The sequence below is a fragment of the Pseudomonas sp. fls2-241-TYG-175 genome (assembly GCF_030209155.1).
Lineage (GTDB): Bacteria > Pseudomonadota > Gammaproteobacteria > Pseudomonadales > Pseudomonadaceae > Aquipseudomonas > Aquipseudomonas viridiflava.
The window spans coordinates 1-52,107 of record NZ_JARVSO010000058.1; the positions used below are offsets into that span (position 1 = coordinate 1).

Annotated in this window: 47 protein-coding genes; 32 read left to right on the forward strand and 15 right to left on the reverse strand. The window is 60.0% G+C overall.

The features are described 5' to 3' along the window. Window positions 1-174 precede the first annotated feature (174 nt). Window positions 175-2,103, reverse strand: coding sequence for a transglycosylase SLT domain-containing protein (locus QRN20_RS25625; protein WP_029241464.1), 1,929 nt, complete (start codon window positions 2,101-2,103; stop codon window positions 175-177). A gap of 203 nt (window positions 2,104-2,306) precedes the next feature. Here QRN20_RS25625 and QRN20_RS25630 point away from each other — a divergent pair, with 203 nt between their 5' ends. Further along, on the forward strand, window positions 2,307-4,217 hold the full coding sequence (locus tag QRN20_RS25630; protein WP_025993432.1) for an ATP-binding cassette domain-containing protein: 1,911 nt from the start codon (window positions 2,307-2,309) through the stop codon (window positions 4,215-4,217). A gap of 62 nt (window positions 4,218-4,279) precedes the next feature. On the opposite strand, the gene QRN20_RS25635 is transcribed toward QRN20_RS25630, so the two are convergent. After that, window positions 4,280-4,720 (reverse strand): universal stress protein, encoded by a 441-nt coding sequence (locus QRN20_RS25635; protein ID WP_004883809.1) that lies wholly within the window; start codon window positions 4,718-4,720, stop codon window positions 4,280-4,282. A gap of 125 nt (window positions 4,721-4,845) precedes the next feature. Between QRN20_RS25635 and QRN20_RS25640 the strand changes: the two genes are divergently transcribed. The 7 genes from QRN20_RS25640 (at window position 4,846) to QRN20_RS25670 (ending at window position 13,221) form a co-directional block, all read left to right on the forward strand. Beyond that, window positions 4,846-5,283 carry a hypothetical protein gene (locus tag QRN20_RS25640; RefSeq protein WP_043304438.1) on the forward strand — a complete coding sequence of 146 codons (438 nt, stop codon included), beginning with the start codon at window positions 4,846-4,848 and terminating at the stop codon, window positions 5,281-5,283. Window positions 5,284-5,876: 593 nt separating this feature from the next. Then, complete coding sequence (gene fadB / locus QRN20_RS25645) at window positions 5,877-8,024, forward strand: fatty acid oxidation complex subunit alpha FadB (RefSeq protein ID WP_285361512.1); 2,148 nt, start codon at window positions 5,877-5,879, stop codon at window positions 8,022-8,024. Window positions 8,025-8,046: 22 nt separating this feature from the next. Then, window positions 8,047-9,222, forward strand: a complete 1,176-nt coding sequence (fadA, locus tag QRN20_RS25650) for an acetyl-CoA C-acyltransferase FadA (protein ID WP_004883806.1) — start codon at window positions 8,047-8,049, stop codon at window positions 9,220-9,222. A 122-nt stretch (window positions 9,223-9,344) separates the two neighbouring features. Next, window positions 9,345-9,581: a DUF1653 domain-containing protein gene (locus tag QRN20_RS25655; RefSeq protein WP_004883805.1), complete on the forward strand. Its 237-nt coding sequence runs from the start codon at window positions 9,345-9,347 to the stop codon at window positions 9,579-9,581. 113 nt (window positions 9,582-9,694) lie between these two features. Then, window positions 9,695-12,307, forward strand: coding sequence for a type I DNA topoisomerase (topA, locus tag QRN20_RS25660; protein ID WP_029241462.1), 2,613 nt, complete (start codon window positions 9,695-9,697; stop codon window positions 12,305-12,307). Window positions 12,308-12,401: 94 nt separating this feature from the next. After that, complete coding sequence (locus QRN20_RS25665) at window positions 12,402-12,923, forward strand: DUF6586 family protein (protein ID WP_004883803.1); 522 nt, start codon at window positions 12,402-12,404, stop codon at window positions 12,921-12,923. A gap of 64 nt (window positions 12,924-12,987) precedes the next feature. After that, window positions 12,988-13,221 carry a hypothetical protein gene (locus QRN20_RS25670; protein WP_025993436.1) on the forward strand — a complete coding sequence of 78 codons (234 nt, stop codon included), beginning with the start codon at window positions 12,988-12,990 and terminating at the stop codon, window positions 13,219-13,221. Window positions 13,222-13,249: 28 nt separating this feature from the next. Here the strand turns inward: QRN20_RS25670 and sulA are convergent, their stop codons facing one another. Continuing rightward, window positions 13,250-13,720, reverse strand: coding sequence for an SOS-induced cell division inhibitor SulA (gene sulA / locus QRN20_RS25675; RefSeq protein WP_004883802.1), 471 nt, complete (start codon window positions 13,718-13,720; stop codon window positions 13,250-13,252). A gap of 9 nt (window positions 13,721-13,729) precedes the next feature. Beyond that, window positions 13,730-14,338, reverse strand: a complete 609-nt coding sequence (gene lexA, locus QRN20_RS25680) for a transcriptional repressor LexA (protein ID WP_004883801.1) — start codon at window positions 14,336-14,338, stop codon at window positions 13,730-13,732. A 270-nt stretch (window positions 14,339-14,608) separates the two neighbouring features. Between lexA and psrA the strand changes: the two genes are divergently transcribed. The 3 genes from psrA to QRN20_RS25695 all read left to right on the forward strand — a co-directional run bounded on the left by psrA (window position 14,609) and on the right by QRN20_RS25695 (window position 17,180). After that, window positions 14,609-15,328 carry a transcriptional regulator PsrA gene (gene psrA / locus QRN20_RS25685; RefSeq protein ID WP_025993437.1) on the forward strand — a complete coding sequence of 240 codons (720 nt, stop codon included), beginning with the start codon at window positions 14,609-14,611 and terminating at the stop codon, window positions 15,326-15,328. Between the two features lie 91 nt (window positions 15,329-15,419). After that, window positions 15,420-16,430, forward strand: coding sequence for a beta-N-acetylhexosaminidase (gene nagZ, locus QRN20_RS25690; RefSeq protein ID WP_029241461.1), 1,011 nt, complete (start codon window positions 15,420-15,422; stop codon window positions 16,428-16,430). Window positions 16,431-16,439: 9 nt separating this feature from the next. After that, window positions 16,440-17,180, forward strand: a complete 741-nt coding sequence (locus QRN20_RS25695) for an S-methyl-5'-thioinosine phosphorylase (RefSeq protein WP_088235541.1) — start codon at window positions 16,440-16,442, stop codon at window positions 17,178-17,180. 55 nt (window positions 17,181-17,235) lie between these two features. Here QRN20_RS25695 and QRN20_RS25700 read toward each other — a convergent pair whose 3' ends face one another. Together QRN20_RS25700 and QRN20_RS25705 are read right to left on the reverse strand one after the other, a co-directional pair. Further along, window positions 17,236-17,775 carry a cytochrome b gene (locus QRN20_RS25700; RefSeq protein ID WP_080922290.1) on the reverse strand — a complete coding sequence of 180 codons (540 nt, stop codon included), beginning with the start codon at window positions 17,773-17,775 and terminating at the stop codon, window positions 17,236-17,238. A 184-nt stretch (window positions 17,776-17,959) separates the two neighbouring features. Next, a complete protein-coding gene (locus QRN20_RS25705) occupies window positions 17,960-18,418 on the reverse strand; it encodes a hypothetical protein (protein ID WP_122500971.1) in 459 nt (152 codons plus the stop codon). Window positions 18,419-18,604: 186 nt separating this feature from the next. On the opposite strand from QRN20_RS25705, the gene QRN20_RS25710 reads away from it, so the two are divergent. Genes QRN20_RS25710 through QRN20_RS25720 form a run of 3 tightly spaced genes read left to right on the forward strand, consistent with a single transcriptional unit; the run spans window position 18,605 to window position 21,656 of the window. Then, complete coding sequence (locus tag QRN20_RS25710) at window positions 18,605-19,390, forward strand: endonuclease/exonuclease/phosphatase family protein (RefSeq protein ID WP_004883795.1); 786 nt, start codon at window positions 18,605-18,607, stop codon at window positions 19,388-19,390. Further along, window positions 19,387-20,649: a cardiolipin synthase ClsB gene (gene clsB, locus QRN20_RS25715; RefSeq protein ID WP_004883794.1), complete on the forward strand. Its 1,263-nt coding sequence runs from the start codon at window positions 19,387-19,389 to the stop codon at window positions 20,647-20,649. Before QRN20_RS25710 ends, clsB begins: the two co-directional genes overlap by 4 nt. After that, complete coding sequence (locus tag QRN20_RS25720) at window positions 20,646-21,656, forward strand: lysylphosphatidylglycerol synthase domain-containing protein (protein ID WP_029241457.1); 1,011 nt, start codon at window positions 20,646-20,648, stop codon at window positions 21,654-21,656. The genes clsB and QRN20_RS25720 overlap by 4 nt, the downstream gene beginning before the upstream one ends. 61 nt (window positions 21,657-21,717) lie before the next feature. On the opposite strand, the gene QRN20_RS25725 is transcribed toward QRN20_RS25720, so the two are convergent. Continuing rightward, on the reverse strand, window positions 21,718-22,626 hold the full coding sequence (locus QRN20_RS25725; protein ID WP_004883792.1) for a MurR/RpiR family transcriptional regulator: 909 nt from the start codon (window positions 22,624-22,626) through the stop codon (window positions 21,718-21,720). Between the two features lie 265 nt (window positions 22,627-22,891). On the opposite strand from QRN20_RS25725, the gene QRN20_RS25730 reads away from it, so the two are divergent. The 15 genes from QRN20_RS25730 to QRN20_RS25800 all read left to right on the forward strand — a co-directional run bounded on the left by QRN20_RS25730 (window position 22,892) and on the right by QRN20_RS25800 (window position 41,502). Further along, window positions 22,892-24,829 carry a bifunctional 5-dehydro-2-deoxygluconokinase/5-dehydro-2-deoxyphosphogluconate aldolase gene (locus QRN20_RS25730; RefSeq protein ID WP_122500973.1) on the forward strand — a complete coding sequence of 646 codons (1,938 nt, stop codon included), beginning with the start codon at window positions 22,892-22,894 and terminating at the stop codon, window positions 24,827-24,829. Between the two features lie 45 nt (window positions 24,830-24,874). Next, on the forward strand, window positions 24,875-25,774 hold the full coding sequence (gene iolE, locus QRN20_RS25735; protein ID WP_029241455.1) for a myo-inosose-2 dehydratase: 900 nt from the start codon (window positions 24,875-24,877) through the stop codon (window positions 25,772-25,774). Between the two features lie 13 nt (window positions 25,775-25,787). Beyond that, entirely contained in the window at window positions 25,788-26,597 is an 810-nt protein-coding gene (gene iolB, locus QRN20_RS25740) for a 5-deoxy-glucuronate isomerase (protein ID WP_025993035.1), read from the forward strand. 27 nt (window positions 26,598-26,624) lie between these two features. Further along, on the forward strand, window positions 26,625-28,127 hold the full coding sequence (locus QRN20_RS25745) for a CoA-acylating methylmalonate-semialdehyde dehydrogenase (RefSeq protein ID WP_285361515.1): 1,503 nt from the start codon (window positions 26,625-26,627) through the stop codon (window positions 28,125-28,127). Between the two features lie 32 nt (window positions 28,128-28,159). Further along, window positions 28,160-28,987, forward strand: coding sequence for a TIM barrel protein (locus QRN20_RS25750; protein ID WP_058431167.1), 828 nt, complete (start codon window positions 28,160-28,162; stop codon window positions 28,985-28,987). A gap of 37 nt (window positions 28,988-29,024) precedes the next feature. Beyond that, a complete protein-coding gene (gene iolD / locus QRN20_RS25755) occupies window positions 29,025-30,962 on the forward strand; it encodes a 3D-(3,5/4)-trihydroxycyclohexane-1,2-dione acylhydrolase (decyclizing) (RefSeq protein ID WP_058431168.1) in 1,938 nt (645 codons plus the stop codon). A gap of 57 nt (window positions 30,963-31,019) precedes the next feature. Beyond that, window positions 31,020-32,030: a bifunctional inositol 2-dehydrogenase/D-chiro-inositol 1-dehydrogenase gene (iolG, locus tag QRN20_RS25760; RefSeq protein ID WP_122429141.1), complete on the forward strand. Its 1,011-nt coding sequence runs from the start codon at window positions 31,020-31,022 to the stop codon at window positions 32,028-32,030. A gap of 83 nt (window positions 32,031-32,113) precedes the next feature. Then, a complete protein-coding gene (locus QRN20_RS25765; protein ID WP_285361517.1) occupies window positions 32,114-33,133 on the forward strand; it encodes a Gfo/Idh/MocA family protein in 1,020 nt (339 codons plus the stop codon). Between the two features lie 237 nt (window positions 33,134-33,370). Then, window positions 33,371-33,541: a hypothetical protein gene (locus tag QRN20_RS25770; RefSeq protein ID WP_155400970.1), complete on the forward strand. Its 171-nt coding sequence runs from the start codon at window positions 33,371-33,373 to the stop codon at window positions 33,539-33,541. A 78-nt stretch (window positions 33,542-33,619) separates the two neighbouring features. Then, window positions 33,620-34,549 (forward strand): sugar ABC transporter substrate-binding protein, encoded by a 930-nt coding sequence (locus tag QRN20_RS25775; protein WP_029241451.1) that lies wholly within the window; start codon window positions 33,620-33,622, stop codon window positions 34,547-34,549. A gap of 62 nt (window positions 34,550-34,611) precedes the next feature. Beyond that, window positions 34,612-36,189 carry a sugar ABC transporter ATP-binding protein gene (locus tag QRN20_RS25780; RefSeq protein WP_004883782.1) on the forward strand — a complete coding sequence of 526 codons (1,578 nt, stop codon included), beginning with the start codon at window positions 34,612-34,614 and terminating at the stop codon, window positions 36,187-36,189. 60 nt (window positions 36,190-36,249) lie between these two features. Next, complete coding sequence (locus tag QRN20_RS25785; protein WP_025993042.1) at window positions 36,250-37,275, forward strand: ABC transporter permease; 1,026 nt, start codon at window positions 36,250-36,252, stop codon at window positions 37,273-37,275. A gap of 302 nt (window positions 37,276-37,577) precedes the next feature. Beyond that, on the forward strand, window positions 37,578-37,982 hold the full coding sequence (locus tag QRN20_RS25790; protein ID WP_004883780.1) for a TraR/DksA family transcriptional regulator: 405 nt from the start codon (window positions 37,578-37,580) through the stop codon (window positions 37,980-37,982). Window positions 37,983-38,163: 181 nt separating this feature from the next. Beyond that, entirely contained in the window at window positions 38,164-39,741 is a 1,578-nt protein-coding gene (locus tag QRN20_RS25795; RefSeq protein ID WP_122412515.1) for a methyl-accepting chemotaxis protein, read from the forward strand. 276 nt (window positions 39,742-40,017) lie between these two features. Beyond that, window positions 40,018-41,502, forward strand: coding sequence for a T6SS phospholipase effector Tle1-like catalytic domain-containing protein (locus QRN20_RS25800; protein ID WP_285361520.1), 1,485 nt, complete (start codon window positions 40,018-40,020; stop codon window positions 41,500-41,502). Window positions 41,503-41,546: 44 nt separating this feature from the next. On the opposite strand, the gene QRN20_RS25805 is transcribed toward QRN20_RS25800, so the two are convergent. Beyond that, entirely contained in the window at window positions 41,547-41,783 is a 237-nt protein-coding gene (locus QRN20_RS25805) for a DUF2789 domain-containing protein (protein ID WP_043304461.1), read from the reverse strand. Between the two features lie 434 nt (window positions 41,784-42,217). On the opposite strand from QRN20_RS25805, the gene QRN20_RS25810 reads away from it, so the two are divergent. Beyond that, window positions 42,218-42,685: a hypothetical protein gene (locus QRN20_RS25810; RefSeq protein WP_004883776.1), complete on the forward strand. Its 468-nt coding sequence runs from the start codon at window positions 42,218-42,220 to the stop codon at window positions 42,683-42,685. Between the two features lie 17 nt (window positions 42,686-42,702). Here QRN20_RS25810 and QRN20_RS25815 read toward each other — a convergent pair whose 3' ends face one another. The 7 genes from QRN20_RS25815 to QRN20_RS25845 all read right to left on the reverse strand — a co-directional run bounded on the left by QRN20_RS25815 (window position 42,703) and on the right by QRN20_RS25845 (window position 49,865). Beyond that, window positions 42,703-43,083: a Na+/H+ antiporter subunit G gene (locus tag QRN20_RS25815; protein ID WP_025993046.1), complete on the reverse strand. Its 381-nt coding sequence runs from the start codon at window positions 43,081-43,083 to the stop codon at window positions 42,703-42,705. Then, entirely contained in the window at window positions 43,080-43,358 is a 279-nt protein-coding gene (locus QRN20_RS25820) for a K+/H+ antiporter subunit F (RefSeq protein ID WP_004883774.1), read from the reverse strand. The genes QRN20_RS25815 and QRN20_RS25820 overlap by 4 nt, the downstream gene beginning before the upstream one ends. Then, the gene (locus QRN20_RS25825) at window positions 43,355-43,843 is read right to left on the reverse strand and encodes a Na+/H+ antiporter subunit E (RefSeq protein ID WP_004883773.1); all 489 of its coding nucleotides are present in this window, start codon (window positions 43,841-43,843) and stop codon (window positions 43,355-43,357) included. The genes QRN20_RS25820 and QRN20_RS25825 overlap by 4 nt, the downstream gene beginning before the upstream one ends. Continuing rightward, window positions 43,840-45,525: a monovalent cation/H+ antiporter subunit D gene (locus tag QRN20_RS25830; protein WP_029241446.1), complete on the reverse strand. Its 1,686-nt coding sequence runs from the start codon at window positions 45,523-45,525 to the stop codon at window positions 43,840-43,842. Before QRN20_RS25830 ends, QRN20_RS25825 begins: the two co-directional genes overlap by 4 nt. Then, a complete protein-coding gene (locus QRN20_RS25835) occupies window positions 45,522-45,866 on the reverse strand; it encodes a Na+/H+ antiporter subunit C (RefSeq protein WP_004883771.1) in 345 nt (114 codons plus the stop codon). The genes QRN20_RS25830 and QRN20_RS25835 overlap by 4 nt, the downstream gene beginning before the upstream one ends. Continuing rightward, entirely contained in the window at window positions 45,866-48,784 is a 2,919-nt protein-coding gene (locus tag QRN20_RS25840; RefSeq protein WP_029241445.1) for a monovalent cation/H+ antiporter subunit A, read from the reverse strand. The genes QRN20_RS25835 and QRN20_RS25840 overlap by 1 nt, the downstream gene beginning before the upstream one ends. A gap of 157 nt (window positions 48,785-48,941) precedes the next feature. Beyond that, the gene (locus tag QRN20_RS25845) at window positions 48,942-49,865 is read right to left on the reverse strand and encodes a DMT family transporter (RefSeq protein ID WP_122412519.1); all 924 of its coding nucleotides are present in this window, start codon (window positions 49,863-49,865) and stop codon (window positions 48,942-48,944) included. Window positions 49,866-49,970: 105 nt separating this feature from the next. Between QRN20_RS25845 and QRN20_RS25850 the strand changes: the two genes are divergently transcribed. Beyond that, the gene (locus tag QRN20_RS25850) at window positions 49,971-50,540 is read left to right on the forward strand and encodes a helix-turn-helix domain-containing protein (protein ID WP_029241443.1); all 570 of its coding nucleotides are present in this window, start codon (window positions 49,971-49,973) and stop codon (window positions 50,538-50,540) included. 46 nt (window positions 50,541-50,586) lie between these two features. Continuing rightward, on the forward strand, window positions 50,587-51,993 hold the full coding sequence (locus QRN20_RS25855; RefSeq protein WP_122412520.1) for an FAD/NAD(P)-binding protein: 1,407 nt from the start codon (window positions 50,587-50,589) through the stop codon (window positions 51,991-51,993). Window positions 51,994-52,107: the final 114 nt, after the last annotated feature.

Sequence of the window (52,107 nt, forward strand, 5' to 3'; positions counted from 1 at the left end):
CTCTCAAAGTAAGTCGCCGAGGGGCGAAAAGGTGACTTGAGCCATGCGCTCGGCTAACTGAGTCCACAGTCTGTGCCATTTGTGACGCGGAGCGTCACGGGACGCATGCCCACGCGAAGCGATGAGCACGATCAGTGTCGAGGCCGGCATCTGTACTGCGATGTCTGCCCCACCTCACAAATCATCAAAGAACCGTTCATGCCAGTCCACCAGCGGCTGCGGCGAATTGAGTTTCTGGCCGTAGATCACCGAGTACGACAGCACGTTCTGCACGTACTGACGGGTCTCATCGAACGGGATGCTTTCCACCCAGACATCGAAGGCCAGGTGATTGGCGCCCTTGAGCCACTGGCGCACGCGTCCGGGACCGGCGTTGTAGGCCGCAGAGGCGAGCACACGGTTGCCGTTGAACTGGCTGTGCACCGAACTCAGGTAGGCAGCGCCGAGCTGGATGTTGGTGTCCGGATCGAGCACCTGCTGGGGTGAGGCCAGCGGGATGCTGTACTTGCGAGCGGTTTCCTTGGCAGTAGCGGGCATCAACTGCATCAGACCGCTGGCACCGACGCCTGAACGCGCGTCATCCATGAAGGCGCTTTCCTGACGGGTAATTGCAAACACCCAGCTGGAATGCAGGCCGCGGATCTTGGCTTCGCGAACCAGCGTGTCGCGGTGCGCCATCGGGAAGCGGATGTCCAGATCGTCCCAGTACTGCGCCTGGCTGATGGTGCGAATCGCCGGAAAATACCACTTCAGGTCGTAGGCCAGCTTGGCCTGGGCAACCATTTCATCGCGACTGAAATGGCGACTGACGTGGTACCACTCGCGACGACCATCGACGATTTCGCCACGGTCATGAAACTCCAGCGCGCGACGGACGCCCGGCGTGTTGCGGACCTTGTTGATCAGCGCCTGGCTGAGCACCAGCGGTTTATTGTTGAGCTGGTAAGGGCTCTGGGTGCGATCGGCGGCCAGGAAGCCGTAGAAGTCACGTTCCTTGGCCACGTCCTTGTACAGCGCGGGAATCAGCGGGCTGTTGGGCTGGGCCAGTTCGAGCGCACGGGCTTCCCAGTAACGCCAGCGGTTGGTGCTGGCCAGATCCTTGGGCAGACGGCGTGCGAGTTCATAGGCGTCTTCCCAGCGGCCCAGACGCAGCAGCAGGCGCATACGCCATTCGGTCACTGTATTATCGCGCAGGTCCGGGTCATATTTGGTCATGACCTCAAGGGCACGATCATCGTAGCGGCGCGCAAGGGTCAGACCGATTTCCTTGGCGATTTCCACCTGCTCTTCACGTGAGAAGTGCATGGTGATGGCGTAGCTGTCCAGCATCGCCAGGGCTTTCTGCGGGTCCTGACGTGCCAGTCGACGCAGACCCAGGCCCACGACGTCAGACATGGCTTCATCCACCGGCACGAACTGCCCGGGGTTGTTGATCATCTCAGGCTTCTGGGCGACCGCAACCAGCAGTTTACCCTGCGGAGCGAGCGAGTTGAGGCTGTTGACCAGCGTGTTGGCCAGCGTGTAGTTGCGCGCCTGCGCCGCCAGCTTGGCGCGCTGCCAGCGTTTCTGCTCGGTCAACTGACCTGCCGCAGCCCATTGTGCGAAGAACGCGTCACAGGCAGCCGGCAGGGTCTTGCCGGTCATCCACAACTTCTCGGCACTGGCATAGCCTTCGGCGCGCTTGTTGTTGTTCAACTGGTACTGGCCATAAAGGCAGTCCAGCTCGACGAAATTCATCTTCGGGTCGTAATACTTGACGAACGGCTGCCAGTCGCCTCGCTCGGCCAGCCAGCGCAGCCAGCGCAACTTCATCCAGTTGGCCTGTGGCAGATCACCGTGCTCGGCGAGAAATTTCTCGATCTCGGCGTTGCTGGCAGTCTTCAAACGTGCAGTCAGCTCGTCGTATTCCAGATACGGTTCGAGCGGATAGTCGGCGAGGACGGTGCTGTACATCTGGTAGGGACCCAGGTCGCCCTTGGCCAGAGCCCGCTTGGCCTCGTCGTAATATTTGCGTTGTTGGGTAAGGTCTGCCGCGTGAGCAGTCTGGACGGCAGTGGCGGAGAGGAGCAGGCACGATAGAAAGCTGAACAAACGACTGCGCATGAGACTTCCGAGCAGATGAGTCGTGAAAAGTGTCGCTAGCTTAGCCTTTTGCCAGCTCATCGTGAAAGCACTGCCGACGAGCTTGACTCATGAAGAAATAATTCGCGGGTATAAGGAACGCATATGTCGACCGCTCGCATGACGAATCCCGACATCCACCGGCTATCTCAGGTAGAATGCGCGCCCGGTTTTTGGAGAAGCTCATGACCCTGCTCAAATTCAGCGATGTGTCCCTTGCTTTCGGCGCCATGCCGTTATTGGACAAGGTGTCCTGGCAGATCGCCCGTGGTGAGCGGGTGTGCATCATTGGCCGTAACGGCACTGGCAAATCCAGCATGTTAAAGCTGGTCAAGGGGGTTCAGAAGCCCGACGAAGGCGCTGTCTGGCGTGCACCCGGTCTCAAGATCGGCGAGTTGCCCCAGGAATTGCCGGTAGCCGACGGACGGACAGTGTTCGACGTGGTAGCCGAAGGTCTGGACGGCGTTGGCGCCTTGCTCGCCGAATACCATCATCTGGCCCAGAACTGCGTGACCGAGGAAGACCTCAACAAGCTCATGCATGTGCAGCAGGACCTTGAGGCCCGTGATGGCTGGCGTCTGCAGCAACTGGTCGAAAGCACCCTCAGCCGTCTGCAGTTGCCCGCCGACAAGACGCTCGCCGAGCTGTCCGGCGGCTGGCGCCGTCGTGTCCTGCTGGCTCAGGCGCTGGTGTCCGAACCCGATCTGCTGCTGCTCGACGAGCCGACCAACCACCTGGACATCGGCGCAATCGCCTGGCTTGAAGAAGCCCTCAAGGATTTCCAGGGCGCCGTACTGTTCATCACGCACGACCGGGCATTCCTGCAGAATCTGGCGACCCGTATCCTGGAACTGGATCGCGGCGGCCTGATCGACTGGAACGGCGATTACGCCAGCTTCCTCGTCCACAAGGAAGCGGCGCTGGCGGCCGAAGAAACCGCCAACGCGCTGTTTGACAAGCGTCTGGCCCAGGAAGAAGTCTGGATTCGTCAGGGCATCAAGGCCCGTCGTACCCGTAACGAAGGCCGTGTACGCGCGCTGAAAGAGTTGCGTGTCGAACGCAGTGAGCGTCGCGAGCGCACCGGCAAGGCCAATATTCAGCTCGACACCGCCGAGAAATCCGGCAAGCAGGTCATGGTGCTGGACAACGTCAGCTTCGCCCACCCGGGTGGCCCGATGCTGATCAAGGACTTTTCCATGGTCCTGCAGCGCGAAGACCGTATCGGCCTGCTGGGTGCCAACGGTACCGGCAAGACCACGCTGCTCAAGCTGATGCTCGACAACCTGCAGCCGACCGGCGGCAAGGTTGAGGTTGGTACACGTCTGGACGTTGCCTACTTCGACCAGTTGCGCCACCAGCTCGATCTGGAAAAGACCGTGATCGACAACGTCGCCGAGGGTCGTGATTTCATCGATATCGACGGCCAGAGCCGTCATGTACTGAGCTATCTGGGCGACTTCCTGTTCAGCCCTCAGCGCGCCCGTACGCCGGTGAAAGCGCTGTCGGGCGGCGAGCGTGCCCGTCTGTTGCTGGCCAAGCTGTTCAGCAAGCCGGCCAACCTGCTGGTCCTCGACGAACCGACCAACGATCTGGACGTGGAAACCCTGGAACTGCTCGAAGAAGTGCTGTTGACCTTCAAGGGCACGGTACTGATGGTCAGCCACGACCGGGCATTCCTCGACAACGTCGTGACCAGCACGCTGGTGTTCGAAGGTGAAGGGAAGGTTCGCGAATACGTGGGTGGTTATCAGGACTGGCTGCGTCAGGGTGGCTCTCCGCGCCTGCTGGGCGTGGCGGACACCAAGTCGGGCAAGGCCGAGCTGGCCAGTGCCGTTGTCCAGGCTGCCCCGGTAGCCGCTCAGGAAATGCCGGTCGCGAAGAAGAAACTCAGCTACAAGCACCAGCGTGAGCTGGAAGCCTTGCCGGGTCAGATCGACGAAGTTGAGGGCAGGATGGCTGCGTTGACAGCTGAGATGGCTGCGCCGGGCTTCTACCAGCAGCCAGCCGAGCAGACCACTGCGGCATTGGCGCAGATGGAAAGCCTGCAAGGCGAGCTGGATGCCTTGCTGGAGCGCTGGGCCGAGCTGGACGAGTGATCCTCTGACGTTGAAAGCAGAAAGCCCGGATCATGTCCGGGCTTTTCGCTTTCATGCCGGGGTTATTCGGACTTCTTGAGACGTACCGCCAGCACATCGCACGGTGCGCCGTGCAGCACGTCGTTGGCGGTGGAGCCGAGCAGTAGCGCGAGGCCGTGGCGGCCATGGCTGCCGATGACGATCAGGTCGCAGTCCTGCTTGCTGGCGAGTTGGTGAATTTCCTGGCGCGGCTGTCCATATACCAGATGGCTTTCGCCGGCTCTCAGGTCAGGATGAGTGATCTTCAGCTTTTCCAGTTTTTCCTTGGCCTGATCGAACTGTTGTTGTTGCAGCTGAGACAGGTCCATCGGAACGTCGCCCCCGAAGGCCATCGCCATCGGTTCGACGATGTGCACCGTGGACAGCTTCGCATTGCTCTCTTTTGCCAGCTCCAGTGCACGCTTGAGCACCGCACTGCATTCGTCGGTGAGGTCAATGGCAACCAGAATATGTTGATACGACATGAGGGTGTCCTCCGAGAGGGTTGCGATAGGGTGAGTATGGCTCTTTCGTTCGCATCTGGGCAGACCCCGTGCAAGCCACTGTTTTCAAATTGTTGTTTAGCCTGAATCGGGCGGGGGCAAGAAATATGACGGTCTGGATAGTCCTGTCAATCATTTGTGTGATGTTGAGCCCACTTGTGTGGTTGCGTCCGTCGCGTCATCAGAGCGGCAGAATGGCCTTGCGCATGGAAGCGCGGCGTATCGGCATGGCCATGCAGCTTGCGCCCCAGGAGTGGCCTCACTGGCTTCCCAGGCAGCCGCCCAGTCCGTGCGCGCAGTACCATCGGCCGCGCAGAAGCTCGAAGCCCGATGTCTGGACCTTTTGGCAGACGGAGCCGGGAATCTGGGTCAACCGCTGGCGCGAGCCCTGCGAGGACGTCGCATTGCTGACGCACTTCAGCACGCTGCCGGATGATGTCTTCAAGGTCGAGGCGGATTCGCAAATGATTGCGGTGTACTGGGCCGAGCGGGGAGAGGCAGATGTGTTGCAGCGTATTAATGCCGTGCTCAAGGCGCTGGCCTGAATACCCGCCGGATCGCAGGCAATAAAAAGCCCGATAACAACATCGGGCCGGGGTTGGCCAGGCAGGCCGATAATTCCTGGTATGCCGGCACCCAGTATCTGAATGCCGGTTATCACCGCTGCGCACCCGTGATCGCAAACATCGCGGGCCTCTTGTGGCGCAGTGCGCTGACTCTAGACCTTCTGCTCTCTTTTGTCGCGTTTTTCTCGAGTAATCTTGCAAATGAGCCTCAACGGTGCAATGTCTGCCGACTTTGAGCTGGTCTTTGCATTATCACTTTGTTGAATGGTGGCAAATCAAACATCTGTTTGCCGGTCGGGAATCGCTTGTACCTTTTCCAATCCGCCGTTTTTATGGGTGTTTTGGCGAATTGACAATTATCCGGTTTTGCCTGATGGTGTGCATACCCAAATCAAACGGGCGTATGAAATGAGCGTTTGGTCGTCAGACGGCTCTGACAGAATCCTGGCTACCTCGTCGTCGCAGCGGATGTACGTGTGATTTGGCGTGTTCATCGACGGCGACGTCGTAGTCCCGCTGAACGTTAAGGTTCGGCGGGTATTGTTCAGCTTCCATATTGTGGAGATCAGTTGATGATTTACGAAGGTAAAGCCATCACGGTTAAGGCTCTTGAAAGTGGCATCGTCGAATTGAATTTCGATCTCAAGGGTGAGTCCGTCAACAAGTTCAACCGTCTCACCCTCAACGAACTGCGTCAGGCAGTGGATGCTGTCAAGGCTGACGCGTCGGTCAAAGGTGTGATCGTCACCAGCGGCAAAGATGCATTCATCGTCGGCGCTGACATCACCGAGTTTGTCGACAACTTCAAGTTGCCCGAAGCCGAACTGGTCGCCGGCAACCTGGAAGCCAACCGGATCTTCAGTGATTTCGAAGACCTTGGCGTGCCGACAGTCGTCGCCATCAACGGCATCGCGCTGGGCGGTGGTCTGGAAATGTGCCTGGCGGCCGATTACCGCGTCATGTCGAGCACTGCGAAGATCGGCCTGCCGGAAGTCAAGCTGGGTCTGTACCCGGGCTTCGGCGGCACGGTTCGTCTGCCACGCATCATCGGTGCCGACAACGCCATCGAATGGATTGCGTCCGGCAAGGAAAACGCTGCCGAAGACGCCCTCAAGGTCGGCGCTGTGGATGCCGTCGTTGCACCTGAAAAATTACAGGCTGCGGCGCTGGATCTGATCAAGCGCGCCATCTCCGGCGAGTTCGATTTCAAGGCCAAGCGTCAGCCCAAGCTGGACAAGCTCAAACTCAACGCCATCGAGCAGATGATGGCGTTTGAAACCGCCAAGGGTTTTGTCGCAGGTCAGGCCGGCCCCAACTATCCGGCACCGGTCGAAGCGATCAAGACCATCCAGAAAGCCGCGAACTTCGGTCGTGACAAGGCGCTGGAGATCGAAGCTGCGGGTTTCGTGAAAATGGCCAAGACCTCTGCTGCGCAGAGTCTGATCGGCCTGTTCCTGAACGATCAGGAACTGAAAAAGAAAGCCAAGGGTTACGACGAAATCGCAAAAGACGTGAAGCAGGCGGCTGTACTGGGCGCTGGCATCATGGGTGGCGGCATCGCGTACCAGTCGGCGGTCAAGGGCACGCCGATCCTGATGAAGGACATTCGCGAAGAGGCCATTCAACTGGGTCTGAACGAAGCGTCGAAACTGCTGGGTAACCGCGTCGACAAGGGCCGTCTGACGGCTGCGAAGATGGCCGAAGCGCTCAATGCGATTCGTCCTACGCTGTCCTACGGTGACTTCGGCAACGTCGATCTGGTTGTTGAAGCCGTGGTCGAGAACCCGAAGGTCAAACAGGCCGTTCTGGCTGAAGTCGAAGCGCAGGTGGGTGAAAACACCATTCTGGCGTCGAACACCTCGACCATCTCGATCAGCCTGCTGGCGAAGGCGCTCAAGCGCCCGGAAAACTTCGTGGGCATGCACTTCTTCAATCCGGTGCACATGATGCCGCTGGTTGAAGTGATCCGTGGTGAGAAGTCCAGCGAAGAAGCGGTGGCCACCACCGTCGCTTACGCCAAGAAGATGGGCAAGAACCCGATCGTGGTCAACGACTGCCCGGGCTTCTTGGTCAACCGTGTGCTGTTCCCGTATTTCGGCGGTTTCGCCAAACTCGTCAGCGCTGGCGTCGACTTCGTGCGCATCGACAAGGTTATGGAAAAATTCGGCTGGCCGATGGGCCCGGCGTACCTGATGGACGTAGTCGGCATCGACACCGGCTACCACGGTCGTGACGTCATGGCCGAAGGCTTCCCGGACCGCATGAAGGACGACCGTCGTTCTGCCGTCGACGTGCTGTACGAAGCCAATCGCCTGGGTCAGAAGAACGGCAAGGGCTTCTACGCCTACGAGATGGACAAGAAAGGCAAGCCGAAGAAGGTCAACGACCCGGCTGTGCTGGACGTGCTCAAGCCGATCGTTTTCGAGCAGCGTGAAGTCACCGATGAAGACATCATCAACTGGATGATGATCCCGCTGTGCATGGAAACCGTGCGCTGCCTGGAAGACGGTATCGTTGAAACCGCCGCCGAAGCCGACATGGGACTGATCTACGGTATTGGTTTCCCTCCATTCCGTGGCGGTGCGCTGCGTTACATCGACTCGATCGGCGTTGCCGAATTCGTTGCCCTCGCTGACCAATATGCCGAGCTGGGTGCCTTGTATCAACCGACCGCGAAGCTGCGTGAGATGGCCCGCAACGGCCAGAGCTTCTTCGGTTAAGCGCCTTCTGAGGAATGAACGTATGAGCTTGAATCCAAGAGACGTCGTGATTGTCGACTTCGGTCGCACCCCGATGGGCCGCTCCAAGGGCGGCATGCACCGTAATACCCGTGCGGAAGACATGTCTGCGCACCTGATCAGCAAGCTGCTGGAGCGCAACGACAAGATCGACCCGGCGGAAGTCGAGGACGTGATCTGGGGCTGCGTCAACCAGACCCTGGAGCAGGGCTGGAACATTGCGCGCATGGCGTCGCTGCTGACCCAGATCCCGCACACCTCTGCCGCCCAGACCGTGAGCCGTCTGTGCGGTTCGTCCATGAGCGCGCTGCACACCGCTGCGCAGGCGATCATGACCGGCAACGGCGATGTATTCGTCATCGGCGGCGTGGAGCACATGGGCCACGTCAGCATGATGCACGGCGTCGATCCCAACCCGCACATGTCGCTGTATGCCGCCAAGGCGTCGGGCATGATGGGTCTGACTGCAGAAATGCTCGGCAAGATGCACGGCATTACCCGCGAGCAACAGGATGCCTTTGGCCTGCGCTCCCACCAGCTCGCCCACAAGGCGACGCTGGAGGGCAAGTTCAAGGACGAGATCATCCCGATGCAGGGTTATGACGAGAACGGCTTCCTCAAGGTTTTCGACTACGATGAAACCATTCGTCCGGACACCACCCTGGAAAGTCTGGCGGCGCTCAAGCCGGCATTCAATCCGAAAGGTGGCACCGTGACGGCGGGTACGTCTTCGCAGATCACCGATGGTGCGTCATGCATGATCGTGATGTCGGCGCAGCGTGCCAAGGACCTCGGCATCCAGCCAATGGCGGTGATCCGCTCGATGGCCGTTGCCGGTGTGGACCCTGCAATCATGGGCTATGGCCCGGTACCTGCGACCCAGAAAGCACTCAAGCGTGCAGGCCTGGGCATCGCCGATATCGACTTCTTCGAGCTCAACGAAGCGTTCGCTGCACAGGCTCTGCCCGTGCTGAAAGATTTGAAAGTGCTCGACAAGATGAACGAGAAGGTTAACCTGCATGGCGGCGCCATCGCTCTGGGCCATCCATTTGGATGTTCCGGTGCGCGCATCTCCGGCACCTTGCTCAATGTCATGAAGCAGAATGGCGGCAACCTCGGGGTTTCCACCATGTGCATCGGACTGGGACAGGGTATCGCGACCGTTTTCGAACGCGTCTGATCTGCCTGACGTGATGCAAGCCGGGGCTTGATGCTCCGGCTTTTGTATTTTTGAAAAAGCGGTTTTGACCCCAATGTTAAGGCTGTGTTTCTGTTTTGAACCCGTTTCACGAGGGCTGCACCATGCAACTGCAACCAGGGCTCTACCGCCACTATAAAGGTCCGGAATACCGGGTGTTCAGTGTGGCGAAGCATTCTGAAACCGAAGAAGACGTCGTGTTCTATCAGGCGCTCTACGGTGATTTCGGCATGTGGGTTCGTCCGTTGGATATGTTCCTGGAGTCCGTCGAGGTTGACGGCGAGCAAGTCCCGCGCTTTGCTTTGGTCCAGGCCGAACCGAGCCTGTTTTCGGGTTCGTGACGCGCAAATTCACAACAGGCTGTGCTTGACCTCACCTTGTAGCCACTATATACAGCGTGGCCTTTACAAGCTCGTCATTGTCTTTCATCTAGTATTCAGGAATTTTCTGATCCATGGGCAAATCGCTGGTCATCGTGGAATCCCCGGCTAAGGCCAAGACCATCAACAAGTATTTGGGCAACCAGTACGTGGTGAAGTCGAGTATCGGCCATATCCGAGACCTGCCCACCAGCGGTTCGGCCAGTGCTGCCAAAGAGCCTGCCGCCAAGCGTGGCAAGGCCGCCGCAGGCGAGGGCCCGGTACTGACGCCGAAAGAAAAGGCGCAGCGCCAACTGGTCTCACGCATGGGCGTCGATCCGGAGCATGGCTGGAAAGCCAAGTACGAAATCCTTCCCGGCAAGGAGAAGGTGATCGAAGAGCTGCGCAAGCTCGCCAAGGATGCCGACACCATCTATCTCGCGACGGACTTGGACCGCGAGGGGGAAGCCATTGCCTGGCACCTGCGCGAAGCCATTGGCGGCGACGATAGCCGCTACAAGCGTGTGGTGTTCAACGAGATCACCAAGAAAGCCATTCAGGAAGCCTTCTCCAAACCGGGCGAGCTGGACATTGCGCGGGTCAACGCCCAGCAGGCGCGTCGCTTCCTGGACCGCGTGGTCGGTTACATGGTTTCGCCGCTGCTGTGGCAGAAAGTCGCCCGCGGCCTTTCCGCAGGCCGTGTTCAGTCGGTGGCCGTGAAGCTGGTGGTGGAGCGCGAGCGCGAAATCCGTGCGTTCAATCCCGAAGAATACTGGGAGATACACGCCGACCTGGGCACTGCCAAGGGCGCCAACGTGCGTTTCGAGGTCGCCCGTGAAAACGGCGAAGCCTTCAAGCCGTTGAACGAAGCGCAGGCCATGGCCGCGCTGGAAAAGCTCAAGGCTTCCAGCTACAGCATCGTCAAGCGTGAAGACAAGCCGACCAGCAGCAAGCCTTCCGCGCCGTTCATCACGTCGACCCTGCAGCAGGCAGCGAGCAATCGTCTGGGCTACGGCGTGAAGAAGACCATGATGATGGCCCAGCGCTTGTACGAAGCTGGCTACATCACTTACATGCGTACCGACTCGACCAACCTGTCGGCCGACGCGGTGAGCATGGCGCGTGACTACATCGAAACCGAGTTCGGCAAGAAGTACCTGCCGGAATCGCCCAACGTCTACAGCAGCAAGGAAGGCGCACAGGAGGCTCACGAAGCGATTCGTCCTTCCGACGTCAACATGCACCCGTCCAAGCTGTCGGGCATGGAGCGCGACGCCGAGCGCCTGTATGAGCTGATCTGGCGCCAGTTCGTGGCCTGCCAGATGCCGCCTGCGCAATACCTGTCGACCACCGTCAGTGTTGCCGCCAGCGATTTCGAGCTGCGTGCCAAGGGTCGTATCCTCAAGTTCGACGGTTATACCCGCGTCTTGCCACAAATGGCCAAGCCTGGCGACGACGATGTATTGCCGGACATGGCGCAGGGTGAAACCCTGAAGCTGAACAAGCTCGATCCGACCCAGCACTTCACCAAGCCGCCAGCGCGTTACTCCGAAGCGAGCCTGGTGAAGGAAATGGAAAAGCGCGGTATCGGCCGTCCATCGACGTACGCAGCGATCATTTCGACCATTCAGGACCGCGGCTACGTGGCGCTTCACAATCGCCGCTTCTATTCGGAAAAGATGGGTGACATCGTCACCGGTCGCCTGTCCGAGAGCTTTGCCAACCTGATGGACTACGGCTTCACCGCCGGCATGGAAGAAAACCTCGACGACGTGGCCCAGGGGCAACGCGACTGGAAGAACGTGCTGGACGAGTTCTACGGCGATTTCCGCAAGAAGCTGGAAGTGGCCGAAGCGCCGGACAGCGGCATGCGCGCCAACCAGCCTGTCATGACCGACATTCCGTGCAAGGTCTGTGGTCGTCCGATGCAGATTCGTACCGCCTCCACCGGTGTGTTCCTCGGTTGCTCGGGCTACAGCCTGCCACCCAAGGAGCGCTGCAAGGCTACCGTCAACCTGACGCCTGGTGACGAGATCGCCGAGGACGACGAGGGCGAGTCCGAATCCAGGGTTCTGCGCGGCAAGCATCGCTGTCCGATCTGCAGCACGGCCATGGATGCCTATCTGCTGGACGAGAATCACAAGCTGCACATCTGTGGTAACAACCCGGATTGCACCGGCTACGAGATCGAGAAGGGCACCTATCGGATCAAGGGCTACGAAGGCCCGAGTCTGGAGTGCGACAAGTGCGGCAGCGAGATGCAGCTCAAGACCGGCCGTTTCGGCAAGTTCTTCGGCTGCACCAACCCTGAGTGCAAGAACACCCGCAAGCTGCTCAAGAGTGGCGACGCGGCACCGCCCAAGATGGATCCGGTCAAGATGCCGGAACTCAAGTGCGACAAGGTTGATGACACTTACATCCTGCGTGATGGCGCTTCCGGATTGTTCCTGGCGGCCAGTCAGTTCCCGAAAAACCGCGAGACCCGCGCACCGCTGGTGATCGAGATCGCGCCGCACAAGGACGAGATCGATCCGAAGTATCACTTCCTCTGCGAAGCGCCGAAGAAGGATCCGGACGGCCGTCCGTCGGTGATCCGTTACAGCCGCAAGACCAAGGAGCAGTACGTGCAGACCGAGGTTGAAGGCAAGCCTACCGGTTGGCGCGCGTTCTACGACGGCAGCGCCTGGAAGGTCGAAGACAAGCGTTGATCCTTGACGTCCGGCAATCACGTGCCGGACGTTCTTCCAAGGCAATGCGGTCGGGCTATGCTGGTCTTATTCGATTGTGATGGAGAGTGTTGCCATGGCTCATGAACTCTACACCCGTACCAACCAGAAGATTTATTTCGCCGGGCTGGCGCTCGAGGCGCTGGGCAAGGCCGAGAACGGTCAGGTGATCAACGCACAGGCGTTGCAGCAGGCTGAGCGCGAATCGGTGCTGTTTCATCTGTACGGTGCCTTGTTGGGGCTGTGCCACGAGATTGCAGGCTATTACCGCCTGCCGCAGGCCAGCGCGCCGCGTGCCGAGCAATTGCTGACTCAGGAAGTGCTGGACGCTATTGCGATCCCGGAGATGGCTGAATTGGTTGAGCTGGCTCAGCACCGCGAGACCTGGCTGGCCAGACTGCTGGCGGCTTACAACGCGCTATTTCAGCCGCCGCGTGCCCCCGTCAAACCCAAGGGTGACGTAACCCAGCCGATGATTGTGGCAGTGAATCTGGATGCCGAACCCGAGCCGGAATTGACCCGCGAAGAACTGGAAAGCTGGCGCCAACAGCTGAAAAGCCTGGCGGTGCGTTTCCGTGAAGGTTTGAGCGAGTGCTGAAAAGCAATGATGGAAGGGCTGACAGGCTGTTACAATGCCAGCCTATTGCGGAGTAACTGTACTGATGCCTACCTCTTTTCTTGAAATTGTCGAACTGCCTGACGGTCGCATTGAACTGCGTCGCGCTGATGACGAGGGCTCGTTGGTCACGCTGGATTTCTCTGCCGATGCCAAGGCGTTCATGCAGGGTCAGCACGTCGAGGTTGCCAAGGCCATGCTGAGCGTTGGCGTGCAAATGGCCGGTCGCCTGGCCGAAGGCGAAGTCGAAAAGGATGACGGGCCCCACGTTCTGCACTGATCGGCTCGGCTGATCAGTGACCGGGCCCTCAGCCCAGTCTGATATTCAGGCTTTGCGCTTCACCAATCCTCGCTGCACCGATCAACTGCTGGCGCGACGACGTGCTGAGTGGGTTGATCCAGCTCACCACGGTATGGCTGCGTCCCAGCCGTAGCGCCTCCCGCGTCAATTCCAGTGCACTCTGAGTGCCGCGTGGCTGAAGCAGAAGAATCCTTTCCCGATTCAGACCAGCATCGCGTAGCCATGCCTGGGTCAGATTCGACGGCGGCGCAATAAGGGTCAGCCAGCGTGCATCGTCATCCTGACTGAGCTCGCGAAGGATGGGGGCGAGCAGGTTCATGCAGTTCCCTGCAGCACCGCGCAAGGACAGTTCGCTGAAAGGCTCAGGCTCATTGCTCCAGGGCGTTTCGACGATATCCGTGATCATCGGGGCGATGGGCTGGGCCATGAACGCCTCGAACAGCGGTAATTGCGAATGCGGTGCTTGATGGAACTGCATAACGTCTCCTTAGCGGCGAATGACGCCGACGCTCAAACCTTCGATCACCAGATCCTGATCCTTGAGATCGACCTCGATAGGCGCGAACTCCGGGTTTTCAGCCAGCAGCCAGACTTTGCTGCCTTCACGCTTGAAACGTTTGACGGTCACTTCATCGCCGATCCGGGCAACAACGATCTGGCCGTTGCGGGCTTCACGCGTTGTGTGCACCGCCAGCAGATCGCCGTCGAGGATGCCGATGTCCTTCATGCTCATGCCGTGCACGCGCAACAGATAGTCGGCGCTTGGATGAAAGAAGGTCGGGTTGATGTTGCAGGATTCTTCGATGTGCTGCTGCGCCAGAATCGGAGCACCGGCAGCAACACGGCCAATAATCGGCAGGCTGCTTTCGTCGGGTTTGGCTTCGAAACCGGGAATGCGGATACCGCGTGATGCGCCCGGGGTCATTTCGATTGCGCCCTTGCGGGCAAGCGCCTTGAGATGTTCTTCAGCGGCGTTCGGCGACTTGAAGCCCAGCTCCTGAGCGATTTCCGCACGTGTCGGTGGAAAGCCGTTGTCTTCGAGGCAGCGTTTGATGAAGCCCAGGATCTCGGCCTGGCGTGGCGTCAGTTTAATCATGTCGAGCGCTCTGTCTTTTTATACAGTGACTGGGATTATATACAGTGTAAGCGCAATGGCAATCGACTATTTCGTTTTCACCGCCGAGCGGTTACAACAAGCACGAGCTTGCGCCGTGCGCGGGTGATGCAACGACCGTACTGAATGCCGGGCACTTCATCGTTTAATCCATGAATTCGTGACTGTCCGGCCACAAAATGAACGCGTTTGCTTGACAATCAGGGCGTATGATACGTATGTTTCAAACGTTCGTTTGTTAGGCAGAGAGCCATGGCACAGTCGGAAACCGTTGAACGCATTCTTGATGCTGCGGAGCAGTTGTTCGCAGAAAAGGGTTTCGCTGAAACCTCGCTGCGTCTCATCACCAGCAAGGCCTCTGTCAATCTGGCTGCGGTGAATTATCACTTCGGGTCCAAGAAAGCGCTTATCCAGGCGGTGTTCTCGCGTTTTCTGGGGCCGTTCTGCGTCAGCCTCGAGCGCGAACTGGAGCGTCGTCAGGCGAAGCCCGAGCACAAGCCCACGCTTGAAGAACTGCTCGAGATTCTGGTCGAACAGGCACTGGTCGTGCAGCCGCGCAGTGGCAATGATCTTTCCATCTTCATGCGTTTGCTGGGGCTGGCGTTCAGTCAGAGCCAGGGCCACTTGCGACGCTACCTCGAAGACATGTACGGCAAGGTCTTTCGCCGCTACATGACGCTGGTCAACGAAGCCGCTCCGCGTATCCCGCCCATCGAACTGTTCTGGCGCGTGCACTTCATGCTCGGTGCTGCGGCGTTCAGCATGTCCGGCATCAAGGCCCTGCGCGCCATTGCCGAAACCGATTTCGGCGTCAATACCTCGATCGAGCAGGTCATGCGCCTGATGGTGCCGTTCCTGGCTGCCGGCATGCGCGCGGACACAGGGGTCACCGATTCCGCCATGATCGCCGCTCAGCTCAAGCCGCGCAGCAAGAGCAGCAGCACACCTGCACCTGTCGCCGCCAAGGCCTGAGCATCGCTGAAGTCCTTCGCATTGCACAGGGCTTCAGGATCAAGCACCATGCCCGCATTGTAATCGGGCACTGGTGTGTAAGGGTTTTTCTATGAGTTCTGGCCTGCAAGGCTCCCTGATGGTCGATGTCGCCGGTACCTGGCTGACCAGCGAAGACCGTCAGTTTCTGCGTCAGCCCGAAGTGGGCGGTCTCATCATATTCGCTCGAAATATCGAGCATCCCCGTCAGGTGCGTGAACTGAGTGCCGCGATTCGCGCCATTCGGCCCGACCTGTTGCTTGCAGTGGATCAGGAGGGCGGGCGCGTTCAGCGTCTTCGTCAGGGTTTTGTGCGTCTTCCGGCGATGCGCACCATCGCTGAAAAGCGCGATGCCGAGCTTCTGGCGGAGCATTGCGGCTGGCTGATGGCGACCGAGGTGCTGGCAGTAGGGCTGGACCTGAGTTTCGCCCCGGTGCTGGATCTGGATTATCAGCGCAGCGCAGTCGTCGGTACGCGGTCCTTCGAGGGCGATCCCGAGCGTGCGGCCCTGCTGGCAGGCGCGTTCATTCGCGGCATGAACGCAGCGGGCATGGCAGCCACCGGCAAGCATTTCCCCGGTCATGGCTGGGCGGAGGCTGATTCGCACGTTGCGATCCCCACCGATGAGCGCAGCCTGGAGCAGATTCGCGCCAACGATCTGGTGCCGTTCGCACGCCTGAGTCAGCAACTGGCGGCGGTCATGCCGGCGCACGTCATCTACCCGAAAGTCGACTCGCAGCCGGCCGGCTTCTCACGCCGCTGGCTGCAAGACATCCTGCGCGACGAACTGAAATTTGACGGGGTTATCTTCAGTGATGACCTGTCGATGGCGGGCGCGCATGTGGTCGGCGATGCGGCAAGCCGTATCGAGGCCGCGTTGACGGCGGGCTGCGACATGGGGCTGGTGTGCAATGACCGTGCGGCCGCAGAGCTGGCGCTCAGCGCGGCGCAGCGCATGAAGGTCAAGCCTTCGGCGCGTATCGCCCGCATGCGTGGCAATGCCGTCGCCAGCACCGAGTATCGACAGGATCCACGCTGGCTCGCCGCGCTTGCTGCATTGCGCAGCGCCCAATTGATCGACTAAGGATTAGCAATGACTGTTTACGCGATTATCGGTGGCACCGGCCTGACCCAGCTCGAAGGGCTGAACATTCGTCAGTCTTTGCCCATGAACACGCCTTATGGCGCGCCGTCCGGCGAAATCCAGATAGGTGAGTACGCCGGACGTGAAGTGATGTTTCTTGCGCGTCATGGCCATCCGCACCGCCTGCCGCCGCATCAGGTCAACTACCGCGCCAATATCTGGGCCTTGAAGCAGGCCGGCGCCGAAGCGATTCTGGCCGTGAACGCAGTGGGTGGCATTCATCCTGCGATGGGCACCGGGCACTTCTGCGTGCCCCATGACCTGATCGATTACACCAGTGGCCGTCAGCACACCTTCTTCGCCGACGACCTGGAACAGGTTACCCACATCGACTTCAGCTATCCCTACAGCGAAGCGCTGCGCGCCCGTCTGATTGCAGCGCTTGCGGCCGAAGGCTGCGATTTCAGTGATCGTGGGGTGTACGCCTGTACACAGGGACCTCGTCTGGAAACCGTCGCCGAAATCGTTCGGCTGGAGCGTGACGGCTGCGACATTGTCGGGATGACCGGCATGCCGGAAGCGGCGCTGGCCCGCGAGCTGGAGCTGGATTACGCGTGTCTTGCGCTGGTGGTCAATCCGGCGGCAGGCAAGTCGACCGCTGTCATCACCATGGCTGAAATCGAGCAGGCCTTGCGTGACGGGATGGGCAAGGTCAAGGCAACGCTGGCGCGGGTGCTGTCGGCGCAGTAGGCCCACATTCGGTCTGCGCAGTATCAGGGCTTTCGGCGAAAGCCCTGACGTGCCGTCAGACCATGCGCTTGAGGGTATTGTCCTTGCGCACCAGGTGGTGCCAGATCGCTGCCACCACATGCAGTGCGATCACGTAGTAGAAAATCGAACCCAGCAGTTTGTGCAGGTCCTCGAAATATTCCGCCGTACGATCCGAAGTCGCGAATGGCCAGGGTATCTGCAGGTCAGTGAGCGGGACGGGCAGGGCGCCTTTTTCCACCATCACCGTCAGCAGGCCCAGTACGGGCTGAATGAAAAGAAATGCGTACAGCGCGTAATGCGAGACCGTTGCGGCCACACGTAACGCGCCTTCAAGTGGCGGGGTGATACCCGGCGGCCGATGACGACGTCGCTCGGCAACGCGGAAGAATGCCAGCGTCAGAATCAGAATGCCGACCCAGAAATGGCTCTGCACGACCAGCAGGCGATATTCCGAACCCTTGCCGAACTGACTGCGGCTGAGAATCAGCGTGTAGGCCAGTACGATCAGCGCGGCCATGACCCAGTGCAGCCAGCGGGCTTTGGAGGTGTAGCGTTGGGAGTTCGGTGCATGCACGTTCTGAATTCCTTGTCGCATTTTTCGGCAGTGTGCCTCGGATTCGGCACACTGCGTAAGAGTCTGTCAGCGGTCATGCGTTCATCGGCAGCGCAGGTGCCTGTGCCCATGCGCTGTCAGGATGCTGGTTTCCTGACGCGAGTCTCCCCGATGGGGGTGCATAAGCAAGCCTTGTGCCTCCCCGCTATTTCAACGGGTAACTGAATGCCCCCCCGGCCTGTTCGCAGTCGATTCGGGCCTGAGCCTGCTCCGGAAGATCGTAATACCAGGTGATCACTTTCGCGTCGCTCGGAATATCCAGCGTGGCCTGTCCCGGTTCCTTGCTGGTCGACTGCTCGTTGGCCAATGCTTCCTGCGTAAGTGTCGCGCTACAGGACGCTATCGGTTTTTCAGGGCACGCCGAGACCTTTCGTTTCTGTCGGGGTCTTGAGCCCCTGTCTTCATTACTGCACGACCAGTCGATACTGCCGGGTGGCATGCGTTGAAACTCATAGCAGGTATGGCCCTGAACGACAGGGACCTGCGGGCTGGAGGACGTCGTCGTGACGTCACAGGCCTCTCCCCAGGCGATACCGGTGTAAAGCAGACACGCTGCCAGAATGACGCAACTTCCTTTCCACGACTTGATCCATGACCTGGACATCGTGTGGTTCCTCGATACGGATTTTCCCCACTGCTGTTGAAAAAATCCGAATGGGCCGGATGACCAAAGTTCCTCCAGGCTCGACGAGTGGGTGGATATGGCAAAGGAATGGCATTGCCGTTCAGCAATGGAACCTGTGCCAACGGGTGGCTTCATATACGTTGAATATCTATCCAGGAGTCAGTCTTGACCAGTGCCAATACGCCCGTCGGCCAAGCTACGCCGGTATCGGCCAGCATTTCCCTGAATGTACTGACCATGAACATGCACATGGGCTTCGGCATTTTCAATCGTCGATTCATTCTTCCCGAATTGCGTGAAGCGGTGCGCAGCGTGTCGGCTGATGTGGTGTTCCTGCAGGAAGTGCACGGCGAGCATCAGAGTCATGCCCGGAACGTGAAGGACTGGCCGACCATTTCGCAGTACGAGTTTCTGGCTGACAGCATGTGGAGTGACTTCGCCTACGGTCGTAACGCGGTTTACCCGGACGGCGACCACGGCAATGCGCTGCTCTCCAAATACCCGATCGTGAGCCACGAGAATCTCGACATTTCCATTGACGGTACGGAGCAGCGCGGACTGCTGCATTGCATTCTCGATGTGCCGAATCATGGTCATGTGCACGCGGTCTGTGTGCACCTGGGCCTGTTCGAAAGCCATCGGCGCAAGCAGCTCGGGTTGCTTGCCGAGCTGATGGGCCGTCTGCCCGATGGAGAGCCGGTGATCGTTGCCGGAGATTTCAACGACTGGCGTCAGCGTGCCGACGCCCTGTTGCAGGGAACGGGGTTGCATGAAGCCTTCGTCGAGCGCTTCGGTGCACCGGCCAAGAGTTTTCCGGCGCGCTGGCCACTGTTGAGGCTGGACCGGATCTACGTACGCAACGCCACGACCCACAGGCCCAAGGTGCTTTCCAATCGACCCTGGTCTCATCTTTCCGATCATGCACCGCTGGCGGTGGAGGTGACCTTATGAGCAACACGGCTGGCCGCAGCAAAGAACAGTGGCGCGACGGCAACTCGGTGGAGTTGCTGATCAACGGTGAGGATTTCTTTACCCGGGTGTTCGAATGCATTCGTGCCGCTCGCACTGAAGTGTTGATCGAGACCTTCATCATTTTCGAGGACCGGATCGGCGTCGGCTTGCAGGAGGCCGTGATTGAAGCGGCCAGAAATGGCGCGAAAGTCGTGATCACCGTCGATGACTACGGCACGTCCGACCTCAGCTCCGCGTTCGTCAGGGCCATGATCGATGCGGGCGTCCAGATTCAGCTGTTCGACCCGCGCCCGCGGTTCATGGGCATGCGCACCAATCTGTTTCGCCGTCTGCACCGCAAGGTGGTGGTGATCGACGGCGAAATCGGTTTTATCGGCGGCATCAATTACAGCGTCGATCACATGACCGACACCGGTCTGACGGCCAAGCAGGATTATGCCGTGCTGGTACGCGGGCCGATCATTCAGGACATTCATCGCAGCGCCGTGAACATGCTCAGCGATGCGGTACGCGCCAAACTGACGCCGATCCCGCTCAAGCTGGAGCCGGCTGGCAACGCCCGTATGCTGCTGGCCGAGCGCGACAATGCCGAGCACACGACGGACATCGAAGAGCGCTACCTTGAGGCCATTCGCGAGGCGAAGCAGCGCATCACGCTGGCCAACGCCTATTTCTTCCCCAGCTACCGCTTCCTGCGCGAACTGCGCAACGCGTCGCGGCGCGGCGTCAAGGTCACGCTGATTCTGCAGGGCAAGCCGGATATGCCCTTCGTGCGGGTCTGCTCGCGTCTGACCTACACCTATCTGCTGCGCGACGGCGTGATCATTCATGAGTACAAACAGCGTGCGTTGCACGGCAAGGTCGCGCTGATCGACCAGGACTGGTCCACCGTCGGCTCCAGCAACCTCGATCCGTTGAGTCTGGCGCTGAACCTGGAAGCCAACCTGTTCATCCGCGATCAGTCGCTCAATGATCGGCTGCAGACGCATCTGATGGAACTTGCCGCAGCGCACAGCACCCAGATGAGTTTAAAGGGCGCAGCGCGTGGCCAGTGGTGGCGCGCTCCGATGATTGTGTTGAGCTTCTTTTTCCTGCGCAGGTTTCCGGCAATCGCCGGTCTGTTCCCGGTCCATGGCATGCGCCTGAAACCGTTGCGGGCGAAAGATGTGGTGCCGGAGGCCAAGGTGATTGAGCAGCAACAGGCGCACCACGAGCTGGATCAGGAGAAGACATCATGACGCAGGCAGCCAGCGCATCCTCGCAGGGCGCAAAGGGTGACAAGAAAAGTGACAAGTGGAAGTGGGCAAAACGGGCATTCAATCTGTTTTTCTTCATCGCCGTGCCGGTACTGCTGTTCCTGCTGGTCAAGAACCTGGACTGGCAGGAGGTCAAACAGGCGCTGCAATCCTACAAGCTCAGCACGCTGTTGATGGCGGCCTTCGTGGCGCTGCTCAGCTACCTGACCTATTGCGGCTTCGATGTTCTGGCGCGTTATTACACGCGCCACAAGCTGTCGATCAAGCAGATCGTCCCGGTGACATTTGTCTGTTACGCCTTCAACCTCAACCTGAGTTCCTGGGTGGGCGGGATTGCCTTGCGGTATCGGCTGTATTCGAGGCTTGGGCTGGACGTGGCGACCATCACGCGCATTCTGAGCCTGAGCCTGATCACCAACTGGCTGGGCTACATGCTGCTGGCGGGTTTCGTGTTTTCCATGCGCTTTCTGTCGTTGCCCAAGGAATGGTCGATCGGCACTGACACGCTTCAGTTGATCGGTTTCGGTCTGCTGGCGGTGTGCTTTGCGTACTTGGCGGCGTGCCGTTTCTCCAAGCGCCGCTCGTGGAAGATTCGTGATCAGGAATTCAACCTGCCTTCGATGAAGCAGGCCCTGATGCAGGCCAGTCTCGGTGCCTTGAACTGGTCGTTGATGGCGGCGGTGATCTTCATCCTGTTGCCGGAGAAAGCCTTCTATCCGGCGATTCTGGGCGTACTGCTGATCAGCAGTATCGCAGGCGTGATCACCCACATTCCGGCCGGGCTCGGTGTGCTGGAAACGGTATTCATCACACTGCTTTCACACGAGTTCTCCAAGGGCAGCCTGCTGGCCGCGCTGATTGGCTATCGTGCGATCTACTTTCTGTTGCCCTTGTTGCTGGCCGTGGTGGTGTACCTGGTGCTGGAAAAGCGTGCAAAGAAAATGGGCGAAAGAAACCAGCAGCGTATGGGAGAGCAAGCCAAATCCTGAACCTGACGGGGAGGTGAAAGGCCGTACCGACGGACTTCACTTCCCCGTGGCGCGCGCCTCGTCAGTCATCGAATCCCACCTGCTCGTGTATCTCGTCCACTTTCAACTCCAGTCGATACGCCACGGCGATGAACAGTGCCTGACACAGGCACAGGGTGGCGCTGAGTGAGCGGAAGGCGAACGAACTGCCCTCGTTGACCAGCAGCACCGAGTTCGCCCGTTTGGCCAGAGGCGAAAGATTGCTGTCGGTGATGATCAGCGTCTTGGCCTGATGGTGCTGGGCGATACGCAGGCAGTGCTGGGTTTCCTTGCCATACGGCGTGAAGCTAATGGCGATCACCAGATCGTTGGCCCGTACGCTGCGCATTTGCTCACGGTAGCTGCCCCCCAGTCCCGAGATCAGGTGGATGCGTTTATTGGTGTGCTGCAGGTTGTAGACCAGATAGTCGGCGACCGCGAAGGAACGGCGTACACCCACGACGTAGATATTGTCGGCATTGACGACCAGATCAACGGCCTTTTCGAATTCCTCATCATCGAGTTCCGCACCCAGGCGTTCCAGCCCGGACAGGGTCGCGTTCACGCACTCGCGGGCAAGGTCGCCGCCGCTGGCCTTGTGCGATTTGTTGGCAATCATGCTGCGAATACGCTGCTGGTAGTTCTGCACCGGCGTGGTCTTGTGCGTATACGCTTCGCGAAACAGCGCCTGCATTTCACTGAAACCGCTGAACCCGAAGCGCTGCGAGAAGCGCACGATGGCTGACGGGTGAACCTCGCATTCCCGCGCAATATCGCTGATCCGGTCAACCATGATCCGGTCACTCTGCTGGCTCATGTAGCTGGCAATGCGTTTGAGCTGACGGGGCAGGGCGTCGTACTCGTCGGTGATCAGCCGCAACAGGCCTTCGGCGCTGGTCGGTGGCAGGTCGACGCTAGCCTCTGGCAGAGACGGCTGGTCGGTGCTGTTCATAGTCAATCCTTCTTACGTTTTTCCGGGGCATTGGCGTGTAGAGAAGCCCCGACAATAAAGGCTGCTTTTGGCAGGATCGGAACTATATCGCACCTGCCTGCCCATTGTGCCAGCACTTGCAACGGGTTATGGAAAAAATATTCCACAATAAAAAATTATAGAATAAATATTGATTGATCCGTCAGGACGTTTTAGGCTGCATTCACAAGGCACGGCGTGTACCTGATACGCGCCGTGCAGGCTGATAAAAATAACAGGAGCCACCATGGGCCAGACACGCTTTGCTACCGGGCGTCAGTTGGATCTAATTTGTCTTGGACGCCTGGGCGTCGATCTTTATGCGCAGCAGGTGGGTGCCCGCCTCGAAGACGTTTCAAGCTTCGCCAAATACCTGGGCGGCTCGTCGGCGAACATCGCGTTCGGCACCGCGCGGCTGGGGTTGAAATCAGCCATGCTCAGTCGGGTCGGCGATGACCATATGGGGCGCTTTCTGGTTGAATCCCTGGCTCGCGAGGGCTGCGATGTCAGTGCTATCAAGCGCGACCCCGAGCGGCTGACCGCGATGGTGCTGCTCGGCTTGAAAGATCGCGAAACATTTCCCTTGGTGTTCTACCGCGAAAATTGCGCCGACATGGCGCTGCGCGCCGAGGACATCGACGAGGGGCAGATCGCCTCCAGCAAGGCGCTGCTGATCACCGGCACGCATTTCTCTACCGATCAGGTCTTCAAGGCCAGCATCCAGGCCCTCGACTATGCCGAAAAGCATCAGGTCCACCGGGTGCTGGATATCGACTACCGGCCCGTGCTCTGGGGGCTGGCCGGCAAGGCCGACGGCGAGACGCGTTTTGTGGCCGATCAGAATGTCAGCCAGCATGTGCAGCGCATCCTGCCGCGTTTCGACCTGATCGTCGGCACTGAGGAAGAATTCCTGATTGCCGGCGGTGCGACCGATCTGCTGAGCGCCTTGCGCACCGTTCGCGAGCACACGGCCGCCACGCTGGTGGTCAAGCTCGGTCCGCAAGGCTGCACGGTGATTCATGGCGCTATTCCGGCGCGTCTTGAAGACGGTGCGATCTATCCGGGCGTCAGGGTCGAAGTGCTTAACGTGCTGGGGGCGGGCGACGCCTTCATGTCCGGTTTCCTCAGCGGCTGGCTCAAGGACGCCAGTGACGAACGCTGCTGTCAATTGGCCAACGCCTGCGGCGGGCTGGTGGTGTCCCGTCACGCCTGCGCCCCGGCAATGCCGACGCCTGCCGAGCTGGATTATCTGTTCAACAGTTCGCAACCCATTACCCGGCCGGACCAGGATATCGGCCTGCAGCGGCTGCATCAGGTCAGCATCCCACGCAAACAGTGGAAGCAATTATTCATTTTTGCGTTCGATCACCGCGGGCAACTGGTCGAACTGGCGCAACAGGCGGGCCGCGACCTGAGCAGTATCGGCAAGATCAAGCAACTGTTCGTGCAGGCGGTGGAGCGGGTCGAACACGATCTGCGCAACCGCGGTGTCGAGGCTGATGTGGGACTGCTGGCCGACCAGCGTTTCGGTCAGGATGCGCTCAATGCCGCCACCGGTCGTGGCTGGTGGGTGGCGCGTCCGGTTGAAATCCAGGGCTCCAGGCCTTTGGCGTTTGAACATGGCCGTTCGATTGGCAGCAACCTGATCAACTGGCCGCAAGAGCAGATCATCAAGTGCCTGGTGCAATACCACCCCGATGACGAACCGATGCTGCGCCTGGAACAGGAAGCGCAGATCAAGGCACTGTATGACGCTTCCAAGGTCAGCGGGCACGAGCTGCTGCTGGAAATCATCCCGCCGAAAGATCACCCCTCGACCTATCCCGACGTAATGCTGCGGGCCTTCAAGCGCCTCTACAACCTGGGCATCTATCCTGCGTGGTGGAAGATCGAAGCACAGACCGCCGAAGTCTGGCAGCAGCTGGATGCCTTGATCGAAGAGCGTGATCCGTACTGCCGTGGCGTGGTGCTGTTGGGCTTGAATGCACCGGTCGAAAGTCTGGCGGAGGGATTTGCCGCTGCACGCAACAGCCGCACCTGCCAGGGGTTTGCCGTCGGCCGGACGATCTTTCGCGAACCGAGCCGGGCCTGGATGGCCGGAGAGATCGATGACGCGACCCTGGTGGCCAGGGTACAGAGCACGTTCAACTGGTTGATTGAATCCTGGCGCGAAAGCCGCGCCTGAATTCAAACGTCATTGACGCCGTGATAACAACAAAAAGGTCCAGCCATGCCCGCTTCCGTATCCAATATCCGCATCGGCATCAACCCGATTTCCTGGAGCAACGATGATCTGCCAGCGCTGGGTGGCGAAACGCCGCTCAGTACAGCGCTGAGTGAAGGCAAGACCATCGGCTACGAAGGCTTCGAGCTCAACGGCAAGTTTCCCAGGGACGCCAAGGGCGTCGGCGATGTCTTGCGGCCCTACGACCTGGCGCTGGTGTCCGGCTGGTACTCCAGTCGTCTGGCCCGTCGCTCGGTGGCCGAAGAAATCGAAGCCATTGCCTCTCACGTACAACTGCTTGCCGAAAACGGCGCCTCGGTGCTGGTCTATGGCGAGGTGGCCGACTCGATTCAGGGGCAGCGTATTCCTCTGGTCGAACGACCGCGTTTTCACACCGATGAAGCGTGGCGTGACTACGCCGACAAGCTCACCGAGCTGGCCCGGTTCACGCTGTCGCAAGGTGTGCGGTTGGCGTACCACCACCACATGGGCGCCTACGTTGAATCACCCCAGGACATCGATCGCCTGATGGCGTTGACCGGCAGCGAAGTGGGACTGCTGTTCGATTCGGGCCACTGCTACATGGGCGGTGGCGAGCCGCTCGACGTGCTGAGCCGCCATATCGACCGCGTCTGCCATGTGCATTTCAAGGACGTGCGCAAGCCGGTCGTGCAGTTGGCGCGCAATAATCTCTGGAGTTTTCCGGACTGCATCATCAACGGCACGTTCACGGTTCCGGGTGATGGTGATATTGATTTTTCGGCGTTGCTCAAGGTGCTGTTGCAAGCCGATTACAAAGGCTGGCTGGTAGTCGAGGCCGAACAGGATCCAGCCGTCGCGCCCAGCTACGTCTATGCCAAAAAAGGCTATGACACGCTGCGCCAATTGCTGGCCGATGCTCGATAAGGAGGACTGGACAATGAATCTGTTGATCAAAAGCGAAGCTCAGGGTCGAGACATCGTTGCGCTACCTGAGGGCGCACTCGAGTACGTGGGCTTCTCCGCCTACCGGCTCGAGGCCGGGGACCGTCTCCCGCTGAACGCCGGTGACCACGAGCTGTGTGTGGTGCTGCTCACCGGACATGCCAGTGTCAGCGGCGAAGCGCCGGGGCAGGGTGCGTTCAGTTGGGAAAACATCGGTGACCGACACTCTGTGTTCGAAGAGAAATCGCCGTTTGCGGTCTACCTGCCGCCTGACAGTCAGGCACAATTCACCGCGCTGGGGCCGGCCCATCTCGCGGTTTGCAAAGCGCCCGGCGACCGCACGAAGCGCGCCCCGGCGCGGCTGATCACACCCGACAGCATGAAGCGCAGCGTGCGCGGCAAGAACGCCAACACCCGTTACGTGTGCGACATCCTGCCGGACACCGAAGTCGCTCATTCGCTGCTGGTTGTCGAAGTGCGCACGCCGTCCGGCCACTCCTCCAGCTACCCGCCCCACAAGCATGACCTGGACAATCTGCCTCACGAGAGCTTTCTCGAGGAAACCTACTACCACCAGGTCAATCCGCCTCAGGGGTTCGTGTTCCAGCGCGTCTACACCGACGACCGCAGCATCGATCAGGCCATGGCCGTGGAAAACAGCGATCTGGTGGTCGTGCCCAAGGGCTATCACCCGGTCACCGTGCCTTATGGCTACGAATCCTATTACCTCAACGTGATGGCCGGTCCGACCCGCGCGTGGCAGTTCCATAACGATCCGCAGCACAGTTGGCTGCTGGAACTTTAATTCTCTCTTTTACATGGAGTCAGTCAGATGAGCGATTCACCGGTGATCGGCCACTACATCAACGGGCAGGTGCACAACGGCGATGGCGAGCGCTACAGCGACGTGTTCAATCCGGCGCTCGGCAGTGTTCAGGCACGCGTGGCGCTGGCCAGCCTCAAGACCGTCGATGAAGCGGTTGCGTCAGCGAAAGCGGCTTTCCCGGCCTGGGCCGATCAGTCTTCACTGCGCCGCGCCCGCGTGATGTTCAAATTCAAGGAATTGCTGGACCGTCATCATGACGAGCTGGCGCAGATCATCTGCCGCGAACATGGCAAGGTATTGTCCGATGCGCGTGGCGAAGTGGTACGCGGCATCGAGATCGTCGAATTTGCCTGCGGTGCTCCCAGCCTGCTCAAGAGCGATTTCAGCGACAACATCGGTGGCGGTATCGACAGCTGGAACCTGCGCCAGCCACTGGGCGTCTGCGCCGGTGTCACGCCGTTCAACTTCCCGGTCATGGTGCCGCTGTGGATGATTCCCATGGCGCTCGTCACCGGCAACTGTTTCATTCTCAAACCGTCCGAGCGTGATCCGTCTGCCAGCCTGTTGATGGCGCGCCTGCTGAAGGAAGCCGGTCTGCCCGATGGCGTGTTCAACGTGGTGCAGGGCGACAAGGTCGCTGTGGATGCGCTGTTGCAGCACCCTGATATCGAAGCGGTGTCCTTCGTCGGTTCGACACCGATTGCCGAGTACATCCATCAGCAGGGCACGGCGCACGGCAAGCGCGTCCAGGCGCTGGGCGGTGCGAAGAACCACATGATCGTGATGCCCGATGCCGATCTGGATCAGGCCGCCGATGCCTTGATTGGCGCTGCCTTCGGCTCGGCTGGCGAACGCTGCATGGCGATCTCCATCGCTGTCGTCGTGGGTGACGTGGGTCAGGCACTGATCGACAAACTGCTGCCGCGCATCGACCAGCTCAAGGTCGGTAATGGCATGAACGCCGATTCGGACATGGGGCCGCTTGTCACTGCCGTGCACAAAGCCAAGGTCGAGGGTTACATCGACCAGGGCGTCAAAGAGGGCGCGAAACTGATCGTCGACGGGCGCAACTTCAAGGTGCCGGGTGCCGAGCAGGGCTTCTTCGTCGGTGCGACGCTGTTCGATAACGTCACGCCCGACATGCAGATCTACAAGGAGGAGATTTTCGGACCGGTGCTGGGCATCGTGCATGCGCCTGATTTTGCCAGTGCGGTCGAGCTGATCAACGCTCACGAATTCGGCAACGGCGTGTCGTGCTTCACCAGTGACGGCGGTGTGGCACGTGCGTTCGCCCGTTCCATCAAGGTCGGCATGGTCGGCATCAACGTGCCGATTCCGGTGCCGATGGCTTGGCATTCGTTCGGCGGCTGGAAGCGCTCGCTGTTCGGCGATCACCATGCCTACGGCGAAGAAGGTCTGCGCTTCTACAGCCGCTACAAAAGTGTCATGCAGCGCTGGCCGGACAGTATCGCCAAAGGCCCTGAATTCAGCATGCCGACCGCCAAGTAGTTTTCTTCAACGGGAAGTGGAGAACAAAAACAATGAGCCAACCCCTGCGTTTTGCCCTCAACCGAATGGTCGCACCGCGTCTGTCGCTGGTTGATTTTCTTGATATGGCGGTCAGCCTCGGGGCCGATGCGATCGAAATCCGCAATGACCTGAAGGGCATCGAGATCGAGGACGGCACGCTGCCACAGGTAGTGCGTGAGCAGTGCGCCGCAAAAGGTGTGCGCGTCCTGTCGATCAATGCGCTGTATCCGTTCGATGTCTGGAACGATGAGCGCCATGCCCAGGTGACGAAGCTGGCGCAGTACGCCCGTGACTGTGGTGCCGAGGGGCTGGTGCTGTGTCCACTCAACGACCGTGCCGACCCGCGCAATGCCGCACAACGTGCCTCGGCCCTGCGCACCGCCTTGACGGCGCTGGCGCCGATCCTGCGCGAGCATGGTCTTCTGGGCTTCGTCGAGCCGCTGGGGTTCGAGGAGTGCTCGTTGCGCCTCAAGCGTCAGGCGGTCGATGCGATCAAGCAGGTGGGCGGGCTGGATGTGTTTCGTCTGGTTCATGACACCTTTCACCACCATCTGGCGGGCGAGGTCGAGCTGTTTCCGGAGCTGACCGGACTGGTGCACATCTCCGGCGTCGAAGACGCAGATGCGCCGCTCAACAGCATTCGCGACGGGCATCGGGTGCTGGTGGGCGAGGCGGACATTCTTGGCAATGCCTCACAGATCGAGCGCCTGCTGGGCGGCGGCTACACCGGCTACCTGTCCTTCGAGCCGTTTGCCGAGAGCGTGCATGCGCTGGACGACATCTCTCAGGCAATGTCGGCAAGCATGGGCCACCTGTCTCGCGCTGTAGCGGCGGGCTGAAAACACCTTCCACCTCAAACAACAACAAGGTGCGAGCATGAGTACTACCCGACTGACCATGGCTCAGGCTCTGGTGAAGTTTCTTGATAACCAGTACGTCGAAATCGATGGCGTGCAGAGCAAATTCGTCGCTGGCGTGTTCACCATCTTTGGTCACGGCAATGTGCTGGGCCTGGGCCAGGCACTGGAACAGGACAGCGGCGAGCTGGTTGTCCATCAGGGCCGCAATGAGCAGGGCATGTGCCACGCGGCGATCGGCTTTGCCAAGCAACACCTGCGTCGCAAGATCTACGCCTGCACCTCGTCGGTGGGGCCGGGTGCGGCGAACATGATTACGGCAGCGGCCACGGCTTCGGCCAACCGTATTCCGTTGCTGCTGCTGCCCGGTGATGTGTACGCCAGCCGCCAGCCGGACCCGGTGCTGCAACAGATCGAGCAATTCCATGACCTGAGCATCAGCACCAACGACGCGTTCAAGGCCGTGAGTAAATACTGGGATCGCATCAACCGTCCCGAGCAGTTGATGAGCGCAGCGCTCAACGCCATGCGCGTGCTAACCGATCCGGCCGACACCGGCGCCGTGACGCTGTCACTGCCACAGGATGTACAGGCCGAAGCCTGGGATTATCCTGACAGCTTCCTGCAGAAACGCGTGCACCGCATCGACCGTCGACCGCCCAGCCAGGCAATGCTCGACGACGCGCTGGCGTTGCTCGTCGGCAAGCGCAAGCCGCTGCTTATATGCGGCGGGGGCGTGCGCTATTCCGGGGCTGCGCAGGCCCTGCAGGCTTTTGCCGAACGCTTCGGTATTCCCTTCGCTGAAACCCAGGCGGGCAAGAGTGCCATCGTCTCGGCGCACCCGTTGAACATGGGCGGCATCGGCGAAACCGGCACTATCGCGGCCAATCGGCTGGCAAAGGAAGCGGACCTGATCATCGGCGTCGGCACCCGCTATAGCGATTTCACCACCGCGTCCAAATGGCTGTTCCAGAACCCGGACGTGCAGTTTCTCAACCTCAATGTCGGCGCCTTCGATGTGCAGAAGCTGGACGGCGTGCAAGTGCTGGCTGATGCGCAGGTGGCCTTGCAGGCGCTGACCGGACAGCTGGAAAGCCGCGACTACCGGGCTGCCTGGGGCGACGCACCACGAGCGGCCAAGGCCGAACTGGATGCCGAAGTCGACCGCGTGTATGCCGTGGAATATCAGCCCGAGGGTTTCGTACCGGAAATCAACGACCACATGGATCCGGCCGTGCTGCGCGATTTCATCGAGCTGACCGGCTCGTGCCTGACCCAGAGCCGCGTGCTGGGCATTCTCAATCAGAACCTGCCAGCCGATGCGGTGATCGTCGCCGCAGCGGGCAGCTTGCCCGGGGACTTGCAGCGTGCCTGGCGCAGCACCGGCGTCGATACCTATCACGTCGAGTACGGTTACTCCTGTATGGGTTACGAGGTCAACGCCGCGCTGGGTGTGAAGCTCGCCCAGCCGCAGCGGGAGGTGTTCGCGCTGGTGGGGGACGGCTCTTACATGATGCTGCACTCCGAGCTGGCCACTTCGATTCAGGAGCGGCGCAAGATCAACATCGTGCTGCTCGATAACATGACGTTCGGTTGTATCAACAACCTGCAGATGGAACACGGCATGAACAGCTTCGGCACCGAGTTCCGCTTCCGCAACGAAGAGACCGGCCAGCTCGACGGCGATTTCGTGCCGGTTGATTTCGCCATGAGCGCGGCGGCATATGGCTGCAAGACCTACAAGGTCAGCACCGCCGAACAGTTGCACGAAGCGCTGGCGGATGCACAGCGTCAGACCGTCTCGACCCTGATCGACATCAAGGTTCTGCCCAAGACCATGATTCACAAATACCTGTCGTGGTGGCGGGTCGGAGTGGCCGAGGTTTCGACCACCGGCACCACGGCCCAGGTGTACGAAAAACTCAACCAGCAACTGGCCAAGGCCCGTCAGTATTGATCAAAAGCGTTTTTGCAGACCTTCAAACAAGAACAATCATTCATACAGGACAGTGAAATGACTTTGAAACTAGGTGTGATCGGTACAGGCGCAATCGGTCAGGATCATATCCGGCGTTGCAGCAAGGCCTTGATCGGCAGCCAGGTGGTGGCCGTCACCGACATCAATCTGGAGCAGGCCGCAAAAGTGGTGAGCGATCTGGGCATCAGTGCCGAGGTGTACGCCGACGGCCATGCGCTGATCGCCGCGCCCGACGTGGAAGCGGTGCTGGTCTGCTCATGGGGTGCAACCCATGAAGAGTACGTGCTGGCCGCCATTGCCGCAGGCAAGCCGGTGTTCTGCGAAAAGCCGCTGGCCGTAACGGCGGCAGGTTGCCGACACATCGTCGAAGCCGAAATCGCAGGGGGCAGGCGTCTGGTGCAGGTCGGTTTCATGCGGCCTTACGATCATGGCTACCGCGCCCTCAAGGCGGTGATCGACAGTGGCCAGATCGGCGAGCCGTTGATGCTGCACTGCGCGCACCGCAACCCGCGGGTCGGCGAGAACTACAAGACCGACATGGCGATCACCGACACGCTGATTCATGAACTCGACGTGCTGCGCTGGTTGCTCAACGACGATTACGTCTCGGTGCAAGTGGTCTTCCCGCGCAAGACCAGCAAGGCGCTTGCCCACATGCGCGACCCGCAGATCGTGATGCTGGAAACCGCGCGTGGCACACGTATCGATGTCGAGGTCTTCGTCAACTGCCAGTATGGCTATGACATTCAGTGTGAAGTGGTCGGCGAAACCGGCATTGCCAAACTGCCTGAGCCGTCGCAAGTCCAGTTGCGCAGTGAGGCCAAACTGTCCAACGCGATCCTGATGGACTGGAAGGACCGTTTCATCGCCGCCTATGACGTCGAGTTGCAGGCTTTCATTGATGGCGTCTCTGCTGGCACACTCACGGGTCCTTCGGCCTGGGATGGCTATTGCGCTGCGGTCGCCGCCGATGCCTGCGTCCAGGCACAGGGCAGCGGGGCGATCGTGCCGATCAGCCTGGAACAACGCCCGGTGTTTTACAACTGAACGGAGGCTGACGCAAAGGCGCCGCTTTATCAGCGGCGCCTGTTTTGAACCATTGCCAGGCGATTGCTGGACAGGAGAATGCCATGCGAACAGGACTGGTGGGTTATGGCAAGGGAGGACGTTACTTTCATGCCACGCTGATTTCGAGTTTGCCCGACGCTACCTTCGTGGGTGTCGTCACCCGGTCACCCGAGCGACGGCAGGAAGTGGCCAATGATCATCCCGGCGTTGCCTCCTTCGACACGCTGGCTGAGCTGGTAAAGGCCGGCGTCGATGTGGTGGTGATTTCTACGCCCTTGGCGTCACGTCGTGAGCTGATACTGGAAGCCATCGAGCTGGGTGTGGGCGTGGTCAGCGATAAACCGTTCGCCAACGATGCTGCGCAGGCCCGCGAGCTGGTAGAGGCCGCCGAACGGCGTGGCGTATTGCTCAGCGTCTATCAGAACCGACGCTGGGATTCGGATTTTCTGACGGTGCGCAAGCTGATCGACAACCAGGTGCTGGGCACGATCAGCCGTTTCGAGTCCAGTATCGAACGTTATTCGCCGCGCTCGGTGGGCAAGGCAAGTGGCGGCGGGGTGCTGCGTGATCTGGGCAGTCACCTGGTGGATCAGGCACTGGTGCTCTTCGGACCGGTAGAGCGGGTCTACGCCGAGCTGCAGTTCGCAGGCGCCGAACGTGAGCTGGACCATACCTTCTTCGTCGCGCTGACCCATGCCAATGGTGTGGTTTCGCACCTCTCCGGCAGTTGTCTGCAGAACACCCCTAGGCCGCGCTTCAGGGTCAGCGGCTCACAGGGCTGTTACAGCGTCGAAGGGCTGGACGGTCAGGAAGACGCCGCGTTTGCCGGATTGACTCCGCGCTCCGAAGGCGAGCGCTGGGGCGTCGAGGAACATCGACGCTGGGGCTGGTTCGAGCAGGGCGATCATCGTGAGCGGGTGCCTTCCGAACGCGGCTGCTGGCTGGCGTTCTATCGCCAGTTGCAGGATGCGGTCCACGGACAGGGTCCGCTGCCTGTGGATCCGCACGATGCCGTCGCCTCGGCCCAGGTCATGGACGCGGCACGTCTGAGTTCACGTGAGGGGCGCGTCGTGGTTCTGTAACGTTTTGAGTGGATGAATAGATGCATTCGGATAGCCCGGCACCCATCAGGGAGTCGGGCTTTCTGGCATTCTCGGGCAGACAAAAGAAAAAACAGAATAAATTCTAAAATCAGTTGAATTGGAAAATATTTTCCAATAGAGTCGTTTTCAGGTTACCGACTATCGAACCCTCTGGGCTGTCAGACATGTCTGAACGTCACAGGTAGCAAGCCAACAAAAACAAGATAGGTAATGTCGATGAAAACCCCCATTTCTGGCGTACCCGCCAGCCGTTCTGCACCCCCTGCATTCTGGCTCCGGCTCATGGAGCGCTTCCTGACCCTCGTTGCAAGCGGCATGTGTGTGCGCCACAAGGATGCATTGCTGTTCTGCATTCCCGGCGCGACCGGCGTGCGCCTGCCCCGATAAGTCACCCCTTGCTTGATAGCTTCATCGCTACGTCGTTACCAAGTCCGAACAACAACAAGAATTTGGAGACAGACCTTCATGAAGACCCCGATTCGTTTCACCGCAATGGCGCTGGCGCTGATGCTCGGCAGCGGTGCCGCCCTGGCCGATATCAAGGTGGGCGTGGCCATGTCGCAATTCGACGACACCTGGCTGACCTACCTGCGCGAAGACATGAGCGCCAAGGCCAAGACCATGCCCGATGGCGTGTCGCTGCAGTTTGTCGACGCCCGGGCTGATGTGAACAAGCAGCTCGATCAGGTCCAGGAGTTGATCGGCAAGAAAGTCGACGCCCTGATCGTCAACCCTGTGGACACCGCCGCCACTGCCAGAATCACCAAGATTGCGGTCGCGGCCGGCATTCCGCTGGTGTACGTCAACCGCCGTCCGGATGATCCCAAACTGCCTGCAGGCGTTGCTACCGTGACCTCCGACGACGTCGAGGCCGGTCGGCTGCAGATGCAATACATCGCCGAGAAAATGGGCGGCAAGGGCAGCGTGATGATTCTGCTGGGTGATCTGGCCAACAACTCCACGAAAGGCCGTACCGACGGCGTGAAGGAAGTGCTGAAAAAATACCCCGGCATCAAGATCGACCAGGAACAGACCGGCATCTGGTCGCGCCAGAAAGGCATGGACCTGACTAATGACTGGATTACCCAGGGCCGGGATTTCAACGCCGTACTCGCCAACAACGATGAAATGGCAATCGGTGCGGCGATGGCCCTGAAGCAGGCTGGCAAGAAGCAGGGCTCGGTATTCGTGGCCGGTGTGGACGGCACGCCCGACGGGCTCAACGCGATCACCAAGGGTGACCTGACGGTCTCGGTCTTTCAGGATGCCAAGGGTCAGGCCAACGGCGCTATCGATGCGGCCGTGAAGCTGGCGAAAAAGGAGACCCTGGCGTCTCAGACCATCGTCATTCCGTACCGCCTGATCACGCCTGAAAACGTCGTCACCTTCAAATAAGAACAGCCAACAGGCGGGGCGGATCCTGCGCCCCGGTCCTGTCGCTTGAGGAGCTTGTTACCATGCCCGGTTCAGCGACTGCCACCCCCACCCCCGCCCAGCGCGATTCCTCCGGTAGTGCAGGTCACGATGTCCTGAATGCCCAACCGCCTTATCTGCTGGAAATCAGCAATATCAGTAAAGGCTTTCCAGGCGTCATTGCACTCAACGATGTGCAACTGCGGGTCCGTCCCGGCAGCGTACTGGCGCTGATGGGCGAGAACGGTGCCGGCAAATCGACCCTGATGAAAATCATTGCCGGTATCTATCAGCCCGACGCAGGCGAAATTCGCCTGCGAGGCAAGCCCGTCACGTTTGACACGCCGCTGTCGGCCCTGCAGTCCGGGATTGCCATGATCCATCAGGAGTTGAACCTGATGCCGTTCATGAGCATTGCGGAGAATATCTGGATCGGCCGTGAGCAGCTCAACGGCCTGCACATGATCGACCACCGGGAGATGTTCCGCTGCACCGCCGAACTGCTCGAACGCCTGCGCATCAAGCTGGATCCGGAAGAGCTGGTGGGTAATCTGAGCATCGCCGAGCGGCAGATGGTCGAGATCGCCAAGGCAGTTTCCTACAACTCCGATGTCCTGATCATGGACGAGCCCACCTCGGCCATTACCGAAACCGAAGTCGCGCATCTGTTTTCGATCATTTCCGACCTGCGTGCGCAGGGCAAGGGCATCATCTACATCACCCACAAGATGAATGAAGTGTTCGAGATCGCAGACGAAGTGGCGGTGTTTCGTGACGGTTGCTACATCGGCCTGCAGCGCGCCGAAAGCATGGACGGCGACAGCCTGATTTCGATGATGGTCGGTCGCGAGTTGACCCAGCTTTTCCCGGAACGTGAAAAACCGATCGGCGATCTGCTTCTATCGGTACGTGATCTGCGCCTGGATGGCATTTTCAAGGACGTGTCCTTCGATCTGCATGCCGGTGAGATTCTCGGCATTGCAGGGCTGATGGGCTCGGGCCGTACCAATGTGGCGGAAACCCTGTTCGGCATCACGCCCAGCGACGGCGGAGAGATTCACTACGATGGCGCAGCGGTGCGCATCGGCGATCCTCATCAGGCCATTGGGCTGGGGTTTGCGCTGCTGACCGAGGATCGGAAACTGACCGGACTGTTTCCCTGCCTTTCAGTGATGGAAAACATGGAAATGGCAGTACTGGCCAATTACGCAGGCAATGGCTTCGTCAAACAGAAGGCCTTACGGGCACTGTGCGAAGACATGTGCAAGAAGCTGCGGGTCAAGACACCGTCGCTGGAACAATGCATCGACACACTGTCCGGTGGCAATCAACAGAAGGCGCTGCTGGCCCGCTGGCTGATGACCAACCCCAGAGTTCTGATTCTCGACGAGCCGACCCGCGGTATCGACGTGGGTGCCAAGGCCGAGATCTACCGACTGATCGCCTTTCTGGCCAGCGAAGGCATGGCGGTCATCATGATTTCCTCGGAATTGCCCGAAGTGTTGGGCATGAGCGACCGGGTCATGGTCATGCACGAAGGCGAAATGATGGGGATCCTGCCGCGCAGTGAAGCGACTCAGGAAAAAGTCATGCATCTGGCTTCCGGACATCGAGTCCATTGAGTTCGCAGGGCTGGCCTCGGCCAGAAGAACACGCCAGAACAAGAACAAGAGGGTAACACCATGAGCAACGCTATCTTGCAGAACAAGCCGGCCCTGGCGCCGACCAAGAACAAACGGCGACTGCCGACCGAACTGAGCATTTTTCTGGTCCTGATCGGTATCGGTCTGATCTTCGAACTGTTCGGCTGGATCGTCCGCGATCAGAGCTTCCTGCTCAATTCGCAGCGGCTGGTGCTGATGATCCTGCAGGTGTCGATCATTGGTCTGCTGGCCATTGGCGTGACGCAGGTGATCATCACCACCGGCATCGACCTGTCTTCAGGATCGGTACTGGCGTTGTCGGCGATGGTTGCCGCCAGCCTTGCGCAGACCTCGGATTTCTCCCGTGCGGTCTTTCCGTCGCTGACCGATCTGCCGGTGTGGATACCGGTGGTGGTCGGGCTGGGGGTTGGATTGCTGGCCGGTGCGATCAACGGCAGCATCATTGCCATCACCGGCATTCCGCCGTTCATCGCGACCCTCGGCATGATGGTGTCGGCCCGCGGGCTGGCGCGCTTCTACACCGAAGGTCAGCCAGTGAGCATGCTGTCTGACTCCTACACCGCCATTGGCCAAGGCGCGATGCCGGTGATCATCTTTCTGGTGGTCGCGGTCATCTTCCACATCGCACTGCGCTACACCAAGTACGGCAAGTACACCTATGCCATCGGCGGCAACATGCAGGCGGCCCGTACTTCCGGGATCAACGTCAAGCGTCATCTGGTCATTGTCTACAGCATCGCCGGTTTGCTGGCCGGTCTTGCCGGTGTCGTTGCGTCGGCGCGGGCAGCAACCGGGCAGGCCGGGATGGGCATGTCCTATGAGCTGGACGCCATCGCCGCTGCGGTAATTGGTGGCACCAGTCTGGCGGGCGGGGTGGGGCGCATCACCGGTACGGTGATCGGCGCACTGATCCTCGGCGTCATGGCCAGCGGGTTCACGTTCGTCGGGGTGGATGCCTACGTTCAGGACATCATCAAGGGGCTGATCATTGTGGTAGCGGTGGTCATCGACCAGTATCGCAACAAGCGCAAGACCAAGCGCTGAGAGCAACCTGCGCACACAAGGGCCTTCGAGGCCCTTTTGTGCGTTATAAGGTTGCTGGAACCGATTGGTTCTGTGTCGGTCAGACCCTCATCCAACCCAGCGTAATACAGGTTTGGTGCCCGGTTTTCAGGGGCTGCCGCGCAATTGTTGGCCAAAAGACTTCAATTGTGTTGCCGAGTGCGCGAGGCGGCCTTAGACTGCCGCCCCTCGTAAATTGAGTGCCAGGTGGCGCTTGGAGATCATGGCGCTTGTACGGCAACGTTGAGCCGCTCCTCAATGCACGTTTTTTTATAGAGAAATCAATGACAAAGGAAAAGTTGCTGGCCATGCCGGCCGATGACTACATGAACGCCGAGCAGCACGCTTTCTTCGTCGAGCTGTTGCAGAACATGAAGGTCGAAATCCACGAGCGAATCGAGCAAAGCCGCATCGCTATCGAGAGCCTGGATACCCCAGCAGATCCCGCCGATGCTGCTTCTGTGGAAGAAGAGCGTCACTGGCTGGTGAACGTGATCGATCGTGATCAGCGCATGCTGCCGCAGCTGGAAATGGCGCTGTCGCGTATCGCTGAAGACACGTTTGGCTGGTGTGATGACAGCGGCGAGCCGATCGGCCTGAAACGCCTGCTGATCAGTCCGACGACCAAGTATTGCATCGAAGCGCAAGAGCGCCACGAGCAGATCGACAAGCACCAGCGCCAGGCCTGATTCACAGGCAGCGGGCAGGTGTCACGAAACCGGGAGGCAAGCGATTGCCTCCCGGTTTTCTTGTGCCTGCGTTTTATTGAAAGGAATATTGCCCTTACCACCAATGGCTCATGGCAGATGGCCTGTTTCTGGCGTTTAATGAGGACAAACAACGATAAATAAACGCTTGGGGTGATGCAGCATGTCCGACAACGCTTTCGTGGCAAACCGGTCCTGGGTGCCCGTTATACAGACGCTCGCGCTGTGCCTGCTGTTGGCGGCGATCAATTTTGTCAGCGTCTCCCTTTACCTCGCCGTGCCGGTCGCCCTGTTGGTGATCTGGCTGCCACGTCTGCTGCCCGCCAACGCCGCTCGCCCCGCCGTCGTGTCTGAAGACAGCGCCATCGGTAATCTGACCCGCGATCTGTCCCGCACCACCAGCCACAACGCGCTATCCGCTGCGCAAGTCGCGTTTTCCGTGCGTCAACTGGCCGGTCGGGTGCAGTCGCAACTCGATGCTGCGGAACAAGTGGTGAGCAGCGCCGACGTCATGATCACGACAGAACGGCAGACGGCCCAGTTGAGCCAACAGGCCCTCAGCGCGGCCAGCCAGGCCCGCCAGCGCAGTGATGCGGGCAGCGTGGTTCTGAACGAATCCATTCAGCGCATGCACCGCCTGAGTCAGGGAGCGGTGGAGAGCCGTGAACTGATCGAGGCACTGAATCAGCGCAGCGAGGAAATCCAGCGCGTGACGATGGTGATTCAGTCCATTGCCAGCCAGACCAATCTGTTGGCGCTCAACGCCGCTATCGAGGCCGCACGCGCCGGCGAGCACGGGCGCGGGTTTGCCGTCGTGGCCGATGAGGTGCGCGGGCTGGCCGGTCGTACCGCCAGTGCCACGCAGGAAGTCGGGCAGATGGTTGCCGATATCCAGCAACGCACCACCCAGGTGGTCGAACAGATTCGCCAGTTGTCAGCGGATCTGGACAGTGGTGTCCAGCAGGTGGAACTGACCGGTGAGCACCTGGACAGCATCGCGCGTCTGGCGGTCGAGGTGGAGAGCCAGGTGGGTGAAATTGCCCATGGCGCACAGACCAATCAGGACCAGTTGGCAGGCCTGTTCGAAGCCGTTGAGCGCATGCGCGGCGATCTGGCCGTCAGCGACGAGCAGACCCGGCATCTGGCTAAAGCTGCCGTGCAGATGGAGGGGCAGGCCGAAACCATCAGTCAGCGTCTGGCGCAGGTCGGCCTGGATGATTACCACCAGCGCATCTACGACCTGGCCCGCGAGGGGGCGCAGCAGATCGCGGCGAAGTTTGAAGCCGACATCGAGCGGGGCACCGTCAGCCTCGATGATCTGTTCGACCGGCAGTACAAACCCATCCCGAATACGTTGCCGACGCGTTTCAATACCCGGTTCGACCGCTATACCGATCAGGTCCTGCCTGATGTGCAGGAGCCTTTGCTGTCGCGGCATGAAGGGCTGGTGTTCGCCATCGCCTGCACGCAACAGGGTTACGTACCGACTCACAACAATGCCTTCAACCAGCCATTGACCGGCGACGCTGCTGTCGACAACGCCCGCAACCGCAGCAAGCGCAAATTCGATGATCGCACCGGCATCCGTTGCGGCAGCCATCAACAGCCCGTGCTGCTGCAGACCTACACCCGCGACACCGGTGAGCTGATGCATGACCTGTCGGTTCCGATCATGGTCAAGGGCAGGCATTGGGGTGGGCTTAGACTGGGCTACAAGCCTGAAGCCGCAGCCTTGAAGTGACGGATAACTCACTTGCAGTTGAGTGGCGTTCAAAATGGCGGCAACCAGTTTGAATATGTTTGTTGCGGTGGCTGATATATAAAAATATTGTTTCTCTATTTTTATCGGGTTTGTTTGCCCTGATTTAGTGTGAGTGTTTTATTGTTGTAGGAAGTTTCTGAAAAGTCTTTCTGTGACTTGACTGTTCTTGTGGGCTGAGCAAGCTAGTTGAATCAACGGCGTAAATAGTTGATTTGACAATCGCCGCTACTGGGAACATCTAAGGACGGAAACAGGATGAAAAATACAGGGAATGTTAAAGAAGACGCTACCGTTTCGGACTCGGCTGCACTGCGCGTCACCATACGGGCAGGCGTTTTCTTCGATGGAACAGGCAATAACCGACTCAATAGCCGGATCGGCGCGGACTGTCAGGCGCTTATGGAAGTCAATGGCGAACGGCATATCAGGGAATGTGCAGGGCGCCATTGCGATCCTTCCAGCAGTTACAGCAATGATCTGACCAATATCGCCAGGCTGGTCGATCTCTATCGTGATCAACAGATTGCCGCCAATGATGGGGGTGGACTACGGGTTTACTGGCCGATCTATGTCAGTGGCGCGGGAACGACATCGGGCAGTCGCGATTCGCTCTGGCCGGGCCAGAGTTTTGGACGTGGCCCCACGGGCGTGGTGGCCAAGGTCGAGCGGGCGATCAGAAAGCTGGACTCGCGCCTCAGAGCGTTTCCGCAACTCAATCCGGGGTGCGTCATCGAGGCGATCGAACTGGATGTCTTTGGATTCAGCCGGGGCGCCGCGTCGGCCAGGCACTTCGTGAACGAAGTGATCAAACAGTCCGCCGGCCTGCTTGAGCCTGTACTGGGCAGCCGCAAGGTTCGGTTGAGCGAAGACTTCAGCTGGAAAAACGGCAGCGTGCGGATCAAGGTGGTCGGTCTGTTCGATACCGTCGCTGCCATCGGCAGCCTCAAGGATCTGGGCAACGTCAGTGATTCGGCCAATCGACGCGTCAACCTTTACCTGCCGCCCGATTGCGCGCAGCAGGTCCTGCATCTGGTGGCCCGTGATGAATTGCGCCGCAATTTTGCGCTGAACAGCATCAGGCCGGTGTGGCCGCGAGAAATCGTGCTGCCGGGCGCGCATGCCGACATCGGCGGTGGTTACCTGCCGCAGATGGAGGAAAGCGTAATGCTGACCCGGCCACGTGTCAGCACGCTGTATGCCGGCGATCTGCACGAATCGACGTCGGCATGGCTGCAAGCGCAGGCCGAGTTGAGCGAGATGGATGCAGAGCGCTGGATCGATCCGCTGGACACTCAGGCGTCGCTGCAGGTTCAGGTGTGTGATGAACAGTGCCGGTCTCGCGGCATGGGATCTTTCGGGGGGCGTTCGACGGTCATTGCTGTCTGTCTGCGGCGTCAGGTGTTCGGCCATCTGTCACGGGTGCATCTGCGCGTCATGCATGCGCTGGCCTGTGACGAAGGCGTACCGTTCAAACCGATTCCCATCGTGCAGGAGCTCAAGCTGCCGCCCGAACTTGAAGGCATTGCCTGCAAGCTGATCGATTATGCGCGGGGGGACCCATACACGCTGAGCGACGATGAAGAGAAAATTCTTCGCTGGCGCTACATTCATCATTCGGCGCACTGGAGCGCGGCGATAGGCAGGCTGGGCAGTCTGGGTGACGCGGTGTTCGTGCATGCGCCGGAGCCAGGTGGACGGGTGCTGCATCCCAATGTCGGACAGCATGGCTATCCTCAATAAGCTTGGGAGAGTGATGCAGGCTGACCTGCATCACTCTTTTTCGGTCAGGGCTGCTTGTGCAGAAGTACGTTCAATTCGTCGACAACAGGTGCCCACTCGGCATCGGCACGCAGCTCTTCCTTGAGGAATGCTGCCTGTTGGGGGGTCCAGAATTCGGCGTCGATCAGTTTCACCTCATCGGGCAGTCGATGTCGGGCAACAAAGGCATCGATACTGTTCTCGTCATTATCCAGACCCAATTGGGCGAACAGGCCTGGCAGGTCAGGGTTGGGCAATTCCATGTCATCTCCTCGACGAGGGCGAACCCCGTACAGTCATTGGTCCTGCATCGGAGTGGTCTGCCCGGACAAGAGTTCGATGCATTTTTCCCTGGAGATGAGCCGACTTTTCTTATACGCAAGGCAAGTGCTATGTTCATACATGCAACGAGTCACTCCTCAGTGAGAATCAGGTACCCCTTACGTGTCCAGGGCGTCTCGGGTTCATCGCAGGTGACGCCTGTGCGACATCGTTTGTACAAAAGGTATATATCCCGTTGACGCTGTGAGCCGGTAGAATCCGTCGCCAGCCTGCACAGGGTACGTGGTGGCCTGCCTGGCATCCCGCAGTGCAGCGCGTCAGCAGGTCTTGGTCGCGCCATGCGGCAACACGGATGAACGACTTTTAACTGCCCGCATACCGGGCAGCATCATTTATCACGTTGGGGGTTTGTACTTTGGCTGTAAGCAACCTGGATACGCACGCGTTATTCGTGCTCGGCGATCTGCGGGCACAGTTGGTCAAGCAGTTTCAATCACGTTTTGTCTATGTCACCGAACAGTCGGCCGAAGGCATCTACATCGCAGAGATCGACACCGAGTCCGCCATGGTCGTCGATGACAAGCCGCGCCTTGAACTCAAGGTCGGTGATCATTTTCGCGCCTCTGTATTGCCGAGCCGTGAGGGTGGGAAGTTCGAAATCAAATTCCGTGAAATCAAACTGACCGTCTACGGCCTGGGCGATTACGCGTTTGTCGATACCGCTGAAGGTCACGGTATCGTGTTCAAGGAAGGTCACACGGTGTTCATGGTGTTTGCCGCCACTGAACAGCTTCAGTCCGGCATGAGCAAGACGCTCAAGACGGCTGTCGGCAAGGCTGCAAAATGGCGCAAGGGCGAACTGTCATTCAAGGCCAGCGAATAACGCTGGCATTGTGCTCGTCATCCGCCAGCGGACTCGCCTTCGTTGCGTCCGCCGCTGACTTCCGCCGGTACGTCATCGCCGGCCATGCGCTTGCGAAACAGCGCGGTTCGCGCCAGCAGCAGTGTGGTCACAGGGACTGTGATCGCCAGCAGGACAGGGATCAGCCAGGCGTGAATCACCGGCTCCGACTTGAGTGCGGAGAAGTAGATGATCGAGGCCAGCGCGACGCACCAGGCACCCAGTGTCGAAGCCAGGGCAGGCGGGTGCATTCTCTGGAAAAAGTCCTTCAGGCGCAGCAGCCCCAGTGCTCCGGTCAGGGTGAACAGGCTGCTGGCAATCAACAGCACGGCAGTCAGTACCTCGGCCCAGAAAGGCACGTTCATCGGTAGTGAAGTCATTCGATTACTTCTCCGCGCAGCAGAAACTTGGCCAGGGCAAATGAGCCGACGAAGCCGAACAGTGCGATCAGCATGGCGGCTTCGAAGTACGTGTCACTGGCATAACGGATACCCAGCACCAGCATCATCAGCATCGCGGTGATGTACAGGTAGTCCAGCGCCAGTACGCGGTCCTGGGCAGACGGTCCTCTGATCAGCCGGATCAGGGTAATGACCATGGACAGGGCGAAGATCAGCAGGCTGATCAGAATGGCAGTGTCGAGCAGGGCACTCATTGGAAAATCTCCATCAAGGGGCGCTCATAGACGGTCTTGAAGTGCTCGATGAATTGCGCTTCATCCTCAAGATCGAAGACATGCATCAACAGCACGCTGCGATCCAGCGCCAGTTCCGACCAGACAGTCCCAGGTACTACCGTGGTCACCATCGCCAGCGCGGCAAGGCCATGGGCGTCGTGCAGGTCCAGCGGTATCCGGACGAAGGCCGAGCGCGGCGGACGACGCTTGAGTCGCCAGACACTCACGCCGACCTGGAAGTTGGAGACCACCACGTCCCACCCGACCATCAGCAGGAATTTGAGAATGACGCCCGGCTTGCGAATGCGCACCGGCAACGGTCGCAGCGGCGCCATGAGCAACGGCGCCAGAAAGCCCAGCACGGCGCCCAGCAACAGATGCCCCGGACTGATGGACAGGTTCAGCACCAGCCACAGTGCCCACAGGGCCAGAGAAAAAACGGGGGCGGGGAACAGGCGCTTCATGGCTGTACCTCCGGCGCGCCAGCGTTGCTGTTGGGGCCTGGCACCGGACGCGTTGCCAGAACCGACTGCACGTACTGCTTGGGTTCATGCAAGGCGGCTGCCGTGTCCTGGGTGTAGCGCAGCAATGGTTCGGCCTTGAACGTCAGGGCAACGCACAGGCCCAGCAGGATGATGATCGGCAGGCATTCGTTGCGACGCAGGATCGGCGAAGGGCGTTCGTAGGGGGTCCAGAATCGTTGGGTGCCGAGTCTGGAAAAAGCGATCAGCGAGGCCAGCCCCGAGAAGATCAGCAGGCCGATCAGCATCCAGGCAGGCGTCGACAGGGCTTCGTCCTGTGCAACGTCCAGGCCGAGCGGGTTCATGAGCGCACTGAGCAGGGTCAGTTTGCCGATGAAGCCGGACAGCGGCGGCATGCCGATGATCAGCAGTGCGCAGATCACGAAACTCAGGCCCAGAAATGCCATGGTGACCGGGATGACTTGCCCGACCACGACTTTCTGCTCTTCGTCCAGGTTGGTGCCGGGCGGTGGATGCAGTGATTCCAGTGTGCGCGGCAACTGGTCGGCGTCTTCTTCCAGCGGAATCTCGTTGGCCGAGCGCGAGCGCTCGACCAGCTCGGCCAGCAGGAACATCGCGCTCAGGGCCAGCGTAGAGCTGACCAGATAGAACAGCGCGCCGGAAGTAAGGCTTGGCTGCGCGAAGCCGATGGCCGACAACAGAATGCCTGCCGAGACCAGAATGCTCAGGCTGGCCATGCGCTCCAGCCGCTGGGCCGCAATGATTGCAATGGCCGCCGTGACGATGGTTGCCATGCCGCCGTAAATCAGCCAGTCGCCGCCAAAGAACGCCGACGCCCCCGCCTGACCTGAAAACAGCAGTGTCCACAGACGCAGCAGGGTGTAGATGCCGACCTTGGTCATGATCGCGAACATCGCCGCAACCGGAGCGCTGGCGGCGGAGTAGGCGGGGACCAGCCAGAAGTTCAAGGGCCACATGCCAGCCTTGGCCAGAAACGCGGTGGCCAGAATCGCGGCCCCGGCGTGCAGCAGGCCCTGATCGGCTTCGGATACTTGCGGGATCTTGATCGCAAGATCTGCAAAGTTCAGGGTGCCTGTCACCCCGTAGATCAGGGCGGCGCCAATCAGGAACAGCGATGAGGCCAGCAGGTTGATCGAGATGTAGTGCAGACCCGAGGTGACCCTGGCGCGTCCGGAACCATGCAGCATCAGGCCGTAGGAGGCTGCGAGCAGGACCTCGAAAAACACGAACAGGTTGAACAGGTCGGCGGTCAGGAACGCGCCGTACAGGCCCATCAGCTGAATCTGGAACAGTGCGTGGAAACTGGCGCCAGCCCGGTCCCAGCGCGCCAGGGCGAACAGCAGGGCGCAGACGCCGACAATGCCGGTCAGCACCATCATCATGGCCGACAGATGATCCACCACCAGCACAATGCCGAACGGTACGCCCCAGTTACCCGGCAGGTACACGCCTATCGAACCGGTGCTGCCGGTGTCCTGGACCCAGAACAGCAGCACGACGGAGATACCCAGCCCGAGCAAGCTGGAAAACAGATTGATACGGCCTTTGAGCGGGCGACGTTTCTCGCCCAGCCACAGCATCAGCCCGGCCGTCGCCAGTGGCAGCAGTATGGGGGCAATGATCAGTTGATTCAGCCAGCTCATGCCTTGGGCTCCCGGCCATCAACGTGGTCGGTGCCGGTCAGGCCTCGGGAAGCCAGCAGCACAACCAGAAACAGCGCGGTCATGGCAAAACTGATCACGATGGCCGTCAGCACCAGTGCCTGGGGCAGGGGATCGGTGTAGTTGAGCAGGTCCTGGGGAACGCCGTCCTTGATGATCGGCTCTCTGCCGATGAACAGGCTGCCCATGCTGAAGATGAACAGGTTCACGCCATAGGACAGCAGGCAGAGGCCCATCACGACCTGGAAGGTACGCGGGCGCAGCATCAGCCACACACCTGACGCGGCCAGAACGCCGATGGCGATTGCGATGACTTCTTCCATCAGAGGGCTCCTTGCGGGTTGGCGACAGGCTTGGGCAACGGGGTCGGGCGATGGCTGCGTACCGACTGGTGAGCCAGCGCGGTAAGAATCAGCAGCGTCGCGCCCACGACCACGGCATAGACGCCGACGTCGAAGAACAATGCGCTGGCGAAGTGGATATCACCCAGGATCGGCAAGTGCAGATGCGCGGTGTGGGTGGTCATGAACGGATAACCCAGCACCATCGAGCCTGCCCCGGTGAGCACGGCGCACAGCAGGCCGGTGCCCATCCAGCGCAAGGGCCTCAGGCTCATCTGTGCTTCTACCCACTGCGTGCCGGCGACCATGTATTGCAGAATGAACGCCACCGACATGACCAGCCCGGCAACGAAACCGCCGCCCGGCTCGTTGTGGCCGCGCATGAACAGGTACATCGACACGATGAAGGCGATTGGCAGCAGCAGGCGTACCAGTGCTGCCGGGACCATCATGAAGCCCAGTGCGGTGTCGCTGGCGCCGCGCGGGTTGATCAGATCGGTGACAACGTCGCGTGCCAGCAGACGCTGCTGGGCAGGTAATGGAATGCTTTCCTTGGGCGGGCGGAAACGACGCAGCAGGGCGAAGACCGTCAGTGCGACAGCGGCCAGCACGGTGATCTCGCCAAAGGTGTCGAAGCCGCGGAAGTCCACCAGCATGACGTTGACCACGTTGGTGCCGCCGCCTTCCGGAAGGGCACGGCTTAGGTAGAACGAGGAGATGGCGTTGGGTGTCTGGCGGGTCAGCATGGCATAGGACAGGATCGCCATGCCAAGGCCGACCATGACCGCCAGCACGAAGTCGCGTATCCGGCGGGTGCGGGCTCTGAGTCGGGTACTGGTGGCTGCGACGTCTTCGTTACGACGTGGCAGCCAGCGCAGGCCGAGCAGGATCAGGACAGTCGTCACGACTTCGACAACGAGCTGGGTAAGCGCCAGGTCAGGCGCGGAGAACCATACGAAGGTGATGCAGGTCATCAGGCCGCAGACGCTGACCATGACCAGTGCTGCGAGTCGGTGATACTTGCCCTGCCATGCCGCGCCGAGCGCGCAGACAATCGCAATCAGCCACAGTGTCACGAACACGCCGGAGCCCGGAATCTTCGGACGATCCCCCCAGGTCAGACCACTGAAGTACATCGGAATGAAGCCGCCCATCACGGCCGCCAGCACCAGCAGGAACAACTGCGGCTGCAGCCGGCGCGTGCTGACCTTGCGCTCGAAGCGCCGCGCCCAGTGCATCACGACCACCAGACTGCGTTCGAAGAAGCGTTTGCCGTTCAGGCGGCCTACCAGCGGCGGAACAGGAAAACGGTCGGTCTTGAGTGAGTTGCGCAGCAGCAGGTAAAGAAGGATACCGCCGGCCATTGCCACCAGACTCATGATCATCGGCGCGTTCCAGCCATGCCAGATCGCCAGGCTGTACTCGGGCAGGGTTCCGCCGACCACCGGTTGGGCGGCAGCCGCCAGTAACGGCGCGACCGACTGGGATGGAAAGATGCCGACGATGATGCAGGCCAGCACCAGAAACTCGACCGGAGCACGCATCCAGCGCGGCGGCTCATGGGGCATGTGTGGCAGGTCCTTGGCGGCCGGGCCGAAGAACACGTCGACCGTGAAGCGCAATGAATAGGCCACGCTGAATACACCGGCGATGGTTGCCACGACAGGCAGTGCGATTTCGACCCAGGCAGTGGCGGAAATGAATACGGTTTCGGCGAAGAACATCTCCTTGGAGAGGAATCCGTTGAGCAGCGGTACGCCGGCCATTGAGGCGCTGGCGACCATGGCGAGCGTCGCGGTGTAGGGCAAGAGCTTTATAAGCCCGCTGAGTCGCTGGATATCCCGGGTGCCACTTTCGTGGTCGATGATGCCCGCCGCCATGAACAGCGAGGCCTTGAACGTGGCGTGGTTGAGAATGTGAAACACCGCAGCCACGGCAGCCAGCGGGCTGTTGAGGCCCAGCAGCAGGGTGATCAGGCCAAGGTGACTGATGGTCGAGTAGGCCAGCAGGCCTTTCAGGTCATTCTGGAAGATCGCGGCATAGGCGCCGAGAATCAGGGTGCAGGCTCCGGCACCGCTGACGATCCAGAACCACTGTTCGGTGCCTGAAAGGGCAGGCCACAGGCGCGCCATGAGGAATACGCCCGCCTTGACCATTGTCGCCGAGTGTAGATACGCCGACACCGGAGTTGGCGCGGCCATGGCGTGGGGCAGCCAGAAATGGAAGGGAAACTGCGCGCTTTTGCTCAGTGCGCCGATCAGGACCAGGGTCAGCATGACCGGGTACAGCGCATGGGCACGGATGGCGTCGCCGGAGGCCAGAACGCGGTCCAGATCGTAACTGCCGACGATATGACCCAGAATCATCATCCCCGCCAGCAAGGCCAGACCGCCTGCGCCGGTGACCATCAGCGCCATGTAGGCACCGCGTCTGGCATCGGCGCGATGGTGCCAGTAGCCGATCAGCAGGAACGAGAACACGCTGGTCAGTTCCCAGAAAAACACGATCTGAATCAGGTTGCCGGACATCACCAGCCCGAGCATGGCGCCCATGAAAGCCAGGAAAAATGCGAAGAAGCGGGGCACCGGATCGTCCGGTGACATGTAGTAACGGGCATACAGCGACACCAGTGCCCCGATTCCCAGCACCAGCATGGAAAACAACCAGGCGAAGCCATCGATGCGCAGGACGAAACTCAACCCCAGGCTCGGCAGCCAGAAATACTCTTCGCGGATGACACCGCCGTCTGCGATCTGCGGAAACCACAAGGCCATCTGAACCGCGCCGATCAGGGCGACGAGACCTGCAAGAAGGGATTCCGCGTTACGCGCGTTGTGCGGCAAAAACGCCGCCAGACAGCTGCCGATAAAAGGCAGAAGCAGTAGAACTATCAGGGACATAGGCTTCTAATCTGCGGGGAAATATCAAGCATCATACGTGCCAGACACTTCGAGACCAAAGGGACAGTTTTTCGAATTTCCTACAAAAAGTGTCTGATAGCGTTTTGTCAGCCATCCTGGCCGAGTCTGATTTCAATTGCAGCATCATCCTGTCGTTTCAGTCCGCTTTTTCCACGCCTTGCTCTTCTACGGCCATCGGGGCGACGGTCGTTGGCCGACGCCTCATTTCACTGACAATCACCCCAAGCACAATCAGGGCCCCGCCCAGCAGGGCAATACCCGGCAAACGCTCACCAGCCAGTCGTCCGACAATGCCTGCCCACACGGGTTCACCGGCATAGATCACTGTTGCCCGGGTTGGCGAAACGCTTTTCTGAGCCCAGTTCATCGCGACCTGAATCACCGCGCTCATGGCACCGAGCCCTACGGCGATGAATACCAGTAACCAGGAAAAGTCCGGCAGCCGTTCCTGGGTCGGAACGATCATCAGGAACGCCAGGATCGAGGCGGTCGCCAGTTGCACCACGGTGACCCGCCGCACGTCAACTTTGCCGGCATAGGCGCTGATCATGATTATTTCGGCGGAAATGGCCACCGCGCTGATCAAGGTGGCAATCTCGCCCGGACTCATGTGCAGCGAAGCGCCCTGCGAACCTGAAAGCAGCATGAGGCCGGTGAAGGCCAGGACGATGCCAAGGCTCGGCATCAGACCCGGACGCCGCCCCAGTACCAGCCATTGCAGCAAAGGTACGAACGGCACGTAGAGCGCGGTAATGAACGCCGACTGACTGCTGGGAATGGTCTGCAGGCCAATGGTCTGCAAGCCGTAGCCGAGCATGATTGCGGCGCCGATCAGGACACCGGCCTTGAGCTCCAGCAGCGTCAGCCCGCGCATGACATTCATAGAGCACAGCGCGACGATCATGGCGGCGGCCGCGAAGCGCAGGCCGACGAAAAACATCGGACCGCTGACCGTCATAGCGTGCTGAACGAGAAGGAAGGTGCCACCCCACAGCATGGTGATGAAGATGAGTACGGCTTCCGCCTTGCTGATACGGGGTGTACGGCTGATAGACTTCATGTCGGCTCCAGATCCCACGGCCTTGCTTGTAACAAGCGGGTCGACACACAATGGCGTCGCGAAAGTGTGCAGTATAATGCGCAACGGATTCGGATGAGCACTCCCATGGACAAAGAAAATTCCCAGCGCGCGCCGGTACTTCAGCATGTCAGTCAGAACGTGCGACGCCTGCGCAACGCGGCCGAACTCAGTCAGACGGCTCTGGCAGAACGGTCCGGCGTCAGTCGGCGCATGCTGGTGGCCATCGAGGCCGGTGAAAGGAACGTCAGTCTGGCGACCCTGGATCGGGTTGCCGAAGCGCTGGAAGTGGCGTTCAGTGACTTGATTCAGGCACCAGACATTCGCGACCACAGCCGTATCAATGAACTGGCCTGGGCAGGTAGGATTCACGGCAGCAAGGCCGTTCTGCTGGCCAAGGCCAATGCGCGGCGCGAAGTCGAGTTGTGGGAGTTCTGCCTGGCGCCCGGCGACCTGTATGCAGCCGATGCCGATCCGGAAGGCTGGAGCGAGCAGGTCTACGTCGTGCAAGGGCACCTGACCATACGGTTTTCCGATGCCTTTGAGGCTCGGCAGGTCGGTCCCGGCGAGTTCTACATGTTCCCCAGTAACCAGCCACACCGTTATTGCAACGAAGGTGACGTCACGCTGCGCTTTGTGCGCAATGTGGTGCTTTAACGTACCGACCTCCATTCATTGCAACATTCGCCAGAGGCCACGTTCGATGATCGACGACCATAACCCGACCGCCGACATCCTAATTATCGGCGGCGGGCTGAGCGGCACCATGCTGGCCGTGCAATTGTTGCGCAGACCCGGAAAGCGTCGAATCCTGATTGTCGAAACCCGTGAAGAGCTGGGCCGCGGTGAGGCTTACAGTGCAACGGAGATCGGCCACACGCTCAATGGCAATGCCGCCCGCATGAGTGCCGATGCGGATGATGCAGACGACCTGACGCGCTGGCTCACCGAATACCTGGCCAACGGCGGCTGGCCCGAGGCTGCCGCGCAACGGGTGCCGGTCGCCGAGCTGTTTCCGCCACGCGGTATTTTCGGACTCTACGTTCAGCAGCGATTGAAGGAAGCCCAGGCACTGGGCGCGACCCGTGGATCGACCGTCGAGCACGTGCGCGGTGAAGTGGTGGATGTTCAGGAGCAGGCCGTCGGTGTGTCCGCCACGCTTGCTGATGGCCGCGTACTGCAAGGTCACTTCGCGGTATTGGCGACTGGTATGTATGCGGCATCGCGCACGCCGCAGCGCGAGTCGAGCGGGCTCAATGCGGCGGCGCTCGATCCATGGAACGTCGAGGTCATGCGCGAGCTGGATCCGCAGGCGCGGGTATTGATCATCGGTTCCGGGCTGACCATGGTCGATGCCGTGGTGTCGCTCGAACAGGCCGGACACCGAGGTCCCATTCAGGTCTATTCCCGTCACGGACTGCTGCCCCACGTACGACGTCAGCCCCCTGAATGGCCGGATTTTCTCGGTCAGGATCACAGCATTCGCAGCACCCGGCAGTTGGTTCGCAAGGTCCGCGAGCAATGTGAGCTGGCCATCGAGAGCGGTATCGACTGGCAAGCACCGCTCGACACGGTGCGCGCCAATATCGGTCGATTGTGGAATCAGGCCACCGACAGGCAGCGTCGGCAATTCGTCCGTCACGTGCGGCCCTGGTGGGAAAGTCATCATCATCGTTCACCGCCGCCGAGTGCGGCACTGGTCGCGCGGCTCTTGAAGGAAGGGCGACTGAGCATCCACGCCGCATCGTTGCAGGGCGTTTCGACACTGGCGTCGGGGCAGGTGCAGATCACGCTGCGTTATCGCGGCGATGATCAGCCATCGTCAATCATTGGCGATGCGTTGATCAATTCCACCGGCATCGAATACGACTGGCGTCGCGTTGATCGTGCTCTGCCGCGTCAATTGCTGGCCAGAGGGTTGATCCAGCCGGGGCCTTTGGCGCTGGGCATCGCAGCCGATTCCCGTGGCGCCGTGCTTGATGCGCAAGGCCGTTATTCTTCACGCCTGTTCGCCATGGGTCCACCGTTGCGCGGGATGTGGTGGGAGAGTACCGCTGTGAATGATGTGGCGAGTCAGGCCAAAGCATTGGCCATCCACCTGGCAGACTGAGTCCGCAACGTTTCAGGCCTGATCCAGCAGATAAGGTCCTGCCCCGCGTTTACCCAGCTCATCGCTCTGCGTGGGCATGCCTCCCGTGACGCTCCGCGTCACAAATGGCACAGA

Bases quoted from the DNA above. Each gene is read 5' to 3' on its own strand.
- QRN20_RS25625 (WP_029241464.1), bottom strand. From the start codon at position 2,103: ATGCGCAGTCGTTTGTTCAGCTTTCTATCGTGCCTGCTCCTCTCCGCC.
- QRN20_RS25630 (WP_025993432.1), top strand. From the start codon at position 2,307: ATGACCCTGCTCAAATTCAGCGATGTGTCCCTTGCTTTCGGCGCCATG.
- QRN20_RS25635 (WP_004883809.1), bottom strand. From the start codon at position 4,720: ATGTCGTATCAACATATTCTGGTTGCCATTGACCTCACCGACGAATGC.
- QRN20_RS25640 (WP_043304438.1), top strand. From the start codon at position 4,846: ATGACGGTCTGGATAGTCCTGTCAATCATTTGTGTGATGTTGAGCCCA.
- fadB (WP_285361512.1), top strand. From the start codon at position 5,877: ATGATTTACGAAGGTAAAGCCATCACGGTTAAGGCTCTTGAAAGTGGC.
- fadA (WP_004883806.1), top strand. From the start codon at position 8,047: ATGAGCTTGAATCCAAGAGACGTCGTGATTGTCGACTTCGGTCGCACC.
- QRN20_RS25655 (WP_004883805.1), top strand. From the start codon at position 9,345: ATGCAACTGCAACCAGGGCTCTACCGCCACTATAAAGGTCCGGAATAC.
- topA (WP_029241462.1), top strand. From the start codon at position 9,695: ATGGGCAAATCGCTGGTCATCGTGGAATCCCCGGCTAAGGCCAAGACC.
- QRN20_RS25665 (WP_004883803.1), top strand. From the start codon at position 12,402: ATGGCTCATGAACTCTACACCCGTACCAACCAGAAGATTTATTTCGCC.
- QRN20_RS25670 (WP_025993436.1), top strand. From the start codon at position 12,988: ATGCCTACCTCTTTTCTTGAAATTGTCGAACTGCCTGACGGTCGCATT.
- sulA (WP_004883802.1), bottom strand. From the start codon at position 13,720: ATGCAGTTCCATCAAGCACCGCATTCGCAATTACCGCTGTTCGAGGCG.
- lexA (WP_004883801.1), bottom strand. From the start codon at position 14,338: ATGATTAAACTGACGCCACGCCAGGCCGAGATCCTGGGCTTCATCAAA.
- psrA (WP_025993437.1), top strand. From the start codon at position 14,609: ATGGCACAGTCGGAAACCGTTGAACGCATTCTTGATGCTGCGGAGCAG.
- nagZ (WP_029241461.1), top strand. From the start codon at position 15,420: ATGAGTTCTGGCCTGCAAGGCTCCCTGATGGTCGATGTCGCCGGTACC.
- QRN20_RS25695 (WP_088235541.1), top strand. From the start codon at position 16,440: ATGACTGTTTACGCGATTATCGGTGGCACCGGCCTGACCCAGCTCGAA.
- QRN20_RS25705 (WP_122500971.1), bottom strand. From the start codon at position 18,418: ATGTCCAGGTCATGGATCAAGTCGTGGAAAGGAAGTTGCGTCATTCTG.
- clsB (WP_004883794.1), top strand. From the start codon at position 19,387: ATGAGCAACACGGCTGGCCGCAGCAAAGAACAGTGGCGCGACGGCAAC.
- QRN20_RS25720 (WP_029241457.1), top strand. From the start codon at position 20,646: ATGACGCAGGCAGCCAGCGCATCCTCGCAGGGCGCAAAGGGTGACAAG.
- QRN20_RS25725 (WP_004883792.1), bottom strand. From the start codon at position 22,626: ATGAACAGCACCGACCAGCCGTCTCTGCCAGAGGCTAGCGTCGACCTG.
- QRN20_RS25730 (WP_122500973.1), top strand. From the start codon at position 22,892: ATGGGCCAGACACGCTTTGCTACCGGGCGTCAGTTGGATCTAATTTGT.
- iolE (WP_029241455.1), top strand. From the start codon at position 24,875: ATGCCCGCTTCCGTATCCAATATCCGCATCGGCATCAACCCGATTTCC.
- iolB (WP_025993035.1), top strand. From the start codon at position 25,788: ATGAATCTGTTGATCAAAAGCGAAGCTCAGGGTCGAGACATCGTTGCG.
- QRN20_RS25745 (WP_285361515.1), top strand. From the start codon at position 26,625: ATGAGCGATTCACCGGTGATCGGCCACTACATCAACGGGCAGGTGCAC.
- QRN20_RS25750 (WP_058431167.1), top strand. From the start codon at position 28,160: ATGAGCCAACCCCTGCGTTTTGCCCTCAACCGAATGGTCGCACCGCGT.
- iolD (WP_058431168.1), top strand. From the start codon at position 29,025: ATGAGTACTACCCGACTGACCATGGCTCAGGCTCTGGTGAAGTTTCTT.
- iolG (WP_122429141.1), top strand. From the start codon at position 31,020: ATGACTTTGAAACTAGGTGTGATCGGTACAGGCGCAATCGGTCAGGAT.
- QRN20_RS25765 (WP_285361517.1), top strand. From the start codon at position 32,114: ATGCGAACAGGACTGGTGGGTTATGGCAAGGGAGGACGTTACTTTCAT.
- QRN20_RS25770 (WP_155400970.1), top strand. From the start codon at position 33,371: ATGAAAACCCCCATTTCTGGCGTACCCGCCAGCCGTTCTGCACCCCCT.
- QRN20_RS25775 (WP_029241451.1), top strand. From the start codon at position 33,620: ATGAAGACCCCGATTCGTTTCACCGCAATGGCGCTGGCGCTGATGCTC.
- QRN20_RS25780 (WP_004883782.1), top strand. From the start codon at position 34,612: ATGCCCGGTTCAGCGACTGCCACCCCCACCCCCGCCCAGCGCGATTCC.
- QRN20_RS25785 (WP_025993042.1), top strand. From the start codon at position 36,250: ATGAGCAACGCTATCTTGCAGAACAAGCCGGCCCTGGCGCCGACCAAG.
- QRN20_RS25790 (WP_004883780.1), top strand. From the start codon at position 37,578: ATGACAAAGGAAAAGTTGCTGGCCATGCCGGCCGATGACTACATGAAC.
- QRN20_RS25795 (WP_122412515.1), top strand. From the start codon at position 38,164: ATGTCCGACAACGCTTTCGTGGCAAACCGGTCCTGGGTGCCCGTTATA.
- QRN20_RS25800 (WP_285361520.1), top strand. From the start codon at position 40,018: ATGAAAAATACAGGGAATGTTAAAGAAGACGCTACCGTTTCGGACTCG.
- QRN20_RS25805 (WP_043304461.1), bottom strand. From the start codon at position 41,783: ATGGAATTGCCCAACCCTGACCTGCCAGGCCTGTTCGCCCAATTGGGT.
- QRN20_RS25815 (WP_025993046.1), bottom strand. From the start codon at position 43,083: ATGACTTCACTACCGATGAACGTGCCTTTCTGGGCCGAGGTACTGACT.
- QRN20_RS25820 (WP_004883774.1), bottom strand. From the start codon at position 43,358: ATGAGTGCCCTGCTCGACACTGCCATTCTGATCAGCCTGCTGATCTTC.
- QRN20_RS25825 (WP_004883773.1), bottom strand. From the start codon at position 43,843: ATGAAGCGCCTGTTCCCCGCCCCCGTTTTTTCTCTGGCCCTGTGGGCA.
- QRN20_RS25830 (WP_029241446.1), bottom strand. From the start codon at position 45,525: ATGAGCTGGCTGAATCAACTGATCATTGCCCCCATACTGCTGCCACTG.
- QRN20_RS25835 (WP_004883771.1), bottom strand. From the start codon at position 45,866: ATGGAAGAAGTCATCGCAATCGCCATCGGCGTTCTGGCCGCGTCAGGT.
- QRN20_RS25840 (WP_029241445.1), bottom strand. From the start codon at position 48,784: ATGTCCCTGATAGTTCTACTGCTTCTGCCTTTTATCGGCAGCTGTCTG.
- QRN20_RS25845 (WP_122412519.1), bottom strand. From the start codon at position 49,865: ATGAAGTCTATCAGCCGTACACCCCGTATCAGCAAGGCGGAAGCCGTA.
- QRN20_RS25850 (WP_029241443.1), top strand. From the start codon at position 49,971: ATGGACAAAGAAAATTCCCAGCGCGCGCCGGTACTTCAGCATGTCAGT.
- QRN20_RS25855 (WP_122412520.1), top strand. From the start codon at position 50,587: ATGATCGACGACCATAACCCGACCGCCGACATCCTAATTATCGGCGGC.